General features: G+C 38.7%; 59 protein-coding genes and 1 riboswitch (1 of these 60 only partly in view). Of the genes, 41 read left to right on the top strand and 18 right to left on the bottom strand.

Features of this window, described 5'->3' with window-relative positions:
* Together D172_RS14060 and tsaD are read left to right on the top strand one after the other, a co-directional pair.
* Nucleotides 1-109, top strand: the 3' end of a protein-coding gene (locus tag D172_RS14060) for a YjaG family protein (protein ID WP_007377861.1). The gene continues 482 nt to the left of window position 1, outside the view; 109 of the gene's 591 nt are visible here — the last part of the coding sequence; the start codon falls outside the window, past its left edge; it ends in the stop codon at nt 107-109.
* A gap of 40 nt (nt 110-149) precedes the next feature.
* Nucleotides 150-1,163 carry a tRNA (adenosine(37)-N6)-threonylcarbamoyltransferase complex transferase subunit TsaD gene (tsaD, locus tag D172_RS14055; RefSeq protein ID WP_007377860.1) on the top strand — a complete coding sequence of 338 codons (1,014 nt, stop codon included), beginning with the start codon at nt 150-152 and terminating at the stop codon, nt 1,161-1,163.
* An 11-nt stretch (nt 1,164-1,174) separates the two neighbouring features.
* Here tsaD and plsY read toward each other — a convergent pair whose 3' ends face one another.
* The gene (plsY, locus tag D172_RS14050; protein WP_007377859.1) at nt 1,175-1,786 is read right to left on the bottom strand and encodes a glycerol-3-phosphate 1-O-acyltransferase PlsY; all 612 of its coding nucleotides are present in this window, start codon (nt 1,784-1,786) and stop codon (nt 1,175-1,177) included.
* Between the two features lie 247 nt (nt 1,787-2,033).
* Between plsY and folB the strand changes: the two genes are divergently transcribed.
* The 8 genes from folB to trmB all read left to right on the top strand — a co-directional run bounded on the left by folB (nt 2,034) and on the right by trmB (nt 8,199).
* Entirely contained in the window at nt 2,034-2,393 is a 360-nt protein-coding gene (gene folB, locus D172_RS14045; protein ID WP_007377858.1) for a dihydroneopterin aldolase, read from the top strand.
* Nucleotides 2,394-2,882, top strand: a complete 489-nt coding sequence (folK, locus tag D172_RS14040) for a 2-amino-4-hydroxy-6-hydroxymethyldihydropteridine diphosphokinase (protein ID WP_007377857.1) — start codon at nt 2,394-2,396, stop codon at nt 2,880-2,882.
* Nucleotides 2,879-3,679 carry an undecaprenyl-diphosphate phosphatase gene (locus tag D172_RS14035; protein ID WP_007377856.1) on the top strand — a complete coding sequence of 267 codons (801 nt, stop codon included), beginning with the start codon at nt 2,879-2,881 and terminating at the stop codon, nt 3,677-3,679. Before folK ends, D172_RS14035 begins: the two co-directional genes overlap by 4 nt.
* A 177-nt stretch (nt 3,680-3,856) precedes the next feature.
* Complete coding sequence (mpl, locus tag D172_RS14030; RefSeq protein WP_007377855.1) at nt 3,857-5,212, top strand: UDP-N-acetylmuramate:L-alanyl-gamma-D-glutamyl-meso-diaminopimelate ligase; 1,356 nt, start codon at nt 3,857-3,859, stop codon at nt 5,210-5,212.
* Nucleotide 5,213: 1 nt separating this feature from the next.
* Nucleotides 5,214-5,834 carry a flavin prenyltransferase UbiX gene (locus D172_RS14025; RefSeq protein WP_007377854.1) on the top strand — a complete coding sequence of 207 codons (621 nt, stop codon included), beginning with the start codon at nt 5,214-5,216 and terminating at the stop codon, nt 5,832-5,834.
* The gene (locus D172_RS14020; RefSeq protein ID WP_007377853.1) at nt 5,834-6,763 is read left to right on the top strand and encodes an ABC transporter ATP-binding protein; all 930 of its coding nucleotides are present in this window, start codon (nt 5,834-5,836) and stop codon (nt 6,761-6,763) included. Before D172_RS14025 ends, D172_RS14020 begins: the two co-directional genes overlap by 1 nt.
* Nucleotides 6,764-7,531, top strand: coding sequence for an ABC transporter permease (locus tag D172_RS14015; RefSeq protein ID WP_007377852.1), 768 nt, complete (start codon nt 6,764-6,766; stop codon nt 7,529-7,531).
* Nucleotides 7,531-8,199, top strand: a complete 669-nt coding sequence (gene trmB, locus D172_RS14010; RefSeq protein ID WP_007377851.1) for a tRNA (guanine(46)-N(7))-methyltransferase TrmB — start codon at nt 7,531-7,533, stop codon at nt 8,197-8,199. Before D172_RS14015 ends, trmB begins: the two co-directional genes overlap by 1 nt.
* Nucleotides 8,200-8,212: 13 nt before the next feature.
* Here trmB and D172_RS14005 read toward each other — a convergent pair whose 3' ends face one another.
* Nucleotides 8,213-10,096, bottom strand: a complete 1,884-nt coding sequence (locus D172_RS14005; protein ID WP_007377850.1) for a bifunctional diguanylate cyclase/phosphodiesterase — start codon at nt 10,094-10,096, stop codon at nt 8,213-8,215.
* A 272-nt stretch (nt 10,097-10,368) separates the two neighbouring features.
* On the opposite strand from D172_RS14005, the gene panP reads away from it, so the two are divergent.
* Entirely contained in the window at nt 10,369-11,994 is a 1,626-nt protein-coding gene (gene panP, locus D172_RS14000) for a pyridoxal-dependent aspartate 1-decarboxylase PanP (RefSeq protein ID WP_007377849.1), read from the top strand.
* A 277-nt stretch (nt 11,995-12,271) separates the two neighbouring features.
* On the opposite strand, the gene argE is transcribed toward panP, so the two are convergent.
* Nucleotides 12,272-13,426, bottom strand: a complete 1,155-nt coding sequence (gene argE / locus D172_RS13995) for an acetylornithine deacetylase (RefSeq protein ID WP_007377848.1) — start codon at nt 13,424-13,426, stop codon at nt 12,272-12,274.
* 221 nt (nt 13,427-13,647) lie between these two features.
* Here argE and argC point away from each other — a divergent pair, with 221 nt between their 5' ends.
* The 10 genes from argC (at nt 13,648) to D172_RS13940 (ending at nt 22,507) form a co-directional block, all read left to right on the top strand.
* Nucleotides 13,648-14,658 (top strand): N-acetyl-gamma-glutamyl-phosphate reductase, encoded by a 1,011-nt coding sequence (gene argC, locus D172_RS13990; RefSeq protein ID WP_007377847.1) that lies wholly within the window; start codon nt 13,648-13,650, stop codon nt 14,656-14,658.
* The gene (gene argB / locus D172_RS13985) at nt 14,659-15,426 is read left to right on the top strand and encodes an acetylglutamate kinase (RefSeq protein WP_007377846.1); all 768 of its coding nucleotides are present in this window, start codon (nt 14,659-14,661) and stop codon (nt 15,424-15,426) included.
* 7 nt (nt 15,427-15,433) lie between these two features.
* Nucleotides 15,434-16,366: an ornithine carbamoyltransferase gene (locus D172_RS13980; protein WP_007377845.1), complete on the top strand. Its 933-nt coding sequence runs from the start codon at nt 15,434-15,436 to the stop codon at nt 16,364-16,366.
* Nucleotides 16,363-17,565 carry an argininosuccinate synthase gene (locus tag D172_RS13975; RefSeq protein ID WP_007377844.1) on the top strand — a complete coding sequence of 401 codons (1,203 nt, stop codon included), beginning with the start codon at nt 16,363-16,365 and terminating at the stop codon, nt 17,563-17,565. The genes D172_RS13980 and D172_RS13975 overlap by 4 nt, the downstream gene beginning before the upstream one ends.
* A 48-nt stretch (nt 17,566-17,613) precedes the next feature.
* A complete protein-coding gene (gene argH / locus D172_RS13970; RefSeq protein ID WP_007377843.1) occupies nt 17,614-19,479 on the top strand; it encodes an argininosuccinate lyase in 1,866 nt (621 codons plus the stop codon).
* 230 nt (nt 19,480-19,709) lie between these two features.
* A complete protein-coding gene (locus tag D172_RS13965) occupies nt 19,710-19,910 on the top strand; it encodes a hypothetical protein (protein WP_007377842.1) in 201 nt (66 codons plus the stop codon).
* Between the two features lie 16 nt (nt 19,911-19,926).
* The gene (locus D172_RS21740; protein ID WP_033015339.1) at nt 19,927-20,460 is read left to right on the top strand and encodes a hypothetical protein; all 534 of its coding nucleotides are present in this window, start codon (nt 19,927-19,929) and stop codon (nt 20,458-20,460) included.
* A 497-nt stretch (nt 20,461-20,957) separates the two neighbouring features.
* Entirely contained in the window at nt 20,958-21,467 is a 510-nt protein-coding gene (locus D172_RS13950) for a hypothetical protein (RefSeq protein ID WP_050484154.1), read from the top strand.
* Nucleotides 21,460-21,987, top strand: coding sequence for a hypothetical protein (locus D172_RS13945; RefSeq protein ID WP_007377840.1), 528 nt, complete (start codon nt 21,460-21,462; stop codon nt 21,985-21,987). The genes D172_RS13950 and D172_RS13945 overlap by 8 nt, the downstream gene beginning before the upstream one ends.
* Nucleotide 21,988: 1 nt before the next feature.
* The gene (locus D172_RS13940) at nt 21,989-22,507 is read left to right on the top strand and encodes a hypothetical protein (RefSeq protein WP_007377839.1); all 519 of its coding nucleotides are present in this window, start codon (nt 21,989-21,991) and stop codon (nt 22,505-22,507) included.
* A 33-nt stretch (nt 22,508-22,540) separates the two neighbouring features.
* On the opposite strand, the gene coaD is transcribed toward D172_RS13940, so the two are convergent.
* Nucleotides 22,541-23,032 carry a pantetheine-phosphate adenylyltransferase gene (gene coaD, locus D172_RS13935; protein WP_007377838.1) on the bottom strand — a complete coding sequence of 164 codons (492 nt, stop codon included), beginning with the start codon at nt 23,030-23,032 and terminating at the stop codon, nt 22,541-22,543.
* A gap of 194 nt (nt 23,033-23,226) precedes the next feature.
* Here coaD and D172_RS13930 point away from each other — a divergent pair, with 194 nt between their 5' ends.
* Both D172_RS13930 and thiI read left to right on the top strand, forming a co-directional pair.
* Nucleotides 23,227-23,880 (top strand): TetR/AcrR family transcriptional regulator, encoded by a 654-nt coding sequence (locus D172_RS13930; RefSeq protein WP_007377837.1) that lies wholly within the window; start codon nt 23,227-23,229, stop codon nt 23,878-23,880.
* A gap of 97 nt (nt 23,881-23,977) precedes the next feature.
* Entirely contained in the window at nt 23,978-25,435 is a 1,458-nt protein-coding gene (gene thiI, locus D172_RS13925; RefSeq protein WP_007377836.1) for a tRNA uracil 4-sulfurtransferase ThiI, read from the top strand.
* A 24-nt stretch (nt 25,436-25,459) separates the two neighbouring features.
* Here thiI and D172_RS13920 read toward each other — a convergent pair whose 3' ends face one another.
* Both D172_RS13920 and D172_RS13915 read right to left on the bottom strand, forming a co-directional pair.
* Nucleotides 25,460-26,362: a ketopantoate reductase family protein gene (locus tag D172_RS13920; RefSeq protein ID WP_007377835.1), complete on the bottom strand. Its 903-nt coding sequence runs from the start codon at nt 26,360-26,362 to the stop codon at nt 25,460-25,462.
* Nucleotides 26,355-26,708, bottom strand: a complete 354-nt coding sequence (locus D172_RS13915; protein ID WP_007377834.1) for a VanZ family protein — start codon at nt 26,706-26,708, stop codon at nt 26,355-26,357. Before D172_RS13915 ends, D172_RS13920 begins: the two co-directional genes overlap by 8 nt.
* A 151-nt stretch (nt 26,709-26,859) precedes the next feature.
* On the opposite strand from D172_RS13915, the gene D172_RS13910 reads away from it, so the two are divergent.
* Together D172_RS13910 and D172_RS13905 are read left to right on the top strand one after the other, a co-directional pair.
* Nucleotides 26,860-27,342, top strand: coding sequence for a YajQ family cyclic di-GMP-binding protein (locus D172_RS13910; protein WP_007377833.1), 483 nt, complete (start codon nt 26,860-26,862; stop codon nt 27,340-27,342).
* A gap of 164 nt (nt 27,343-27,506) precedes the next feature.
* Nucleotides 27,507-27,690: riboswitch (cobalamin riboswitch) on the top strand.
* Between the two features lie 36 nt (nt 27,691-27,726).
* Nucleotides 27,727-29,556: a TonB-dependent receptor domain-containing protein gene (locus tag D172_RS13905; RefSeq protein ID WP_007377832.1), complete on the top strand. Its 1,830-nt coding sequence runs from the start codon at nt 27,727-27,729 to the stop codon at nt 29,554-29,556.
* A gap of 77 nt (nt 29,557-29,633) precedes the next feature.
* Here D172_RS13905 and msrA read toward each other — a convergent pair whose 3' ends face one another.
* The 3 genes from msrA to D172_RS13890 all read right to left on the bottom strand — a co-directional run bounded on the left by msrA (nt 29,634) and on the right by D172_RS13890 (nt 34,410).
* Nucleotides 29,634-30,170, bottom strand: coding sequence for a peptide-methionine (S)-S-oxide reductase MsrA (msrA, locus tag D172_RS13900; protein ID WP_007377557.1), 537 nt, complete (start codon nt 30,168-30,170; stop codon nt 29,634-29,636).
* Nucleotides 30,171-30,255: 85 nt separating this feature from the next.
* Nucleotides 30,256-33,354, bottom strand: coding sequence for an efflux RND transporter permease subunit (locus D172_RS13895; protein WP_033023738.1), 3,099 nt, complete (start codon nt 33,352-33,354; stop codon nt 30,256-30,258).
* 3 nt (nt 33,355-33,357) lie between these two features.
* Complete coding sequence (locus tag D172_RS13890) at nt 33,358-34,410, bottom strand: efflux RND transporter periplasmic adaptor subunit (protein WP_007377555.1); 1,053 nt, start codon at nt 34,408-34,410, stop codon at nt 33,358-33,360.
* 247 nt (nt 34,411-34,657) lie between these two features.
* On the opposite strand from D172_RS13890, the gene D172_RS13885 reads away from it, so the two are divergent.
* The 6 genes from D172_RS13885 to D172_RS13860 all read left to right on the top strand — a co-directional run bounded on the left by D172_RS13885 (nt 34,658) and on the right by D172_RS13860 (nt 40,094).
* Complete coding sequence (locus tag D172_RS13885) at nt 34,658-35,362, top strand: DUF2982 domain-containing protein (RefSeq protein ID WP_007377554.1); 705 nt, start codon at nt 34,658-34,660, stop codon at nt 35,360-35,362.
* A gap of 33 nt (nt 35,363-35,395) precedes the next feature.
* Nucleotides 35,396-35,728, top strand: a complete 333-nt coding sequence (locus tag D172_RS13880; RefSeq protein ID WP_007377553.1) for a hypothetical protein — start codon at nt 35,396-35,398, stop codon at nt 35,726-35,728.
* Between the two features lie 68 nt (nt 35,729-35,796).
* On the top strand, nt 35,797-37,437 hold the full coding sequence (locus D172_RS13875) for a DUF1566 domain-containing protein (RefSeq protein ID WP_007377552.1): 1,641 nt from the start codon (nt 35,797-35,799) through the stop codon (nt 37,435-37,437).
* A 9-nt stretch (nt 37,438-37,446) separates the two neighbouring features.
* Nucleotides 37,447-37,965 (top strand): DUF1566 domain-containing protein, encoded by a 519-nt coding sequence (locus D172_RS13870; RefSeq protein WP_007377551.1) that lies wholly within the window; start codon nt 37,447-37,449, stop codon nt 37,963-37,965.
* Between the two features lie 162 nt (nt 37,966-38,127).
* On the top strand, nt 38,128-39,045 hold the full coding sequence (locus D172_RS13865; protein WP_007377550.1) for an ExeA family protein: 918 nt from the start codon (nt 38,128-38,130) through the stop codon (nt 39,043-39,045).
* An 11-nt stretch (nt 39,046-39,056) separates the two neighbouring features.
* Nucleotides 39,057-40,094, top strand: a complete 1,038-nt coding sequence (locus tag D172_RS13860; RefSeq protein WP_007377549.1) for a general secretion pathway protein GspB — start codon at nt 39,057-39,059, stop codon at nt 40,092-40,094.
* A gap of 9 nt (nt 40,095-40,103) precedes the next feature.
* On the opposite strand, the gene D172_RS13855 is transcribed toward D172_RS13860, so the two are convergent.
* The gene (locus tag D172_RS13855; protein ID WP_007377548.1) at nt 40,104-41,297 is read right to left on the bottom strand and encodes an HD-GYP domain-containing protein; all 1,194 of its coding nucleotides are present in this window, start codon (nt 41,295-41,297) and stop codon (nt 40,104-40,106) included.
* Nucleotides 41,298-41,410: 113 nt separating this feature from the next.
* Complete coding sequence (gene putA, locus D172_RS13850) at nt 41,411-45,214, bottom strand: bifunctional proline dehydrogenase/L-glutamate gamma-semialdehyde dehydrogenase PutA (protein WP_007377547.1); 3,804 nt, start codon at nt 45,212-45,214, stop codon at nt 41,411-41,413.
* Between the two features lie 170 nt (nt 45,215-45,384).
* On the opposite strand from putA, the gene D172_RS13845 reads away from it, so the two are divergent.
* The gene (locus D172_RS13845) at nt 45,385-45,867 is read left to right on the top strand and encodes a winged helix-turn-helix transcriptional regulator (RefSeq protein WP_033015324.1); all 483 of its coding nucleotides are present in this window, start codon (nt 45,385-45,387) and stop codon (nt 45,865-45,867) included.
* Between the two features lie 54 nt (nt 45,868-45,921).
* Here D172_RS13845 and D172_RS13840 read toward each other — a convergent pair whose 3' ends face one another.
* The 4 genes from D172_RS13840 to D172_RS13825 all read right to left on the bottom strand — a co-directional run bounded on the left by D172_RS13840 (nt 45,922) and on the right by D172_RS13825 (nt 48,741).
* Nucleotides 45,922-46,758, bottom strand: a complete 837-nt coding sequence (locus tag D172_RS13840) for a mechanosensitive ion channel family protein (RefSeq protein ID WP_007377545.1) — start codon at nt 46,756-46,758, stop codon at nt 45,922-45,924.
* A 38-nt stretch (nt 46,759-46,796) separates the two neighbouring features.
* Nucleotides 46,797-47,540 carry an LrgB family protein gene (locus D172_RS13835; protein ID WP_007377544.1) on the bottom strand — a complete coding sequence of 248 codons (744 nt, stop codon included), beginning with the start codon at nt 47,538-47,540 and terminating at the stop codon, nt 46,797-46,799.
* A complete protein-coding gene (locus tag D172_RS13830) occupies nt 47,533-47,886 on the bottom strand; it encodes a CidA/LrgA family protein (RefSeq protein ID WP_007377543.1) in 354 nt (117 codons plus the stop codon). Before D172_RS13830 ends, D172_RS13835 begins: the two co-directional genes overlap by 8 nt.
* A 63-nt stretch (nt 47,887-47,949) precedes the next feature.
* Entirely contained in the window at nt 47,950-48,741 is a 792-nt protein-coding gene (locus tag D172_RS13825; RefSeq protein WP_007377542.1) for a crotonase/enoyl-CoA hydratase family protein, read from the bottom strand.
* 254 nt (nt 48,742-48,995) lie between these two features.
* Between D172_RS13825 and D172_RS13820 the strand changes: the two genes are divergently transcribed.
* From D172_RS13820 to D172_RS13810, 3 genes are read left to right on the top strand one after another with little or no spacing between them, the layout of a single operon-like run.
* Entirely contained in the window at nt 48,996-49,316 is a 321-nt protein-coding gene (locus tag D172_RS13820) for an HI1450 family dsDNA-mimic protein (protein ID WP_007377541.1), read from the top strand.
* Between the two features lie 47 nt (nt 49,317-49,363).
* Nucleotides 49,364-50,176, top strand: a complete 813-nt coding sequence (locus tag D172_RS13815; RefSeq protein WP_007377540.1) for a DUF481 domain-containing protein — start codon at nt 49,364-49,366, stop codon at nt 50,174-50,176.
* Nucleotides 50,177-50,202: 26 nt separating this feature from the next.
* The gene (locus D172_RS13810) at nt 50,203-50,691 is read left to right on the top strand and encodes a hypothetical protein (RefSeq protein WP_007377539.1); all 489 of its coding nucleotides are present in this window, start codon (nt 50,203-50,205) and stop codon (nt 50,689-50,691) included.
* Between the two features lie 40 nt (nt 50,692-50,731).
* Here D172_RS13810 and D172_RS13805 read toward each other — a convergent pair whose 3' ends face one another.
* Nucleotides 50,732-51,217 (bottom strand): FKBP-type peptidyl-prolyl cis-trans isomerase, encoded by a 486-nt coding sequence (locus D172_RS13805; protein WP_007377538.1) that lies wholly within the window; start codon nt 51,215-51,217, stop codon nt 50,732-50,734.
* Nucleotides 51,218-51,229: 12 nt separating this feature from the next.
* Complete coding sequence (gene ygfZ, locus D172_RS13800; RefSeq protein WP_007377537.1) at nt 51,230-52,141, bottom strand: tRNA-modifying protein YgfZ; 912 nt, start codon at nt 52,139-52,141, stop codon at nt 51,230-51,232.
* A 164-nt stretch (nt 52,142-52,305) separates the two neighbouring features.
* Between ygfZ and D172_RS13795 the strand changes: the two genes are divergently transcribed.
* Both D172_RS13795 and D172_RS13790 read left to right on the top strand, forming a co-directional pair.
* Nucleotides 52,306-52,557, top strand: coding sequence for a succinate dehydrogenase assembly factor 2 (locus D172_RS13795; protein WP_007377536.1), 252 nt, complete (start codon nt 52,306-52,308; stop codon nt 52,555-52,557).
* Between the two features lie 55 nt (nt 52,558-52,612).
* Entirely contained in the window at nt 52,613-52,969 is a 357-nt protein-coding gene (locus tag D172_RS13790; RefSeq protein ID WP_007377535.1) for a hypothetical protein, read from the top strand.
* Here D172_RS13790 and nadB read toward each other — a convergent pair.
* Entirely contained in the window at nt 52,944-54,554 is a 1,611-nt protein-coding gene (gene nadB, locus D172_RS13785) for an L-aspartate oxidase (RefSeq protein WP_007377534.1), read from the bottom strand. The genes D172_RS13790 and nadB overlap by 26 nt on opposite strands.
* Nucleotides 54,555-54,800: 246 nt before the next feature.
* Here nadB and rpoE point away from each other — a divergent pair, with 246 nt between their 5' ends.
* The 4 genes from rpoE to D172_RS13765 are packed head-to-tail and all read left to right on the top strand — an operon-like array spanning nt 54,801 to nt 57,422.
* Nucleotides 54,801-55,382 (top strand): RNA polymerase sigma factor RpoE, encoded by a 582-nt coding sequence (gene rpoE / locus D172_RS13780; protein ID WP_007377533.1) that lies wholly within the window; start codon nt 54,801-54,803, stop codon nt 55,380-55,382.
* 1 nt (nt 55,383) lies between these two features.
* Nucleotides 55,384-55,998 (top strand): sigma-E factor negative regulatory protein, encoded by a 615-nt coding sequence (locus tag D172_RS13775; protein WP_007377532.1) that lies wholly within the window; start codon nt 55,384-55,386, stop codon nt 55,996-55,998.
* A gap of 4 nt (nt 55,999-56,002) precedes the next feature.
* A complete protein-coding gene (locus tag D172_RS13770) occupies nt 56,003-56,953 on the top strand; it encodes a MucB/RseB C-terminal domain-containing protein (protein WP_007377531.1) in 951 nt (316 codons plus the stop codon).
* Between the two features lie 19 nt (nt 56,954-56,972).
* Nucleotides 56,973-57,422, top strand: a complete 450-nt coding sequence (locus D172_RS13765; protein WP_007377530.1) for a SoxR reducing system RseC family protein — start codon at nt 56,973-56,975, stop codon at nt 57,420-57,422.
* Nucleotides 57,423-57,671: the final 249 nt, after the last annotated feature.

Raw genomic sequence — 57,671 nt, 5'->3', positions numbered from 1 at the left:
GCTAATTGATTTTGTAGAGAATATGGGGCGTATTACCTCCGATAGCGTAAAGGCACTTAAAAAGTTTGCTCTTGAAGATGGCCAAACAAATATTGGTCTTACGTTATAAAAATAGTTTAGTAATAATTTAAAAAGGCTGGAGAAATACTGTGCGAATTTTAGGCATTGAATCGTCGTGTGATGAAACGGGTATAGCAATATACGATGATGAAAAAGGCTTGCTAGCTCATCAATTATATAGCCAGGTAAAGGTGCATGCTGATTATGGCGGTGTAGTGCCGGAACTTGCATCACGCGATCATGTTCGTAAAACGCTACCGCTTATAGATGCTGCTTTTGCGCAAGCTGGTTGTGGCCCTGAAGATTTAGATGGTATTGCTTATACTGCAGGACCTGGCTTGGTTGGCGCACTACTTGTAGGTACCTCCATTGGCCGCTCTCTAGCATACGGGTGGGATATTCCTGCGGTAGCGGTTCATCACATGGAAGGGCATTTACTTGCCCCTATGCTTGAGGAAAATATCCCTGAGTTTCCGTTTATTGCTTTATTAGTATCTGGCGGTCATACCATGATGGTTAAAGTAGCGGGTATTGGACAATATGAAGTACTAGGTGAGTCGGTTGATGATGCTGCAGGTGAGGCTTTTGATAAAACGGCTAAGTTGCTTGGTCTTGATTACCCCGGTGGTCCGCGCTTAGCTAAAATGGCTGAACAAGGTGTTGCTAAACGCTTTGTATTTCCTCGTCCGATGACTGATAAGCCAGGCCTTGATTTTAGTTTTAGTGGTTTAAAAACAGCTGCTTCAATCACTATTCGTGAAAATGATGATGACGAACAAACTAAAGCCGATATAGCGCATGCATTTCAAACTGCAGTTATTGATACGCTTGTTATTAAATGTAAGCGAGCACTTAAACAAACCGGTATTAAACGTTTAGTCATTGCAGGCGGAGTAAGTGCAAATACACAGCTTCGTTTACAGCTTGAGCGCGTTATGAAGGGCATGAAAGGCGAGGTTTTTTATCCTCGCACTGAGTTTTGTACCGACAATGGAGCAATGATTGCTTATGCGGGTATGCAGCGTTTAAAAGCAGGGCAATTTGCCACGCTTGATATGAAAACAAAACCGCGTTGGCCAATAGATAGTTTGGAAGCTATTTGATACTCGATATATTAAATGTTTTTATTTTCATCTGTGGGTGCTTTTTTAGTGCCCACTTTTGGTTCATCGCCACTAAATAATCTAATAATATTAGTGCGATGACGAAAAATAATTAAGATCGTAATAAAAGCGACTGGTAATGTATAAAGTGGTTTTATTAGCCAAGTATACAAAGGTGCTAAAGAGACAGTAACCAATGCTGCAAGTGATGAATAACGTGTAACTGCAATAATAACTAACCACGTAAAAATAAGTAAACCCGCCAGCGATAAACCAATAGGTAATAATGACCCAAATGCTGTAGCGACTGCTTTACCGCCTCTGAAACTAAAAAACAGTGGATACATATGCCCTAAACACGCAGCAACTGCAATCAAACCTAACTCAAATGGCTCAAACTTTAAAAAATAAGCGCCCCAGACCGGAATCGTCCCTTTTAAAATATCAAAAATTAACACTAAGCAAGCAGGTAATGCACCTCCCAATCTATAAACATTAGTTGCGCCTGGGTTGTTAGAACCATGGCTTCGAGGATCTGGAAGGGTGAATAGTCGTGACACCAATATGGCCGATGAAATTGATCCGAGTAAATAAGCTAAAACAAATATCAAAATGGCTAACACACGCTTCCTTACTTTTTTATTGTTATACCAACCACATTTAATGCAATTGGTATTGCTTTTGGGCTATTATTGGCGGCAAAATTTATCGTAAAAATTATTATGCTTCTTTCATTACTAGCTAACCTAGCTATTTTGTTATTGTAGAAGGATTTTTTACATATTTAAACACTGATTAAAGCATATACAGCATTAATTTTTTTGATGCTTTATATAACAAGTTCAGTCGTTTTGGTTATTTGGAGTATCAATGGACAAGGTATTTATATCTCAATTGCACGTCGACACTATTATTGGAGTGTACGACTTTGAAAAAGAAAGTAAACAGAGCCTTTATTTTGATATTGAAATGCTGAGTGATATTAAACCCGCAGCTGCGAATGACGATATTAATTTAGCACTTGATTACTCAAAAGTAAGTGAGCGAGTTATTGAGCACTGCACTGCTAAACCAGTTGAATTACTCGAAACATTAGTAGAACAATTAGCGCATATTATTTTGACTGAATTTAATACTCCACAAGTAACAATTAAAGTAAGTAAACCCGCAGCAGTGGCGCAAGCGCAAACTGTAGGTGTTGAAATTACACGCGCTAAGGTAAGTAACTAAATGGCGCAGATTTATATCAGCCTTGGGTCAAATATAAATAAAGTACATTACATGCAATCTGCATTAATCGCACTTGAGAGCCACTTTAAAAAAATTATTCACTCGTCTGTTTTTGAGAGTGAAGCGGTGGGGTTTGCTGGTAATAATTTTTATAACTCAGTGGTTGCAGCGACAACAAGCATGGCATTGGCTGATGTATGCGCTCTACTAAAGCAAATAGAACGTGATAATGGCCGTACTGCCAGTGACAAAAAATTTAGCCCTCGGACACTGGATTTAGATTTACTGTTTTACGACGATGTAATTTGCCAAAGCCCTGCACAACTGCCCCGTGACGAAATAACTAAAAATGCATTTGTATTACAGCCTCTGAGCGAGGTTGCTCCTGATTTTTATCACCCTGTAGCTAAACAAACAATTGCCCAGTTATGGAGTGCGTATAATAACCCTCAACAAAAATTATGGAAGGTGGAGTTTTCTAACCCATGAGTATTATTGAAATAATTATTTTAGCCCTCATTCAGGGGTTTACTGAGTTTTTACCTATATCGAGTTCAGCGCATTTAATTCTACCATCGCAAGTTTTAGGCTGGGAAGATCAGGGACTTGCATTTGATGTCGCTGTTCACGTTGGGACTTTAATTGCTGTCGTTATTTATTTTCGTAAAGAGGTGGCCGATATACTTACTGGGTGGTTTAAATCATTTGGCGCACAAGGTACTACAGATGATAGTAAGTTAGGCTGGTGGATTATTTTAGGCACTGTTCCAGCGGCTATTTTAGGCTTACTGCTAAAAGACTTAGTTGAATTGTATTTACGCAGTGCATGGGTTATTGCCACAACGACCATTGTATTTGGTTTACTCCTTTGGTACGCCGATGCAAAAGGTAAGCAAATTAAAACTATTTACCAACTTAATTGGAAAACAGCGCTTCTCATCGGTTTTGCACAAGCTGTTGCAATGATCCCGGGAACTTCTCGCTCAGGTATTACCATGACTGCTGGTTTAATGCTTGGAATGAATAAGCAAAGCGCAGCGCGTTTTTCGTTTTTACTGGCAATTCCTATTATTTCTATGATGGGGCTATATTACACAGTAGAGCTTGCGCTAGGCGATCATGTTGTAGATTGGAACACGTTATTACTAGGTGTGGGGTTATCGTTCCTATCAGCTTATGCATGTATATTTATGTTTTTGAAAGTGATAGAGCGAATGGGTATGCTGCCATTTGTAATATACCGCTTATTACTAGGTGTTGGCTTGATTGTATTTTTGACAATGTAGTTAACCACCGACGAACAAAAAGCCTTCTAACTTAAGAAGGCTTTTTTGTTATTAAAGTGTTGTTTTTTGCATGAGTGAAATGCTTACTCGCAATGGTAACTCAGCACTAATTTTGGCATTATAGCGCCATTAAACTTTACATTACTGTAAAGTGGTCACACGATTTAAGGAAAGTATATGCATATACATATTTTGGGCATTTGTGGCACGTTTATGGGTGGTATTGCAGCCATAGCTAAATCGTTGGGTCATAAAGTAACCGGCTCTGATCAAAACGTTTACCCGCCAATGAGTACGCAACTTGAAGATCTTGGTATTGAATTAACCCAAGGCTACGATGTATCTCAATTAGAGCCAAAACCTGATATGGTGGTTATTGGTAATGCAATGAGCCGTGGTAACCCGTGTGTTGAATATGTCCTTGATAAAGGTCTGCCTTATACTTCAGGTCCTGAATGGCTTAAACATAATTTATTGCAAAACTCATGGGTGCTTGCTGTAGCAGGGACCCATGGAAAAACAACCACAGCGAGTATGTTGGTATGGGTATTAGAATACGCTGGCTTAAAGCCTGGTTTTTTAATTGGCGGCATAGTACAAAACTTTGGTATATCAGCGAAAGTGGGCGAAACGCCATTTTTTGTTATTGAAGCCGATGAATACGACACTGCTTTTTTTGATAAGCGCAGTAAGTTTGTACATTACCTCCCACGTACGCTTATTTTAAATAACCTTGAATTTGATCATGCTGATATTTTTGAAGATTTAAACGCAATAAAAAAACAATTTCATCACTTAATGCGTACATTACCCCAAAGCGGCAAGGTAATTTGGCCAAAGCAAGACGTAGCGCTTAATGACGTAATAGCACAAGGGCTTTGGAGCGAAAGCGAAACGCTCGGTGTTGATTGGAATTATGAGCTAATAAAAGCCGATGGTAGTGAGTTTAATGTATTACTTAATGGCGAAAAGCAGGGAGTTGTTCGCTGGCAAGCAATAGGCGAGCATAATGTTAAAAATGCGATAATGGCTATAGCTGCTGCGCGCCATGTGGGTATAGCCATTGATCATAGTATTGATGCGTTAGGAGAATTTATTAGCCCTAAAAGGCGTATGGAGCTTAAGGCTGATATAAATAATATTAAAGTGTATGACGACTTTGCGCATCACCCAACGGCAATCAAAACAACGCTTGCGGGCTTGCGCGCAAAAGTAGGCGATGAAAAAATTATCGCTATTTTAGAGCCGTGCTCAAACACCATGAAAATGGGCGTACACCAACATACATTATTAGATTCACTGCGTGATGCTGACGAGGTACTGCTTTTTGAACCAGAGAATCTAAATTGGTCGCTAAAAGAACAAGCAGATAAAGCTGGTATGCAGTGCTTTAACAGTACACAAACAATTATTGATACAGTGCTTGAAAATATTGAGCCTAATCAACACATTTTAATTATGAGCAATGGCGGTTTTAATGGCCTTCATCAACACCTTGTTAATGGTTTAGCTGCTAAATACAGCGGAGAATAACGTGCAATTTAAAGATAAAATTACGCTCGCTTTTAGTGGGGCATCGGGTGCGCCTTATGGGTTAAGGTTACTTGAAGTATTGCTTGAGCAGCAATTTCAAGTTTACGTACTTATCTCAAGTGCTGCGCGAGTGGTGCTTGATACAGAATCAAACATCAAGCTCTCTGGTAATGAAGATAAAGCTACTGAGCAGTTAAGTACGCTGTTTAATGCCAAACCTGAGCAGCTAAAAGTATACGGTAAAGATAACTGGTTTAGCCCTGTTGCTTCAGGCTCTGCTGCACCTAAAAAAATGGTGGTATGTCCGTGTAGTGCCGGATCGGTTTCTGCAATTGCAGTTGGAGCGTCAGATAATTTATTAGAACGCGCCGCTGATGTGGTAATTAAAGAACGCGGACAGCTCATTTTAGTGCCTCGCGAAACACCATTTAACGAAATTCATTTAGAAAACATGCTTAAGTTATCTCGTTTAGGGGTGACAATTATGCCAGCAGCGCCTGGTTTTTATCATAAACCACAAAGTATTAAAGACTTAGTTGATTTTATGGTGGCGAGAATTTTAGATCATTTAAACATTGAACATAACCTAACAAAACGTTGGGGTTATGGTGAGGGTAAATAATGAATAAGCAAAATATTGCTTTAAATATTGAAGGCCTAACCAAGGTTTATAAAAATGGTGTCGAAGCTGTAAAGGGCGTTGATTTACAAGTTGAAGAGGGCGATTTTTTCGCTTTACTTGGTCCAAACGGAGCAGGTAAATCAACTACTATTGGTGTTATTTCGTCACTTGTTAATAAAACAAAAGGCAAAGTAGAGGTATTCGGTTGTGATATTGATACTGATTTAGAAGCTGCAAAAGCGCATTTAGGACTCGTGCCGCAAGAGTTTAATTTTAGCCAGTTTGAAACGCTTAGCCAAATACTGGTTAACCAAGCCGGTTATTATGGAGTACCACGCGGCGAAGCCCACAGGCGCGCCGATAAATACCTAGCGCAGCTTGGTTTGTTAGAGAAAAAAGACAAACAAGCGCGTACGCTTTCAGGCGGTATGAAACGCCGTTTAATGATTGCCCGCGCACTTATGCACGAGCCAAAACTGCTTATACTTGATGAACCAACAGCAGGTGTAGACATAGAACTTCGCCGTTCAATGTGGGATTTTTTACGCCAAATAAATGAGCAAGGCGTAACGATTATTTTAACCACACATTACCTTGAAGAAGCTGAGTTACTGTGTAAAAACATCGCCATAATCGATAATGGCCGAATTGTCGAAAACACCACAATTAAAGCGTTGCTTGCAAAGCTTGATAAAGAAACCTTTATTTTAGATTTAAAAATGCCTGCAAACCCTGTCACGCTTGAAGGCTATAAATTTACCATGACGGACGATCACACTGTTGAAGTTGAAGTCGCTAAATCTCAGGGGTTAAATGCGGTATTTAGTGCATTAACAACTCAAGGTAATACTGTTTTGAGTATGCGAAATAAAGCAAACAGACTAGAAGAGTTATTTGTAGGATTATTAGAGCAAGGGCGGGGCGAATAAATGTTTAAATATGGCGTAGCCTTAAAGAGTTTATGGATTAAAGAGTGCATTCGTTTTTTACGTATTTGGGTGCAAACCTTAGTACCACCGGCAATTACGATGAGCTTATATTTTGTTATTTTTGGTAACTTGATTGGTTCACGGATTGGCGATATGGGTGGCTTTAGCTACATGGAGTTTATTGTACCTGGTCTTATAATGATGTCGGTTATTACTAATTCCTATTCCAATGTAGCCTCTAGTTTTTATTCAACAAAGTTTCAAAAAAGCATTGAAGAGCTTTTAGTTGCACCTGTGCCTAACTACATTATCGTGCTTGGTTATATGGGCGGTGGTATGACGCGCGGTATTATGGTGGGCTTTATAGTTACCTGTGTGTCGTTGTTATTTGTTGATATTCAAATTCATAATATTTTTGTAATTATGGCGACCGTTATTTTAACCTCGGCTGTATTTGCTTTAGGTGGTTTAATTAATGCAATTTATGCAAATAGCTTTGACGATATAAGCATTATCCCCACCTTCATACTAACGCCATTAACCTACTTAGGAGGGGTGTTTTATTCTATATCGTTATTGCCTGAATTTTGGCAAAATGTATCACAAATCAATCCTATAATTTACATGGTTAACGCATTTCGTTATGGCTTTTTAGGCGTGTCGGATGTCGATTTAAGCGTGGCGCTTGGGGTTATTTTAGTATTTATAACAGCGTTATTTACATTAGCGCTTACATTAATTAAAAAAGGTGTGGGGCTAAGACACTAATGAGTGATGCAAATTCACGTAGTATTGTATCTAATCAAGCGGGTATTCACGAAAAGCTTGATGAAATAGTAAATAAGCACTTAGAGGCTGAGTTTAAAAAACCGATTGCAGCGCATACTCAGGCCGCATTTGATGAAGTAAACGCTAAAGTACAGGCCTTTAATGGCCCGCTTATTTTAGACTCGTGCTGTGGCGTGGGTGAAAGCTCAGCTAACTTAGCTAAGCGCCATCCTGATGCACTTGTCATTGGTATTGATAAGTCATCACACCGATTAGATAAGCACGATGTTGAGTACAAGCAAACCGACAGCGGGCAATATATTTTAGTTCAAGCTGATTTAAATGATTTTTGGCGTTTAGCGGTTGCTGCTAATTGGCAACCTACGCACCATTACTTGTTGTATCCAAATCCATGGCCTAAGTCTAAGCATATTCGTAGACGCTGGCATGGCGCGGCTATTTTTCCATTTATTGTTAAGTTAGGTGGTCAATTAGAAGTGCGCAGCAATTGGGATATTTACGTTAAGGAGTTTGCTAGGGCACTTGAATTAACAGGCAACCCTTGCGAAGTAACGCTTTATGAGTCAGACGATGCAATTACGCCTTTTGAGCGTAAATATTGGGCCAGTGGCCAGCAAAGCCACCGACTCATTATTAATTTAACCTAATGTGATGACCAATTTAGCTCATTAATTCTTCATCACTTTGAGAATTAACATGTGGCGCTGGGGGAGCAAAATAAATACCTTGCATCAGCGTCACATTCGCTTTTTTCAGTGCGGTCACTATGGTTGTATTTTCTACTGAACCGGCTGTGAGTTGTAAGCCAAGTTGGTTTGCAAAGCTTGCTATGTGTTCAATAAACAAATAGATATCTTTATCGTTAACAATTTGTTTTATTAAGGCCCCATCTAACTTAATACCATCAACTTCAAGTTTTAGTACGTTAGAAATATTTGAATAACCACTGCCAAAATCATCAATGATTACTTTTACACCCTTTGTTTTAACCATTCCTATGAATGCTTTTACCTCTGAAAAATTAGCTATAGCTTGTGTTTCTAATAATTCTAAGGTGATGTTACTCGGGTGTGGATAACGTTTTAATTCGTCGGCTATAAATTCGCTCAAACTAGGATCAAGCATATCTTGCGCGGTTATATTTAAGCTCCAGCAAATATCTGTTTTTCTAAAGCGGCTAATACATTGTGAGAATATAGTACGGGTCAACAAGCCATCCATTCTTGAACGGGTAACTACATTTAAAAAAGCCTCTGGCTTGAGTATTTCACCACTTGCTGTAACCATGCGCGCTAAACATTCATACTGCACTACGCGTTTAGTGTTTATATCAATAATAGGTTGAAAGTAAGGGACAATACGATTGTTATCAAATGCTTCGCGAACCTCTTTAGCCATTTCTACATTGTATTGATATTGCACTTTTACATCGTGAAGTGCTTTTGAGTAATTAACAACGGTATGACGACCTTGTTTGGCTTGCAGTGCCGCAATATGGGCATTTTCTAATAACAAAGATTTGTTACCGCTGGCTATACCGGCACACAACGTAATATAAATAAACGGGTCGGTTAATAGTGGGGTATTAAAGTTGTAGGTTTCGATTAAGTCGTTAAACTCATCGTACGGAATTTCTTTTGGTGCAAGTAATACCAGTTTATTGGTCGCTAAGCGATAAATATGACAACGAGCAGAGCAGCGACTTTTAAAATGCATGAGCAAGTTTTTCATTACTTTATCGCCCACCTCAGTGCCATAAAAGCTATTTATGTCTTCAATTTCGTTAATCCAAATAACAGCTAATTGCATATGGTGCGCATTACTTTGCTTTAGGAAGTATTCAAGCGCTATATGATTTGCAAAGCCCGTACTGGAGTCTGTTGCTAAAGATCGTTTGAGTAAGTAAATATAAATAGTTGCAACAAGTATAGCGATAAAGAAAAAGAAGCTCGCCATAGCGGCCGCCTTTGATACACTTTCTTTAAGTTTTTGGTTTAAATCATAAATGGTGATATCAGCACCTGTTATGTAGGTTTTACCATTAGTGCTATCAACATAAGGGATAAAAATAGTTTTAAAATGTCCCCATTGATCTGCTGATATTTCAAATACAGGCTCTGTCGAATAAAAAGCACTAATGTTCGCCTTAGTGGCTTCAGGGTAAAGATCTAAAAACTGGGTTACTTTGCCATTGCTTTGGTCTTCTTTTGTATAACTCGATGCACTAAAGTAGACTTTGTTATCTTGAAGTACCATCGCGTATACATAAGCAATGTTGAGTGCTTGGGCAAAGTCAGAAAGTTGCTTACTCTTTTTTTGATAATCAGAAAAACTAATCGTTTTTCCCTGATTAACTTTATTTAGGTACGTATCGCCGAGTATATGCTTAACACTGGTGGCTGCGTTAAGTAAGCGCGTATCAACAGAGTGCATTATATCTGCGCGTGTTGTTTGGTAAGTATAATAAACGTAGGTAAGTAAACTGATTAAAAATAGACTAAAACCCGCCATTAACCAACTTACCCTTACTCTTCCTTTTAGCATGTGCTTCCCTTTTTTGTTATTTTTTTATTATACGCAAAATATATAAATGCCCAATAATTAATTCTTATTTATTGGCAAGGCTTAAATATTAATTAAATTATCACTTTTTTGTCATGTCTTTGTCTGCTTTTATGGCTTTAAGCGAGACATTTTAGTTATATTGCAGTAAAGTTAGCGCAATTAATTAAAAACACTGTTACTTAAAATAACGCCTTAATTTGGCGTGTTTCATAGACAAACACGTGTTTTAGCTACACACACTAGGTATTGAGATGGATCAAAAGCGTTGTGCCGTCGCCTCTAAAGAAAGCCTTAAGCGTATATTTACTGTACCTGAAGCGCCAGACTCAACTTTAAGCAAAATCGAGCTTGAAATTTCGAGTAATTTAGCAGGTTTCTTAAACGAAAATATTGCGGCAATTGAAAAACCATTACATGAAATAGAAAAAGACTTTCAATCGGCAGTGATCCCAGAAGATCCAACGTTTGTATCTGCTTATGCCCAAGACATTATGGAGCAACTTGTTGCGCATTCTGTGCATACAGCTGCGCCTAGCTTTATTGGTCACATGACCTCTGCTTTGCCGCATTTTTTATTACCGCTGTCAAAACTGATGGTAGGGCTAAATCAAAATCTAGTAAAAATAGAAACATCTAAAGCGTTTACGCCTCTTGAACGTCAAGTACTTGGGATGATGCATCATCTAGCTTATGGGCAAGAAGATTCATTTTATTCTAAATGGATGCACAGTGCTAAAACCTCATTAGGTGCATTTTGCTCTGGTGGTACGGTTGCTAATATTACTGCGCTTTGGATTGCGCGAAACCGTTTATTAAAACCGGATGGCGATTTTAGAGGTATAGGCGCACAAGGCTTAATTGCCGGTATGCTGCATTATGGCTATAAAGGTTTAGCGGTATTAATATCAGAACGTGGACATTATTCATTAGGTAAATCGGTTGATTTACTCGGCATTGGTCGCGATAACTTAATTGGTATTAAAACCTGCGAAAATAATAAAGTCGATGTAATAGCGATGCGCGAAAAAGCACGTGAGCTTGAAGCGCAAGGCATTAAAGTAATGGCCATTATTGGGGTCGCGGGGACAACCGAAACCGGTAATATTGACCCACTGGACGAAATGGCCGATTTGGCACAAGATATTAACTGCCATTTTCATGTAGATGCTGCATGGGGAGGAGCGACGCTTTTATCAAACACGCATCGTCCTTTATTAAAAGGAATTGAGCGAGCAGATTCAATTACCATTGATGCACACAAACAAATGTATGTACCCATGGGCGCTGGTTTAGTTTTATTTAAAGATCCTGCTGCAACTGATGCAATAGAGCACCATGCTGAGTATATATTACGTAAAGGTTCAAAAGACTTAGGTAGTCACACGCTTGAAGGTAGTCGCCCAGGTATGGCGATGTTAGTACATGCTTGCTTACGTGTTATTGGTCGTAAAGGCTACGAGATGTTAATCGATCGTAGTATAAAAAAAGCACATTATTTTGCTGGTTTAATTAAAGCAGATGAAGATTTCGAACTTATTTCAGAGCCTGAGCTGTGTTTACTAACGTATCGTTATGTACCTAAACAGATTAAGCAGGCAATAAAAGATGCTGATGCAACAACACGTTTAGACATTTTTGCATCACTTAATCGTTTTACTGCGAGTATGCAAAAGCGTCAGCGGGAGTCTGGTCGCTCGTTTGTATCACGTACACGCCTAACGCCATCTAAATACGATAATCAACCTACTGTTGTATTTAGAGTGGTCCTTGCAAACCCACTTACATCAGGCGCTATTTTAAAAGATATTTTAGCCGAGCAAAAAGAACTAGCTAAAACAGATCCTGTATTTAAAAAGTACCTCAGTAAGTATATGTAGCTAATAGGGTGTAATTTAAAACAAGAAGACGCTTAATTGCGTCTTTTTTTTACTTGGTTACTTAATAAACTTGAGGGATTAAACCTAACGCTAATTTCTTATTTACAACTGTATGAACACAGGAGTAATACCAATCCGCTTAAATATAGGGTCTATTTAACGTTAAGGAAATTACGCTAGAACTAGGCAAAAAATTTTGTATCTAGTTGCTCTAAATAATTATTTTCTGTTGTCATCGATAAGATTTTTTTATCTCAAAATAGGGCACTTAATTAAGTTAATTGATATTAAAACAGCTGGCTTTAATAATGTTACTGATAATTTTTTGTGACGGTTTTATTTTTTCCATTGCTAAAAACTCATCAGGCTGATGGGCTTGATCTATTGAGCCCGGCCCCATAACGATTGTTTCACACCCTAATTGCTGAATAAAAGGTGCTTCAGTACAGTAATTAACAGCTATTGCTTTTTGCCCTGCTATTTTTTCAGCTAATATCACTAAAGCACTGTCGGTGTTGCCAGTAAAGGCTGGTATTGGCTCGTGTAAATCAATTACGCTGACCGCATTGGGGTATTGTTGATTTATCTCTTTCGTTGCATCAAGTATTAATGCTTGTAACTCTTTTACACTCAAACCTGGTAATGGGCGCATATCTATATGCATTTCGCAGCAAGCACAAATTCGGTTAGCGTTGTCGCCGCCATGAATATTACCAAAATTTAATGTTGGGTAAGGTATTTCAAAGTGGCTTAATGAATACTTATGCTTTAACTGCTCTTTTAAGAACAATAATTTTGAAGTCACTTTATGCATGATTTCTATGGCGTTGAGACCACGTTCGGGATCAGAGCTATGACCTGAGCGTCCAATTACTCTAATCGCTGTACTCATATGTCCTTTATGTGTAAATACCGGTGTCATATCAGTAGGTTCACCAATTATACATCGCGCAGGTTTTAAATTTGGGTGCTTACATATTTGCTGTGCACCTGCCATTGTGGTTTCTTCGTCGGCAGTGGCGAGTATTAAGATAGGCTGGGTTTGCTGCTTTTCATCAAGTTCACTAATCGCTTGTAATACAAACGCAAAAAAACCTTTCATATCAATGCTACCGAGCCCATATAATTTATTGTCGAGTTCGGTAAGTTTAAACGGATTATGATTCCAGCGACTATCATCAAACGGGACAGTATCGGTGTGGCCCGCGAGCATTAATCCACCATCTCCTTTGCCACGTTTAGCTAATAAGTTATAGCGACCTTTACCTCCTTCTAATTCAATGATTTCACATGTAAAGCCAAGTGTTTCGCACCACCTCGCAAGTAGTTCAATTACGCTTTTATTACTCATACACTGACTATCTTCAATTGCACTGATAGACGGAGCTGCAATCAATTGTTGATACATAGAAATAAACGATGGCAAAGGCATAAAAAAATCCAAAATAAGTATTCAATTTAATTGCATAACAATATAAAAGTATTTATGATGAATATCAATTCACTTTTTAAGCATAAATATATTAAAGTAACGTTATGAAAACAATGCGACGATAATCAAAATTCATTAATAAAAGGCTAAATTAGCGCCAAGGCTAGTTTAAGCGAACAAGATAGACAAGTAACAACTAATTTTAAGATAACGAGTAACAAATGAATGTAGTGATTATTGGCGCAAGCGGTTACAGCGGCGCAGAGTTAGCAAGTTTAGTTGCTAAACACCCAAACTTAACTTTAGCGGGTTGTTATGTATCAGAAGGCAGCTTAGATAAAAATAAATTGCTAAGTGATTTATATCCTGAACATCTAGGCTTGCTCGACTTACCATTACTCCCTCTTGGTGAATCAGCTTTTGATTACATTCAAACTAGTGCTGACTATGTGTGCTTATGTACAGACCATAAAGTGAGTGTTGATTTAGCACCGCGTTTTTTAGCAATGGGTAAAAAGGTATTTGATTTATCTGGTGGCTATCGCCTTGCAAGCAATGATGATTACGTTACATATTATGGTTTTGAGCACCAACATCCTGAGCTATTAAATAAAGCTGCTTATGGTTTAGCTGAGTGGAATGGCGAAGCTATTGCCAATGCACGGTTAGTCGCTGTTGCTGGATGCTACCCAACGGCCGCACTAAATGCATTAAAGCCTTTGCAACAAGCCGGTTTATTAAGCGAACAGAGTATTATTATTAATGCGGTATCGGGAGTTACCGGCGCAGGGCGTAAAGCCAGTGTAGGAACGCATTTTTGTGAAGTGTCGCTTGCACCTTATGGTTTGTTTAATCATCGCCACGGTCCTGAAATTGAGCAACATCTTGGTCACCAAGTCTTATTTACGCCGCACTTAGGCAATTTTCCTCGTGGTATTTTAGAAACTATTTATGTGCAGTTAAAGCCTGAGGTAACAAGTGAGCAAGTAACACAAGCGTATCAGGTACTTGCCGATGAGCCACTTATTCGTTTATTAGGCGATAAAATCCCATCAATAAAAGGTGTAGCTAAGCAACCTTATGTTGATATTGGTTGGCAGCAGCAAGGATCGCAATTAATTGTTATTGCAGCAATAGATAATTTATTAAAAGGCGCTGCAGGTCAAGCTTTACAGTGTATTAATCTATCAATGAATTTAGAGCATACCACGGGCTTAAAAGGAGCGTTTTAAATGAGTAAAAAAACGTGGGTTATTAAACTAGGTGGTGCTGTACTTAATACAGAAAACGCGGCTAAAGCATTGTTTGATGTACTTAATGAGCAACAAAATGCTCAGTTTGTAATTGTACACGGTGGCGGTGCACTTGTTGATACTTGGCTAAAAGAAGCTGGTTTTGCCAGTGCTAAGCACCAAGGTTTGCGTATCAGCCCTGCAGAGCAAATGCCTTACATCGTAGGTGCACTAGCAGGTTGTGCCAATAAACAATTAATGACTCAGGCTATTAGTGCAGGGCATAAACCGGTTGGGTTAAGTTTGTATGAAGCGGGTGTTACTGCTACTCAAAAGTTAAAAGCACTTTGTTTAGTAGGTAAATGTACAAGTAACGATGATTCTATTATTAACGATTTACTTAAAATTGGCAGGCTACCGATCGTTAGCTCTATCGGTTTTGATGAGCAAGGCCTTTGGTATAACGTAAATGCTGATGAAGCTGCAGCGGCTATTGCTAGTAATTTAAACGCAGAACTTATTTTTATGACTGATGTAGAAGCGGTGCTTGACGCAAATAAGCAGCCCTTACATCAACTTGACACAAAACACATTGATACTTTAATAGATGAAGGAGTAATTGTGGGCGGGATGGAGGTCAAAGTTAAGACCAGCCTTCACGCTGCCCAACATTTACGACGCGGTGTGTATATTTCCAGCTGGCAAAAGCCAGAAAATTTAACTGACTTGCTTGAAGGCAAGCATGTCGGAACTAAAATTACACCATAGGTTTATTATGTTTAAGAATTTTTTAACCGGTTTAGAATTAGACCAAGAAGGCGCACTTAATTTACTAAAGTTAGCGCAAGACATTAAAGTAAAACCAGAGAAATACAGCCAAGTATTAGCTGGTAAATCGGTTGTAACGTTATTTGAAAAACAAAGTTTACGTACGCGTTTATCATTTGATATAGGTATTAATCGTCTTGGTGGTCACGCGGTTTATTTAGATCAGCAAAATGGCGCTATGGGTGCACGCGAATCAATTAAAGATTTCGCTCTTAATATTTCAACATGGGCTGACGGGATTGTAGCGCGTGTTAATCAACACAGTACGCTAACTACATTAGGTGAATATTCATCGGTACCGGTGGTTAATAGTTTGTGTGATTTGTATCACCCGTGCCAAGCACTCGCTGATTTTTTAACGCTTCAAGAAGTACATGGAGATGTAAGTGAGCTTAAAGTTGCTTACTTAGGTGAAGGTAATAACGTAACTCATTCATTGATGTTGTTAGCAGCTACACTAGGTACAGATTTTGTAGCTGTAACACCAAAAGGGTGCTCACCAGATTCACAAATACTTAAAAAAGCAGAGCAGATTGCAGCAATGAACGGTGCATCAGTTATGGTGAGCGACAGAGTTGAAGCTGCTGTTGGCGCAAATGTTGTTTACGCAGATACTTGGGTATCAATGGGTAATACAACACCAATTGAGCAAGTTAAAGCCAAGTATATGCCATATCAGCTAAATCAGGCATTGCTAGATCAAACCGGTGCTACGACGGTATTACACTGCCAACCGGCGCACCGTGAATTTGAAATTACCTCAGAGGTAATGGATGGTCCAGCATCTAAAATTATTCAACAAGCAGAGAATCGTATGCACGCGCAAAATGCTCTGCTAGTTACATTATTAAATCCAAATTTTGTTAAGGAACACCTATGAGTTCAATTAAAAAAGTCGTTTTAGCCTATTCAGGTGGTCTTGATACATCGGCTATTGTGCCATGGTTAAAAGAAAACTATGGTTGTGAAGTTGTTGCGTTTGTAGCAGATGTAGGTCAAGGGGCAGAAGAACTTGAAGGCGTAGAAGCTAAAGCAATTGCCTCTGGTGCATCTGAATGTTATGTAGTTGACTTAAAAGATGAAATGGTAAGTGATTACATTTACCCAACACTTAAAACGGGCTCAATTTATGAAGGCACTTATTTATTAGGTACCTCTATGGCGCGCCCAATTATAGCTAAAGCGCAAGTTGAAATAGCGCGTAAAGTAGGCGCTGATGCACTTTCTCATGGTTGTACTGGTAAAGGTAATGACCAAGTTCGTTTTGAATCATGCTTTGCAGCACTCGCACCTGATTTAAAAGTAATTGCGCCATGGCGTGAGTGGGACTTATCGAGCCGTGAGTCATTACTTGATTACTTGGCGGAGCGTGACATTCCGTGCTCAGCATCAGCGACAAAAATTTACAGCCGTGATGCTAACGCATGGCATATTTCACACGAAGGTGGCGAGCTTGAAGATCCATGGTGTCAACCAACTGAGCAAGTATGGACATGGACTAATTCTCCAGAGCAAGCACCAGATAAATCAGAACTCGTAACTTTAAAAGTTGTTGAAGGCGAAGTGGTTGCTGTAAATGGCGAAGAACTTAAACCATATGACTGTTTAGTTAAATTAAACGATATTGCATCACCTCATGGTGTTGGTCGTGTTGATATTGTAGAAAACCGTTTAGTAGGCATGAAGTCACGCGGTTGCTACGAAACGCCCGGCGGTACAGTTATCATGGCAGCACTTCAAGCAATTGACGAGCTAGTACTTGATAAAGCAAGCCGTAAATGGAAAGAAGTGCTGGGTGGTGAATTTTCGCATTTAGTATATGACGGCCGCTGGTTTACACCACTTAAAGATTCTATTTTAGCCGGTGCAGAAGCGCTTTCTAAAGTGGCAACAGGTGAAGTCGTACTTAAATTATATAAAGGTCAAGTAACTGCGGTTCAAAAGCAGTCGCCAAATAGTTTATATAGCGAAGCATTTGCCACATTTGGTGAAGATGATGTGTATGACCAATCACACGCTGAAGGCTTTATTCGTTTATTCTCGCTTTCAAGCAGAATTTCAGCACTCGCTAAAAAGTAAATTATTACGCCCCTGTAAAAGGGGCAATACAGGGTTTGGAGATATTTCATGGCATTATGGGGCGGACGTTTTTCTACGGGTCCAGATGAGGCGTTTAAGCAATTTAACGACTCTCTTCCCTTCGATTATCAGTTAGCAGAGCAAGACATTATCGGCTCTGTGGCATGGGCTGGCGCACTTGAGCAAGTTAATGTGTTATCGAGTGATGAGCACAAAGAACTCGTTGCAGCATTGTATGAGTTACTTGAAGAAGTAAAAGCTGATCCACTCGCTGTAGCTACATCGGGCGCAGAGGATATTCACTCGCATGTTGAAGCTGCATTAATCGAAAAAGTAGGTGATTTAGCTAAAAAATTACATACAGGCCGAAGCCGTAATGATCAAGTCGCAACAGACTTTAGATTATGGTGCCGTGATACCGCTGAGCATATTTTAAAAGCAATTGAGCAACTTAAAGGCGAGTTTGTATCTTTAGCTGAGCGTGAACTTGGTACTATATTGCCCGGTTATACTCATTTACAGCGAGCACAGCCAGTATTATTTAGCCACTGGTGTATGGCTTACGTAGAAATGCTAGAGCGTGATGAAAGTCGCTTGCAAGACGCGAAAGCGCGCATGAATTTTTGTCCACTAGGAAGTGGTGCATTAGCCGGTACTGCTTACCCAATTGATCGTCAAGCACTTGCGCAAGGTTTGGGTTTTACTGGTGCGACTAAAAATAGTCTTGATGGCGTCTCTGATCGCGATTTTGTTGTAGAGTTATTAAGCTGTGCATCGATTTCGATGATTCACTTATCGCGTATGTCAGAAGATTTAATATTTTATAACTCGGGTGAAGCTGGTTTTATAGAGCTTGCAGATAACGTGACATCGGGCTCATCGCTTATGCCACAGAAAAAGAACCCTGATGCATTAGAACTTATCCGTGGTAAAACGGGTCGTGTATTTGGCGCGTTTAGTGCGATGATGATGACCTTAAAAGCACTCCCTCTTGCTTACAACAAAGACATGCAAGAAGATAAAGAAGGTATATTTGACGCTATGCCAACATGGCTTGCGTGTATTCATATGGCACAAGCTTGTATTAAGGGCGTTAAGGTAAGAGGAGATCGTACACTTGCTGCTGCTAAAGGCGGTCATGCTAATGCAACAGAGCTTGCTGATTATCTCGTCGCAAGAGGCGTACCTTTTAGAGAGGGGCACCACATTGTAGGCGTCCTTGTTCAGCTTGCTATTAGCGAAAATAAAACGCTAGAAGAGCTTTCGCTTGAGCAATACAAATCAGTTAATGATGTTTTTGAAGACGATGTATACCCGGTATTAGAAATTGATGCGTGTATAAAAGCGCGCCAAGCTCTTGGCGGCACATCGATTGAGCAAGTAACTGGTGCAATTAAAGAAGCCAAAAAAAAACAGCAAATAACGGTTCGTGATGCAAATCTAGATGACGTTGAATCTATAGCTAAGCTCATTCAGCATTGGGCTACAGTTGGCGAAAATCTACCTAGAGCTAAAAGTGACATGGTGCATTCTATAAATGAATTTGCGGTCACTGAAATTAACGGTAAGGTATCGGGCTGTGCCTCGCTGTATATATATGATACAGGTCTTGCTGAAATTCGCTCTTTAGGTATTGATCCTCAAAGCGTTGTTACTGGGCAGGGGCGGCAACTCGTTGAGCATTTATTAATTAAAGCTAAAAAACTGGCGCTGAATAGAGTGATTGTACTAACGCGTGTGCCTGACTTTTTCGAAAAGCAGCGCTTTACCTTTTGCACTAAAGACAGTTTGCCAGAAAAAGTAATGAAAGATTGTGAGCTTTGTCTTCGTAAAGAAAATTGCGATGAAGTTGCTATGGAATTTATTTTAAAGCCAAGTAAAAGTGTGGAGATCCCGTGTAAATACGTGGCTTAAACTCCCTGGATACAAAAAACGTACGGTTATCCCTGTGCGTTTTTTTATATCTAAAACAAACTGGTTTGATCTGTTGCATTTTTTAAAGTGTCAAATAAAGTTGGCATACAGGTTGCTTTATTATAGGTGGGTGGCAAAAATGGCTACCTAGATTAAAACAGGTAACATGTTTACCTATATAATAGCGTGATAAAAGTCGCGCAAACTATAATTTTATAAGGATTAATAACATGCAAATTTCAGCGAATAACCAAGTACAAATGCAAGCATATAATAAAACACAACAATTAAAGCCTGCAATGGAACAAACTGCTAGCCCTAAAACCCTGCAATCTGATACAGTAAGTATTTCTCAAGAGGCTATTGCTGCAGCAAGTAGTGATAGCTTACAACGTGGCGGGGGCAGTGTAATGCCTGTCAGACCAAAGTAATAATTTAAGGTTTTAAATGATTCTAACTGAGCTTTTTGGGTTGTTCTCACTGTCTGCTTTTACGATGTGGGGATTTCTGATGACTTTCTTTTTTAATGTGTTTGTATACTCATTAGATTTAAAAAGAGGTACAACTCTTCTGCTCAGTTCATTTATTATGATGATATCTTATACCTTATCTGACTACTTCTATACATGGCTTTCTATTAAAAACTCAATATACTTGGATTGGGCTTTGTATGATATTTCTACTATTTTAGCGTTAATATGCATATATAAAATAACCGAAAAAACAACACCTTCTTTTTTGTATTTAATTGTTGGATTGTCTATAAATTCGATTTTCTTTTTTTGTATGTATTTAGATATGTATATATTCGGAAATATGGAACGATGGTTTTTTTGGGATGTTTATACATACGCAGTTAATTTAATGGACTTAATTATGATAGTCGCATTAATTGTTGATAGAGACTTCCTAGGTCTTCATAAGTTAAAGAACAAAACCCTCAGTTACTTCAAATCAAACGATACCCACAAATTAACCTAGTTTAATATGTACGTTACTGAAGCCTTAACGGATTATGTAGGAGCTTTCTCCCAAAGGGGTCTTTTTAATGGCTTTCTTATGCTGTTTAGCTATTAATATAAATAAGGAAAGTAAGTCTCCTGTTTATTTATCTGCGCTTATGCTCTGCTCATATATTTTTAGTGGCTACATAGATTTATTAGAAAATTTATATTTAAGCTGGGCACTCTACGATTTCATTACAATTTTAGCTTTGTTAACTTTACAGTGCTTCAAAGTGCTCCAACGTTCTGTAGCTTTTCACTTAATCATAATTTCGTTAACAATAAATGCTGTACTCACCCTCGTAATATATTATGACCTATACGTTTTATATAACTATGAGCCTTGGTGGTATTGGAGTGTTTATTCTATTGGCGGAAATATGTTCGATGTTTTAATGATTCTTTCACTAGTATTCAATAAAAATACCATTTTTAAAAGGGGTGCTGCATTGAACTTTAAAAAGTTGAAAAATATTGAATGAACTTTTAATTAGCCCAACAGTTTCTTTGTACATAGGTGCATTTGTACAATGGGGATTCCTTATGGCCTTTTTGTATTCCCTTGCTCATTCGATTAATAAGCCTAATAAAGAAAAAGTGTATTTGTCTTTGGTTATGAGTGTTTCATATTCATTTAGTATATTTACAAATATGAATACGGTAACTTATCTTGATTTTTTATGTTTTGATATTTTAACTATTATAGCTCTTACACTTCTAAGGCGATTTCTAAAAAGGGATGTTGCCTATATATATCTTCTAACTGGTTTGACTATAAATTCAACCCTGCACCTTTTTATGCACTATGATATTTATGTACTAGATAATGTTGATTATTGGTGGCTTTGGAATTTTTATTTAATAGTTATCAATTTAGTCGATCTCACAATGGTAACTATTCTCTTTTTTAACAAAGATTTTTTAGGTTTAGTTAAGTTTACTAAATTTTTAACTGAAAAATTTAACAGGTCACGCCATGCCTGACTTTCTATGGAGGCTGGCTGGTTTATACGACTATATAATTATTTTTATTACATGGTTTTTTGTTATTGCTTTTTTATATAATTTGTCTATTAGCATTAACAAGTATGACAAAAGCTGCACACAGCTTGCATTCATTATGGTGGTATCTTACACCTCAAGTATTTTTATGGATCCCTTTAGCAACACACCTCATTTGACCCTTTTCATATTTGATATCGTAACTATATTTTTTCTGATTATATGGCGGAGCTATTTTAGTAAAAGCCTCCCTATAGCCTTTTATTATCTTTTAGTTGGACTTAGCTTTAACGCATTTGTTTTTTTTGGAATGCACTACGACAGTATTGTTTTAGGAAATTTAGACTACTGGTGGTTTTGGGCCTTGTATGTAATCGGGCAAATAATTTCTGATTTAACAATGCTTTTAGCTCTCCTAATTAATAAAGACTTTTTAGGTTTGGTTGCATTAAAACGTTATTTATTTGGCAGTACAAAAAGCATTCATAAAAAGGTTGAATAGAATGGAGGGTCTATTTTGGCAATTAAATTCAATTAATGAATATTTTGGAATACTTATTACATGGCTTTTTGTTTTTGCTTTTTTGTTCACTCTATCAATTGCTATTAATAAGCAAGATAAAAGCCGAGTTCATCTTTGCTTTATTATGATGGCTTCGTACACATCTAGTTTATTTATGGACATAACTACTGCAGCTCCACATTTAAAGTTGTTTATATTTGATGTACTAACAATTGCCGCTATTCTTATGTGGCGTATTTTTTTAGGACGTAAAATACCGTACGGATTTTATTATCTTATTGTAGGGCTTTGTATCAATGCCTCACTGTTTATGGGCATGTATATTGATAATACTCTTTATGGCAATTGGGACTTTTGGTGGCTGTGGATGCTGTATGGTTTCTTTATGCTTGTTATTGATATTACGATGGCACTAATATTAATTATCAATAAAGACTTACTGAAGCTGGTTTGGTTAATTAAAAAATTAAAGACATCATCTATATCAAAGCTAAATTAGCGCATACGAGTTATGCGCTAACGCAGTAAATTACTATTGGGCACCACAGCCCAATTTAGTTTTTAGCGCTTTGACAATTACAGGGTCCACAAACTCGCTTACATCACCATTGTGACGTGCTACTTCTTTAACGAGTGTTGATGAAATAAATGAATTTCGCTCTGCGGGCGTTAAAAATACACTTTCTAAATCGGGGTTTAGGCGACGGTTCATATTTGCGAGCTGAAATTCATAATCGAAATCAGATACAGCCCTAATACCACGAATAAGCACATTAGCATTATGATCGCGCGCAAGGTCAGCCAGCAAGCCTGAAAATCCGATAACTTTAACATTACCTAAATGACTCAAAATGGTATTAGCAAGTTCAACACGTTCTTCTAGGGTAAAGCAGGGTTTTTTACTTGGGTTGTGGGCAACAGCAACTAATACGGTATCAAACATTTTTGCAGCACGATGAATCAAGTCTGTGTGCCCATTGGTAAGCGGATCAAAAGTGCCTGGGTAAATTGCAGTAACGTTCATAATATTCACTATTTATTATTTTAGCGTTAGTTTAACAGTGTTTAGGGCACAAATCAGCTTTGCCCAAATAGATTATTTATTCAGTTCCTAATGATGGTTAAGGAGTAAGTGTGTTTTAATCGATAATATTTGTTTATACTGCGTGGTCTATTTTTAGTGTAATGTAGTGCATAAGATAATTAGAGTATTAGCGTATGAATACCAAGGATAAAATAATACACACCAGTATTTCGTTATTTAATGAGCAAGGTGAGCGTGCAATATCAACCAATCATATAGCGTCGCATTTAGGGATGAGCCCCGGTAATCTTTACTACCATTTTAAAAATAAAGAAGACATTATTCGTCATATATTTGCGTTATATCGCGATCATTTAAGTACGCAATTTAAACCTATCAACAAAAATGACGATGCATTTAACCACTTAACAGCTTATTTAGATTCGTTGTTTGAATTGATGTGGCGCTATCATTTTTTTTACGACAACCTCGGCGATATACTCGCCAGAGACGCTGATTTGAAGCAAGCTTACATTGATTTCCAACTCGAATTATTAGAACAAGTGCGAAAAATTATACTGGGGCTTCGCGACAGTGAAATGATTGCAATTGATGAGCAAGATGTCATTGATTTAGCCCATACGCTTAAGCTAACGGTTAGCTTTTGGACGCCTTATATAAAAGCCCGCAGGCCAAGCGGTACCCTTGCTGAGCAAGATATATATCACGGTATTTTAAAAGTACTTACATTGTTTAGAGCGTATAGTACTGATAAAAGTATCGATAAAATGAACCTGCTACGCGAAAAATACACCGAATTAGCACAACACGCGCAAACTGTTGCCTAATCGCTAGTCATTGGCTGTTTCCTAGACGCTGAATTTTTTGCTATAATCGCGCGCCAAATGCCTGGGAGCGCGAATTCCCGCAGTCTAAGAGTGAACTATGCTTAAATTTATCGTCAAACTACATCCTGAAATAGCCATTAAAAGCCGTTCAGTCCGTAAACGCTTTACTAAAGTGTTAGAAAATAACATTAAAATTGTATTGCGCCGTGTTGACGAAAAAGTACAAGTTAGAAATAACTGGGATAATATTTCAGTTGTTACAAAGCTTGAAGATGCGCAAGTTCGTTTAGATTTTATCGATAGCCTTAAACGCATACCTGGCATCGTTCAATTTATTGAAGTAACCGAAACACAATTCGAAACTCTTGATGATATTTACCAAAAAACAATAGCGTTAGTTGGGCATACAATTATAGGTAAAACCTTTTGTGTGCGTGCTAAGCGTATAGGTCAACATGACTTTACCTCAACTGATTTAGAGCGTTATGTTGGTGGTGGATTGAATCAACATATTGAAGGCGCAAGCGTTAAACTTAGCCGTCCAGAAGTAACAATACGTTTAGAAGTAAAAGACGACAAAGCTTACATTGTTTCGCAAACGCATTTTGGTATGGCTGGTTTTCCACTACCAACGCAAGAAGACGTGCTTTCTCTTATGTCAGGTGGTTTTGACTCTGGCGTAGCAAGTTACCAAATGATTCGTAAAGGCGCACGTACGCACTTTTTATTCTTTAATCTAGGTGGCGCAGCGCACGAAATTGGTGTTAAGCAAGCAAGTTACTACTTATGGAAAAAATACAGCTCTACACATAAAGTTAAATTTGTAACGGTTGATTTTGAACCTGTTGTTGCTGAAATTTTAGAAAACGTTGAAAACAGCCAAATGGGTGTTGTGCTTAAACGTATGATGATGCGAGCTGGAAGTGTAGTGGCTGAAAAGTTAAACATTCAGGCACTTGTCACTGGTGAAAGTATTGGCCAAGTATCTAGTCAAACATTAGCGAATTTAAGCGTGATTGACCGTGTTACTGAAACGCTTATTTTACGCCCGCTAATTCAAAATGATAAACAAGAAATTATTAATCTTGCTCGCCAAATTGGTACAGCTGAAATGGCAGAAACAATGCCTGAATACTGTGGTGTTATTTCTAAAAAACCGACAGTTAAAGCCAAGATTGAAGTAATAGAAGCCGAAGAAGAAAAGTTCGATTTTGATGTGCTAGATACCGTAGTAAATAACGCACGTATAATGGATGTGCGTGATATTGACGTTGAAGCCAAACAAGAACTTAAAGAAGCGGAATCGGTTGCTGATTTACCTTTAGGCTCTGTGGTAGTTGATATTCGCTCACCAGAAGAAGAAGAAGCTGCACCGCTAGAAATCGACGGTGTTGAAGTGGTGCATTTACCGTTCTTTCGTCTGGCGACTAAGTTTGGTGATTTACCAAAAGACACCGACTACTATTTATATTGTGACAGAGGCGTAATGAGCCAACTACAGGCACTTATGCTGCACGAACAGGGCTTCGAAACTGTAAAAGTTTATCGCCCGTAAAGTTAAAGCTTATGTAAGCGTGGTTTATACCACGCTTTTTTTTGCCTTAATTTTGACAAGTAACTCATCGTTGTAAGGCGTTGGAATACCGTGAAGTTTACCTTGCTGGTTAATATAGCCGCATATAGCTGAGATTTCAGTTTCTCTGTTATACGTTAGATCTTGCTGCATTGATGAGTAATTATTTGCGGTTAACTCCATTATTTTATAAGCGGTATTGAGTGCTTTAATTAATGGAATATTAAGCCCTTGAGCCTTTGCAATATTACATGCTTCAGTGAGTGCATTAAAAATTATTGTGTTGTACTTAGGTGCACGTAATTCGCCATTTCTTACATTACTTAAAGCGCTTAATGGGTTAATGGCAATATTTACGAGTAGTTTTTCAAAACGAAGCTGCTGAATGTTATTAGTAAATGTTAGGTTGGGTATTACTTTAAAAATATCAGCTATTGGCGCACTATTTTGAAGTGCTAGCTCATTACAGCCACCAATAACGCTTTGTCCTTCACCAGTGTGTTGCACAATATATTGGTTTGATTTAAAGCCCGCTATGCTTGTCGTTAAAAAGTAGAGTGCTTGATGGGTGTTTAGTTGGCTATTTACCTCATCAACATTACCCATTCCGTTATGCGAAAGTACAATAGAGCAATGAATTGGTAAAAATGGCTTTATTTGTGAAAACGCATCAAGTACTTGAAAAGCTTTAACAGTAAATAAAACAACATCAAATTCAGCAGCTTTATTTAGCTGATTTAATGAAATAAATTGAGCGTCAATTTTTTTAGAGGTCCCTTTACCTCGACTATAAAAGCGGGTATTTGTTGGGCTTTTACGAGTTAAAACACTGACATTATGCGATGCGCTTAAAAAGTGGCTAAGTAATAAGCCAATAGCACCATCGCCAACGATTAAAATATTAGCCATATGGGTTCTTTTTTCGAGATGTAAAAATTACTCTAAGTAAAAAGTAGCTTGCAGCACCTGCAAAATCAGCAAAAAAATCACCGAGTGATGCCTGCCTATACGGGAGTGCGTCTTGCATTATTTCTATAGATGCGCCATAGCCTGCCAATAAAAGTATTTGCGCATATAAAGGAAGTTTAAACGCTTTATCCATTATTATGGCTAGTATAAAAAAAATCCCAAAATGGGCAACTTTATCAACATGAGGGAATAAATTTACAACGCCACCTTTTATTTCTTTAGCAAATAAAAGGGTAAAAGCCACAATGCTAATTAAAAAAATTGCTTGGTAAACACGCCTTGTCACGACAAATCCTAAAATCGCTTAAAAAAGAGACCGAAGTATATCAAACTAATTTAGTATCGCACCTGAACAAGATGCAGAAAAATGTAAAGAATTATAATTTTAGCGTTATAATTGCCACATAAAATTAAGATTAAATAGTTAGGAGAAACCTATGCCTTCATTTGATATTGTATCTGAAGTAGAAATGAACGAAGCTAAAAATGCGGTTGATAACGCCAACCGTGAGCTAGAGACCCGTTTTGATTTTAGAGGTGTTGATGCATCTATTGAATTAAATGACAAAACAATTAAATTAAAAGCTGAAGCTGATTCTCAAGTTATGCAATTGTTTGATATTTTGGCAAACAAAATCTCTAAGCGTGGTATGGATGTATCAAGCTTAGAGCTTCAAGATATTACTCGTGCAGGTAAAAATGTATTTCGTAACGTTGGCTTAAAGCAAGGTATCGAAAAAGACATGGCTAAAAAAGTAGTTAAGGCCATTAAAGACTCTAAAGTTAAAGTTCAAGCCGCTATTCAAGGCGAAGAAGTACGCGTTACTGGTAAAAAGCGTGACGATCTTCAAGAGGCTATGCAAGTAGTGCGTAGCGCTGAGCTAGGTCAGCCTTTTCAGTTTAAAAACTTTCGCGACTAAAGTACACCAGCTAGAACCTAGCTAACGAGTGTGTAAAATGTATTAATAAAAGCTAAGCAGCAATGTTTGGCTTTTTTTGTGAGGTTATTTTTCGTATTTATCATAAATGAATCTATCTTTAGCTGTATAGACGTCCATTGACATTTATAAACAAAATACCCACAATAGCGGCATATTTTCAAGGTGCTTGCTAGCCACTTCATGTAATGATTTTTTTAGCAGGATAATCGGGAAGTTGGTGAGTTTTCATGATGACTACAAGCCCAACACTGCCCCCGCAACGGTAAAGTATTGCATGTTTTATATGCTTGCTGAGTCCGGAGACCGGCCTTGATGCAATCTTACTTACTTAAATCTTTGCGGTGGGCAAAGGTAGGGGACATCATGCTAAACAAAACAACTCTAGGCGTTGCAATTTCTGCTGCGCTTTCATTTTCTGTGTCTGGTGCAGAGCAATCAATTGAAAAAATAACCGTTACAGCTAATAAGTTTGAGCAATCAATTAACGACGTTTTAGCGAGTGTAAATGTTATTGAACGTGCTGAAATAGAAGCAAGTAACGTACGCGATTTACCTACACTTTTAAGCACGCGAGTGGGTTTTCAGGTTAATCCAAACGGTGGTTTTGGTCAAAATACAGGTGTGTCACTTCGTGGTACGGGCTCTGGCGATACGTTGATTTTAATTGACGGTGTACGTACAGGCTCAGCAACACTTGGTCAAAAAGCACTAAATAATGTTCCTCTAAATAGTATTGAACGCATAGAAATTATTAAAGGCTCTCGCGCGGCTGTTTATGGCTCTGATGCACTCGCTGGTGTTATTAATATTATTACACGTGAGTCAGATAACTTATCCCTAAGCGCTACATTTGGTTCTGACTCTTATCAAAATTATCAAGTGGCAGGCTCTGTAAAATCAGATGATATAACAACAGCATTTAACGCAGGCTTTGAAAAAACAGATAACTTTGATGCACTGCAAGGCGTAGCACCAGATGAAGATGGCTATGAAAATAAAAACCTTGGTTTTAAAGTAAATTACACCGATGCACATTACGGCGACTTTAAGTTATTAGGCCAATACAGTGAAGGCTATGCAGATTACGACAGTCGCTTTAGTCCAGCCACAAGTACTATAGAAACAGGTGATTTTAAAAACTATCAGCTTTCTGCAGGTTGGAGTAAAAACTACACTAACCAAACGCATAGTATTGATTTAGCGCTTTCAACAGATGATTCTCACGATACCTCAGCATTTGGTGTAAATGATTTTATAACGAAACGTGTGCAATTTGATTATAACGGTCAATATATATTATCTGAAGAGCTTAATATTAGCGGTGGTGTTAACTGGTACAACGATGATGTATCGCACAGTTCAACGCAGTATGATATGCAAGAGCGTGATGTATTAGCAGTATTTGTTGGGGCTTATTACAATGCTGAAAAAGTGTTAGCTAATTTAACAATTCGCCAAGACGATGATGAACAATTTGGCGACGAAACAACATATACAGCTGCTGCGGGTTATCATTTATCTGAAGACGCCACGTTCCGCATAAGCCAAAGCACTGGTTTTAAAGCACCTACATTTAACGATTTATACTTTCCGGCTTTTCCTGGTTTTCCACCTTCATCTAATCCTGATTTAGAGCCTGAGAAATCATTAAATCAAGAGATTGGGTTAAATGTAGATTTTGATATAGCAAGTATTGACGTTGCTATTTTTAGAAATGATATTGAAGATAAGATATCTTTAGATTCTAACTTTTTTCCTATCAACTTAAATGAAGCACGCTACGAAGGGGTTGAATTTAGCTTATCTCAGCAGTTTTTTGGTTTTGATAGCAACCTTAACTTTGCTTACTTAAGCGCTGAAGACGAAGAAACGGGCGCAGAGTTACGTAATGTTGCTAAACGTACTTTTAACTGGGAACTTGCAAAACAGTTTGGTGCTTTTGATGCAAGCTTAGACATGCAATACCGTAGCGACCGACAAGGTGCTGTGACTCGCTTAGGCTCTTATACACTTTGGAACTTAGCGGGTAATTATCAAGTAAATGAACATATTGAAGTTTCGCTTCGTGTAGAAAACTTATTTGATAAAGAGTATAACGCTGTTGATTCAAACGCTGATTTTACAACGGGTGAAGTGTATTACTACAACACGCCAGAGCGTCGCTTTTTTGCAGGCGCAAGCTACCAGTTTTAACGGTATTTATTAATATTAAAAAGCCCGACATATGTCGGGCTTTTTAATGTGTAGCTAAGTTTAACTACTCAAATTAGCTAGTCAGCTAAGAATTCTTTAAATACGGTTTCAAACTTGTGTAACTTAGGTGCTATTAAAATACTACAGTAACCCTGTTGTGGGTTTTCGTTATAGTAATCTTGGTGATAATGCTCTGCTGGGTAATACGTAGTGGCAGGGCTGACTTCTGTCACGATTGGCTCAGCAACATGGCTTTGCAGTTGAGCTATCACTTCGTTGGTTTGCTTAAGTTGAGCTTCATCGCGATAGTAAACCACACTTCTATATTGTGTGCCTATATCGTTACCTTGGCGATTCAATTGTGTTGCATCATGCAGTGTGAAAAACATTGCTAAGAGTGTTTCAAAGCTAACTACAGTCGCGTCAAATTCAATTTTAACAACCTCAGCGTGACCGGTTGTGCCTGAGCATACAGAATCATATGTTGGGTTATTTGTTTCACCGCCGGTGTAGCCAGAGCTTACGGTTAGTACGCCATTTACACGTCTAAATGCAGCATCTATACACCAAAAACAGCCGCCACCAAATGTTGCTACTTGCGTTGTTGAGCTCATAAGTATTCCTAAAATGTATATGGGGTTTAAGGGCGAGCATAAATTGTATGCGCCGCAACAACAAGGTTACGGCGCAATTAAGAGGCTAGATCTCTTCGAAAGGTTTTTCAGCAGCTTGTTTGTCTAATTTTTGCTGTAAAAACTCAGGTGATTGAGTGTTACGTGCAAGTGCATAATATGCAGCAGGTACAACAAAAAGAGTTAGTAGGGTCGATACAATAACCCCAGTAAACACGACTACACCTATCACCATACGGCTTTCAGCGCCCGGACCTGAAGCAAGTACTAAAGGTACCGAACTCATAACCGTAGTCAGCGAGGTCATAATAATAGGGCGCAAACGCTGAGTTGCTGCTTGCAAAATAGCTTCACTAAATTCAACGCCTTTATCGCGCAGTTGGTTAGTAAATTCTACAATCAAAATACCGTTTTTAGCACTTAGCCCTATGAGCATGACAATACCTATTTGGCTGTAAATATTTAAAGTAAGTCCTGTAGCCCAAAGTCCGAACATAGCGCCCATTAAACCAAGTGGTACGGTAAGCATAATGACGAACGGATGCATAAAGCTTTCAAACTGCGCTGCCAGTACTAAAAAGGTAACGGTGAGTGCAAGTATAAATACGTAGGTCATCGCTGATGCGCCTTCGTAATAAAGTTGCGACTCGCCTTTGTAATCTACGGCGCCATCTATATCGTTTTCTTGCGCGGCTACTTCGTTTAAAAAGTTAAGCGCTTGCTCAAGCGTATAACCGTCGGCTAAGTTGGCGCTTAATGTAATTGCGCGCATACGGTTATATCGGTTTAAGCGCGATGCGGTTGCTTCTTCTTTTAAGCTGATAAGGCTATCAAGTGGGACTAGTTCACCGCTTCGTGATTTAAGGTATATATTTGAAATGTCAGTAGGGTTAGTAAAGTCTTCTTTAGTCCCTTTTAAAATTACATCGTATTCTTCACCACGGTCAATAAAGGTTGTAACACGGCGCTGGCCAAGCATTGTTTCAAGTGTACGGCCTACATCAGATACAGAAACGCCTAAATCAGCAGCCTTGTTTTTATCTATGCTGACTAAAAACTGCGGGAAGGTTTCTTTATAATCATGATCGATTCTTACTAAACCTGGGTTTTGTTCGGCACGCTTAATTATACGGTCACGCCAGTCGGCAAGTTGAGCGTAATCATTACCTTGCAATACAAACTCAATTGGACGAGAAGAGCCACCACCGCCAATACCACGGCGCATAATGGCAAACGCACGTACATCGGTAACTTCTTGCATTTTACCGCTTATTTCGTCCATTACTTCCCATGTTGAGCGTTTGCGCTTATCCCAATCGGCCATACCAACAATCGCAACACCGCCGCTGCCACCCCAGCCAGGCACTCGAACAAGTACACGACTTAGCTCACCCGCTTGCGAGTAAGGCATTAAGCGTTCTTCAATTTTAGCCATATTAGCGGCATTATTTTCATAACTTGCGCCCTCAGGACCGCTCATCATAATAAAGAACGTGCCACGGTCTTCTTTTGGCGTTAGTTCAGAAGGAACTTGTAAAAACAACGAGTAACTAACAAAGCCAGCTAATAATAGGCTCACCATTAAACCCCATTTACGGGTTATGTTAGTGGAGAGTGAATTACGGTAACTTACTTCAATTTTAGTAAACTGGCGGTCCATCCATTGGCTAAATTTATTTGGTTTGTCTGATACTTTAAGTACTTTAGAACACAAGGCTGGAGCGAGTGTCAGCGCTGTAACACTTGAGAAAAATACGGCAGCACTTACCGCCATAGCAAACTCAGTAAATAACGCTCCTATACGGCCATCCATAAACACCAATGGCACAAAAACAGATATTAGTACAAGCGTGGTTGCTACTATGGCAAAACCTACTTCGCGCGCGCCTCTAAATGCAGCTAGTAACGGCGGCTCACCCAGTTCAATACGACGGTGAATGTTTTCAAGCATTACAATGGCATCATCTACTACTAAACCAATGGCCAGTACTAAGGCAAGCAAAGTGAGTAAGTTGATTGAGTAGCCCATTGCTAATAAAAACATAAAGCTACCAACAAGTGCAACCGGTACGGTAACAGCTGGAATAAGCGTTGCTCGTATATTGCCTAAAAACAAAAATATAACGAGTACGACTAAACCCATAGAGATGGCAAGTGTGCTGTAAACTTCACTAATTGATTCTTTAATAAATACTGATGAATCGTAGCTGTCTTGAATTGTAGTGCCTTCAGGCAAGTTTCGTTTGATTTTTTCAAGCTCACTACGTGCGTTATCTACTACGGTAAGTGTGTTTGCTTTAGCTTGTTTTACAATACCCAGGCCAATCATATTACGCCCGTTACCACGAAATAAGCTTTCGTCATCGGCAGCTTCTAATTGTACGTCGGCAACTTCACCTAAACGCACTAAATAACCTTCATCACCACGTTTAATAACAAGGTTTTTAAAATCGCGCTGATCTTTATAACTACGTGCGGTACGCACGGTAAAGTCGCGATCTATTGATTCTATTTCGCCGGCGGGTAATTCAACGTTTTCTGTACGCAGTGTATTTTCAATATCGCTTGAGGTAATACCGCGTGCAGCCATTGCTTGGCGGTTTAGCCAAATTTTCATAGCGTATTGGCGCTCACCACCAATACGCACGTTAGATACACCATCTACAACGGCTAAACGGTCAACAATGAAACGCTGCGCGTAATCAGAGAGCTGTAACGAGTCCATTGTTTCGCTGTTTAATACAAACCAGGCGATTGGGCTTTCATCACTATTTGATTTAGACACTTCTGGTGGGCGTACCTGATCGGGCAAGCTATCAAGTGCACGTGCAACACGTTCACGTACATCGTTAGATGCTGCATCTATATCGCGGTTAATATCAAACTCAATGGTAATGTTTGAACGCCCATTACGGCTTGATGAATTAATACTTTTAATACCTTCAATACCCGAAATACGGTTTTCTATTATTTGCGTTATTTTGGTTTCTATAATTTCGGCAGAAGCACCAGTGTATTCAGTGCTGATATTTACAATCGGTGTTTCAATATCAGGGTATTCACGAAGCGGTAACATCGTAAACGCAACTATCCCAAAAGTGAGAAGTAGTAAATTAATTACAATGGCAAAAACGGGGCGTTTAACGCTAGTATCAGTAATTTTCACGTATTACCCCTTTACGCTTACTTTACTTCCAGAGCGAATTTTTATTAGCCCTTCAGTAACAATTTGCTGACCATCAGTTAAACCTTCGTCGATAGCAACCCAGCCATTATTTCTGCTTGCAACATGTACTTCAACTTTATTGGCTACTCCGTCTTGAATTTGAAAAACAAAGTGTTTGTCTTGTAAAGGGATAACCGCTTTTTCTGGCACCATTAAAGCTTGGTTGCTGCTTAGCTCAAGTGCTGTATTTAGTAACATACCAGGGCGAAGTAATCCTGATTTATTCGCAAAACTTGCTGTTACTTCAACACTGCGTGTTACCGAATCAATACGTGAGCTAATATGCGTTACCTTGCCGTTAAATGTCTGCCCTGGGTAGGCATCGTTTTGGGTAAGTACTTTCATGCCCATGTTTAATTGTGCTAAATATTTTTCAGGCACTTTAAAATCAACTTTAATAATACTAATATCATCAAGTGTGGTGATTATTGTAGCGTTGTTTACGTATGCACCGACTGATATTTCACGTTTACCTAGCAGGCCAGAAAAAGGGGCTGTAATAGTCATTTCATTTAACTTAGTTTTAGCGCTTTCTAGTTGCGCCTCTGTTGCATCAACGCGAGATAGCTGCTCTTCTAACAATGACTTTGCAGTTGATTGAGAGCGTGAGAGTTCGGTTAAGCGGTTGAGTTGACGTTTCTCTTCTTGTAAATTAATGCCAAGCTCTTTAACTGCAAGTTGTTCTTGCTTACTTTGTAGTTGCACTAATTTTTGGCCTTTACTAACTAAGTCACCGTCTTTAAAGTAAATATCTGTGACATAATCGTTTTGGGCACTTTTAATATAAACAGCTTGGTTAGCACGTGCACTACCAATGGCTTCTATCATTACCGCGTTTTCTTGTGATGTCACCGTATGCGCAGATACCTGAGTAGACATTTTAGATAAGTCGGCTTGTTCACCATGGCTTGACGGTAAATATAAGTAAACGCTAAATATCAAAAGTAGCGTAATAATAAATGGAAAAAGAGCTTTGCCTGATTGTCTTGAGTACATCGTTTTCATACCTGAAAATTAATTGTAAGTATTGTACGAAATAAGACCGGAGAAAGGCGGTTATGTGTCTCATAAATTTGTGCGTTAAGCGTAAAAGTTAATGATCCTGATGCAGTGTCCCTCTTTTGTTACATATAAAGTGGTAAATATATGAATTTTAAAACATCCTGTAAGGCTTGTATAACTGCCCGCAAAGTTATTTTATGGGCTATTATTATGTTGATATTTTATATGGTGTTCTATCAGCATGGATAAAAACGATAGAAATCATGTGAAATACAGGGCACAAGGCGCACGTAATGGCATCGAAATATTAATAGTGGGTGCCATTGGGTTGGTGCTTATTATGGGTTTTAATTTATTACGTCCAGATAAAATAAGTATTGTTGAAGTTTTTTTAGTGAGTGCTTGTATCGGTGCTATTTTTATTGGGTTTTTAAAAACCCAAGAACCCTTCTATAGTTTAATATTAAGTGAATCTAAACTTATATATCAGCATAAGTATGGAGCATGGCACCTTTTTCAAAGTAATTTTAGGTATAGTGGTATACCTAAGGTTGAGGACGGGGTTGAATACATTGAGTTAAATACTGTGGGTATCAAAGTAAATGATATTGATGAGTTTTTAGCAAGTTTATCACCTAGAATTGCAGGGAAACTGCTAATAGAACAACGACATTTATTTATGCAAGCTGTTCAAAAACATTGCAAAAATGGTCATTGCCCATCAGAATGGTTAATAGAAGATACACAGTATATCTCTCAAAGGGGAATAAGCTATAATGGGCTTATAGCTATGTTTGCAAATAGAACAAAGCACCTTCAGCTGTTAACAGGTTATGATTTATTGTTACCTGCCAGTGTATTAGATAGAGATATTTGGGCGTTTAGTGCTAACTTAAATAAGTGGAAGCAAAACCCCAGTCAGTTTATAGCGACGCAGAGTAAATAACGTAAATACTCTAGTGCGGTAGTAGGAATAGTAATGAGTCAAGACAGATCCTTTTTAAAAAGTGGGCGAAATACCATAATACATAAAGATAAAAAACACGATTTAGTGATTGTTAACTCTGAAATTCATCCGCGAATTAAAGTAACACAAAATGGCCTAGAGCCTTTTAAAGAAGAGTTGCCAAAAAATCGACGTGATGCAAAAGATCGTTATTTAGAAATAGTGTATGTTGGAAGCCCAGACGTGTTTGGTGAAGAAAAACAGCTATTGTTCATTCAAGCCTTAGATGGGCGTGAATACAAAGTAGATTACAGTAAAATCGGTACTAAGTTGTTTGTACGTATTCATCAAGATACTTATATGTAGCACTTTAATGGCATCTTTATTGCTTATGATTACACTATAGTAATTATTTGACATAAAAGGTGCTTTGTATGAAAGCGTTTGCTTTAATTCCTCTTATTGCTTTGCTTTGCGCATGTGGAGGCGGTGGTGGCAGCGATGATGCCGATGTAGAATCATCTGTTAATGCTGGAAACGACTTACAAATTATTGAAAAAACCGATTTTTCCATTACAGCACAGGGTTCTCCTGCTGATGGAACTTTTACTTGGCAACAAGTAAGCGGTCCAAGCTTAGATGGCTTTCCGTTAGAGGGAGCAGAACAAACGCTCACCGCACCAGATGTAAAAACTGACAGTGAAATAGTTTTAAGAGTGAGCTATCAAAGCTCCGGCACTAGCGCCGTTAGTGACGACATTTCCATCTCAGTTAGTTCTAATAACCAGCTTCCCCTTGTTACTGTTACACAAACATCGCCTGAAACACTTCCTTCTGTATACAAAGACACGGTCACTTTAAGCGGTCTTGAGTCAAGCGATCCGGATGAAAATGGCCAAATTGATAGCTATTTTTGGCAATTGCTATCGGGGCCTGAGTTAAATATTGCGAGCTTTAATGAGTCAACACTCAGCTTTTCTCATCCATTGCTTGAAAGTAACGTAAATTTATCTTGGCAGTTAACGGTTATAGATGATGAAGGCGGTGAGGCAAGCACTCAATATTCAATGACCCTCAACAAAACAAATGAATTAGTGGATGCAAATGCGGGTGCTGATCAAAATATTGAAGAGTTTGAGCAGGTAACACTTGATGCAACTAGCAGTGAAACCGTAACAGATACATACCAATGTAAATGGCAACAACTTACCGGTAATACCGAAACATTAAGTAATAGTAATCAATGCACAACGACATTTTTTGCCTCAGATGTAGACACCGAGACCACATTGAGCTTTGAAGTAACGGTAACTGACTCAAAAGGACGTACAGACACAGATTCTTTATTTGTAGATGTATCGCCAAAAGCTCTCGGGCTTATAAATGATAGTGGTGTGGGTGAGTGTTATAACAATACCCAGCGTATTAATTGTGAAAGCGATGACTTTCCCGCGCAAGATGCAGAACTTGGCCGCGACAGCTTTGCAAACCGTTTGGATAAAGTAGGTAAAGGTAATTTAGCGTTTGATTATACGAAGTTAAATGAATTTGCCGATGAAGTGTCTGACACCAGCAATAGTTTTAGTTGTATTCGCGATAACGTAACAGGTTTGGTTTGGGAGGTGAAAAGTGTGGCATCTGGCACGGTACCAAATACTTCGTTACGTGATGGTCAAAATCATTATTTTTGGGATGTAGGCAACACGACCTTTACAGATACAAGTTCAGCTAATAGTACGTGCCCTGATAATACAAGTTGTGGTGTACAAAGCTATATAAACGAAGTAAATGACTTAGATTTTTGTGGCGGTACGAACTGGCGATTACCTAGTTATACAGAGCTTTTAGGTTTAATTGATTACGGAAAACAAGGTCAAAGTGTATTAATTGACGAGGCATTTTTCCCTAATATGCCAAGTGAAAGTGCATTAAGCCATTTACGTTACTGGACTTCACAAACAGCAGCTGATGGTACAAGTTTATCGCAAGCGTATATTATTGATATGAGTGATGGTAACGATCTTGCTTATCCAAAAGAAAATACTGCTTATGTACGTTTAGTTAGAAGTCGTTAGGAGAAAATAATGAAATTAAAATTACTCTATGCAATAGCAACTATAAGTTTGAGCTTTAATATTGCAGCGGCGCAAACGTGCTACGACGGTGCAGATACCACAACACCGACAGATAGATTTACAATAAATGCAGATGGCACAGTGTCTGATAGCGAAACTGGCCTTATGTGGCAACGCTGTAGTTATGGGCAGACTTACAATACAGAGACACAACTTTGTGAAGGCTCAACACCTTCTCTCACTTGGCAAGAGGCACTACGTGGAGCTAAAAATGATACAACCGCAGATTACGATGATTGGCAAATGCCTAACATTAAAGAATTGGCGAGTATTTTAGAGCACAGTTGCACAGAGCCGAGTATTAATGAAACTGTATTTTTTGGCACTAAGCTTCAAAATTATTGGTCAAATACATCGGGTGTGAGCACAATGAGCTCTGCATGGGTCTATCAGTTTGATAGTGGCCTAAATAGTTTGCATGCTAAAACAAGTAATGTGTATTTACGATTAGTGCGCTATGAAAAATAAAAAAGTGTAAATTTAAAGATATAAAGCGCAACTTTAAAACAGCTGCGCTTTTTTGTTTTTCATAAATTTACGTTATTTCAATAATAAAGCACTCACAGTGTTGTCACTTAGGGGCTTTTTTTGCCATTATAGGCCGTGATTTAATTATGAAGGAACATCACGGTGTATTTAAGCTATTTTGGCCTGAACGAAAAACCTTTTTCTATCTCGCCTAACCCCCATTACTTGTTTTTAAGTGAACGGCACAAAGAAGCCTTAGCGCACCTTACCTATGGATTGGGTGAAGATGGTGGCTTTGTATTATTAACGGGCGAAGTGGGCACCGGAAAAACCACGATCACTCGCAGTATGCTTGAGCAATTGCCTGAAAATACCCAAGTCGCAATGATCCATAATCCAGCACTTTCGGAGCTAGAGTTATTAGCCAGTATTTGTGATGAGCTTAATATTAGTTACGATACTAATAATTCGACGCTTAAAAGCCTTACCGATATTATAAAAAAGCATTTAGAGACTAATAATAAATCGGGTGGTCACACCATACTTATCATTGATGAGGCACAGTTACTTGCTCCTAATGTGCTTGAGCAATTGCGCTTGCTGACAAATATAGAAACCGATCATAAAAAGCTATTACAAATAGTGCTTGTGGGCCAACCTGAACTCCAAGAGCTTTTAAAGCGCAATGAATTAAGACAACTTGCTCAGCGAATAACAGCTCGTTACCATTTATTGCCGCTTACGCAAGGCCAAACCGTGGCTTATATAAAGCATCGTTTGCACGTTGCAGGGTGCGATAAAGGGATTTTTTCGATGGATGCGATGCAAGCAGTTCATCAATTAACGGGTGGTGTGCCGCGCCTAATGAACTTGGTGTGTGAACGTGCTTTAGTGGGCACATTTGCAAAGCAGCAGTTGATAGTTGATGGCGATATAATAAAAAAATCAGCACATGAGTCATTACCAATGGATTTTGTAGCGCCAGTTAATGAAGCGAACAAGGGAACATCATTTGTATCATACAGCTTTGCTTTCGCTACTTTATTTGCCGTAGGTATTGGGCTTTCATTTATTTTATAGTTAGGTAAGTTATGTCTTATTTATTAGATGCGCTAAAGCAGTCGCAGCAATCAGATATGAGTGCTGAGCAGTACGACTTGCAATCAGAGCAGTTAAAACAACAACAAGCACTCAAGCGTTATAAACGATTAGCATTAGTTTTTGGTACAAGCTTAGGTGCTTTTATTGCTGTCGCTGGTGGCTTTACCGCCGGAAAGTGGTTTCAAAGTTCTACCTTATTAAACGCAGCGGGACCCGCTGTAATTAATGTGGTTGAAAGCGAAAAATCAGCACCTAAAGAAGATGCTAAAAAAATAGATACTGAAGCTGAAAAACAGCAAGTAGCTAAGTTAGAGCCTGCAAAAGTAGCTCCAACAAATACTGCAACAATTGAAGGTCAACTTGTGCATGTGCAAACCCCCAATGGTGTACAGCAAATGTTATTAACCCCAAATGGCCAGTATATTCCTATGCCGTCGAGCCAGGTCACGAGCGCAGCAGGTTATAATCAGCAAAATATGCAACAAGTAATGCCGGTTCAAAATTATAATCAGCCAGCGTTTAACCCACAAAATAATTACAATCCAAATAATGCACAAAACACTTCGGTATTCGGGAAAAATCAAAATACCGCATCGGCTCAACTAGATATGAGTAAATATAAAGTACTGGGTAAGCCAATTAATGGTAGCAATCAATCTCAACAAGTGAGCGATCCTGAACTTGATGCCGTGCCAACAACGCTTAAAAATGCATTTGCGCAAGCGATACAAGATGTCGAAAAAAATCAAGATTATGAAGTTACTCAAGCATCAAAAACGTCATCACGTGTTGAGCCTGTGGAGCTACTGCCTGATGGTTTGCAATCAATGTTGCCTAGTATTAAATACCAAGCGCATATTTATTCATCCAGTGCTGATAAACGTTGGATAAAGTTAAATGGACGAGAGCTACATGAAGGAGAGAGTATTGGTGCGCTAACGGTTAGAGAAATAACACCAGAGCAGAGCGTCCTTGATTTTGATGGTTACGAGTTTAGTTTAAAAGCATTGCAAGATTGGCCGCAATAAGCGACCACTCTATGGCAGTATTGAATTTTTATAAAAACGTTCTAAATCAATATTATATTCTTTTGGTTTAACAGTAGATTCAAGGGTATCTAAAGTCTTTTTATTGGCTAAATCTATATCTTGTACTTCCGTATAACGGCTGTGTTTAGCACTGTAAAATGTTTTTACTATCGGTTTTAGTGGCGATGCAGGGTTGCTTTCAGTCACTAGTCCGACTTTTTGGCTTGATAACCTTACTAAAGTCCCAACCGGGTGAATACCAATGCATTGAATGAATTTAGTAAGCAGCACAGGGTCAAAACTATCGGGGCAGCCTTCTTTTAATATTTTAAATGCTTTAATAGGTTCCATGCCAGCTTTATAAACGCGTTCAGCGGTTAATGCATCATAAACATCAACAATTGAGGCCATGCGCACATATTGGCTTATTTCATTGCCTTTTTTACCAAACGGATAACCTTTGCCATCCAAACGCTCATGATGCATACCAGCAATATCAACAGCGATTCCTTTTAAGCCAGACCCTTCTAAAATTTCTTTACTAAAAAGGGAATGTTTTTTCATTATTTCGAATTCAGCGTCGCTAAAACGACCCGGTTTATTGAGAATTTCGTCAGGTATTTTTATTTTACCAATATCATGTAACAAAGCACCTGTTGTTAATTGTTCGATAATCTCTTTATCTATTTCTAAGTGCTTAGCAAAAATACTCATTAAAATAGAAACATTAATAGAGTGCTCAAGTAAATAAGCATCTTTTTGACGCATTTGTGTAAGGCACGCTAACGCATCTTGATTTCTAAACACTGAATCCATAAAGCCACTTGCAAGCTCTCTAAAAGGGGCTATATCTATTTTTCGGCCAGCTTTTATTTCTTTAAATGCTTTGAGTTGAAGTGTTTTAGCTTCGTCATAAAGCTTTTTAGCTTTGCCCATTTCTTGTTCTGCACTGTGTGCTTTTTGCCAAGGGTCTCGTTTGATTTTTACTGCAGAAGTGCTTTCTAGCTCTTTTTCAGGAACTGTATTGACAAGGGTTTTATCAGGATCTATTTCTACTTCTAAGATCCCTGCTTTTTTTAGCTTATCAATATCCGCTTGAGTTTGAACCCAGCCTTGGCTTTTAACTTTAATGCGACCTGTTTGCTTAGTAACATGTTGTACAAACATACCTGGAAGTAATTGTGAAATAAGAATGGTTTTCAATTTATTAACTTATATAGTTTGATTAACTATAAAGTAACAAACTTTACGCTATTTACATAGTAAAAAGGCACCATTAGGTGCCTCTCGTGTCTATTAAGAAATTAGTTTTCTAATTACTCATCATCTTCAACAAGCGTCATTAGTGATGTGTTACCACCTGATGCTGTTGTATCAATACTGATTGTTTTTTCAGTAATAAGACGTTTGATTAACGTATCGTAATACTCAGAGCTAATTACTGGTAAAATAGCACCTTTACGCTGTGCTAGCTGCTGGCTAAAGTAGCCTAAGCGAGACGAGCGAGCAGCAACTACTGCACCTGCTAAATGAGGGTGAGCCAAGATAGCTTGTAACTGATTAGGTTTAGCAACTTGGAAAACACCTTCAGCAACACCTGTAGAGATAAATTTATCTTTAAAGGCAACAGCTTCATCATAAAACAGCTCAGACGCTACAGTAATTACCGTATTACCTGCGGCAATAGCGGTAATGATAGACAATGCCCAGAAGTTAAACGATGTGCTCTTATCTGCATAACACACGACACAACCACGCGCTTCTAGATGAAGTGTATTAGACTCACCCGTTGGCCCAGGCAGGGTAGTAAATTTACGCATGTGCTTTTCAAGGCGGTTAAGCTGTGCACGAGCTTCTGATAGTGTTAATGCCAAATCGTCTGCTAAATCGTCGATAATTTCTACCGTCGCGATTTTAGCAAGCAACTGACGTACAGCCGAAACACGGTCATTTAGCGGTGTTGCACGCCAAATCTTTTCATCGCGCATTGAGTTAGCCATTAGCTTTTTAACTTGTTCATTTGCACCACTGTAGTGGTGTAAATCAAGTTCGTCTGGCGTCAGGTTTGTCATTTGCACGTTATCTGGTGATGCCTTTTCTTTTACTAAACGTTGTAGGTAGTTAGGGCCACCGGCTTTAGGGCCAGTACCTGATAAACCACGGCCACCAAATGGTTGCACACCAACAATAGCACCAATCATGTTGCGGTTAATGTAAACATTACCCGCACGTGACATTTTAGCAAGGTATTCACAGCGCTCTTCAATACGTGAATGTACACCCATTGTTAAGCCATAACCTGTGTTGTTAATTTGATCCATCACATCATCAAGTTCGCTCGATTTAAAACGCACAATATGAACACATGGGCCAAATACTTCACGTTTAAGTACTGATAAGTTCTTAATTTCATATAAACGAGGCGCAAAAAAGAATGCACCATTTAATGTATTATCAGGAATTTTGCACTCGTAATGCAGTGTTGCATTACCTTTTAAGTACTCAACATGGTCGTTTAAGTTTTTAAGTGCTTTTTCATCAATTACAGGGCCTACATCAGTTGATAGTAACGATGGGTCGCCAATGTGTAACTCAGCTAGAGCCCCTTTAAGCATATCGATGATGCCATCAGCTACGTCTTCTTGAATAAATAGAACACGAAGAGCCGAACAACGTTGCCCAGCACTTTGAAAACCAGAACTGATCACATCGTCAACTACTTGCTCAGGAAGCGCCGTTGAGTCAACAATCATACAGTTTTGGCCGCCAGTTTCTGCAATTAACGGTACTTGAATATCGTTACGTGCTGCAAGTGTTTGAGAAATTAATGTGCCTGTTTCTGTAGAGCCGGTAAACATAATTGCTTGAATGCGTTCATCAGGAACAATTGTTTTGCCTACTTCAGAACCACGAGCAATAACCGGTTGAACAACATGTTCAGGTAAGCCAACAGACAGCATTAGTTCAATTGCACGAAGGGCAATTAAGCTTGTTTGCTCAGCAGGTTTTGCTATTACTGTGTTACCTGTAACAATGGCAGCAGCAACTTGGCCTAAGAATATTGCAAGCGGGAAGTTCCACGGGCTGATACATAAAATAACGCCACGGGCTTCAAAGCGTTCATCTTGCGATAGCTCCTCAGCGCGCGCCGCGTAGTAACGGCAAAAATCAACCGCTTCACGTACTTCATCAATACCGTCTTGTGCTACTTTACCCGCTTCTTTAATACAGATAGCAACAAGTTCGTCGTGATGACGCTCTAAAATATCAGCAACGCGACGCAGTAAGTTAGCACGTTCTTTTACTGATGTTTGCGACCATGATTCAAAAGCTGCTTCAGCGTTAGCCAGTAATACTTTCATCTCTTCGCCAGTTTGTAATTTAACGTGGCCGATGATTTCTTTATGATTCGCTGGGTTTTTAACGGCCAATGAGCCTTCAGGTACTTGGCTTTGCTCAATTAAATGCTCATTAAACCAGCTTTCAAGATTCTCTTTGAAAGGGGTAATAACGTTAATGTCGGTTAAATCCATGCCTTTAGAGTTAGCACGTTCTTCACCGTATAAATTAATTGGCATTTTAATTTGCGTATTGTACTTGTTACGTAAGCCTTGTAGTGTTTCTACAGGATCTGGTAATAGCGATTCAACAGGTTTAGATGTATCTACAATGGCATTTACAAATGATGAGTTAGCGCCATTTTCTAATAAACGACGAACAAGGTAAGCAAGTAAATCTTCGTGTTGACCAACAGGGGCATATACGCGGCACTGAATTTTTTCTTCGTTAACGATTTGGTCGAATAGTGACTCACCCATACCGTGCAAACGTTGAAATTCAAAACCTGTATTGTCGCCTTTGGCTACTTCTAAAATAGTCGCGGCAGTGTAAGCGTTATGTGTAGCAAATTGCGGATAAAGCACATCGCGCGCTTCAAGCATTTTAATTGCACATGCTTTGTAAGAAACATCGGTTGTGGCTTTACGTGTAAATACGGGGTAGTGATCCAAACCATCTTGTTGTGTGGTTTTAATCTCTGTATCCCAATAAGCACCCTTAACTAAACGGACCATCATTTTACGACCAACGCGGGTCGCAAGCTCGGTTAGCCATTCAATTACAAAAATAGCACGTTTCTGGTACGCTTGAACCGCTAAGCCAAATCCTTGCCAATCACCAAGATCTTCATCGCTAAATACCGCTTCAATTACATCTAATGAAATATCTAAACGGTCAGCTTCTTCGGCATCAACGGTAAAGCCGATATCGTATTTTTTAGCGGCAAGAGCAAGTTCTTTTAACTTAGGGACTATTTCTTCCATTACACGCTCTTTATGAGTGAACTCATAGCGTGGATGAATAGCCGAAAGTTTAACTGAAATACCAGGGCTCTTAATTGGACCACGACCATTGGCCGCTTTACCAATTGAGTGTATAGCATTCATGTAGCTGTCAAAGTAACGCTTTGCATCTTTCATTGTGCGCGCGCCTTCGCCTAGCATATCGTAAGAATATACATAGCCTTTTTGCTCTGTATCGGCAGCACGTTCAATTGCTTCGTCAATGGTACGGCCCATAACGAATTGCTTGCCCATAATTTTCATAGCAAAATTTACGGATTTACGAATAACTGGCTCACCTAAACGACCAATGGTCTTTTTAAGCATGCCGAACTGTTGTTCTTTCGTTTTATCTGTGTAGTTAACCATTTTACCGGTAACTAATAATCCCCAAGAGGACGCGTTTACAAATAAAGAATCGCTGCTTCCTAAATGAGAGCTCCAATCACCTTTGGCCAATTTGTCGCGAATAAGTACATCTTGAGTTGCTTTGTCTGGTACGCGAAGCAGAGCTTCGGCCAAACACATTAATACAACACCTTCTTCACTAGAGAGTGAGAATTCATTTAAAAGTGCGTCAACACCGCCTTGTCCATCTTGCTCTTTACGAATGTTTAAAACAATCTGGCGGGCTCTTTCCCATGCACGGCTTCGTGCTTTTACACCCACTTCTGCAAGCGGTAAAATATGATCGATAACCGCATTTTCGTCTATGCGGTAAAAGTCACGAATTTTCTGTCTAATAGGACAGTTAGTAGTTAAATCGCCGTTGAATAACATAAGCAACCCTCAGGAGTGTTTAGGATTTAAAGTAAAATTAATTACCAATAAATTATCAGTGATATTGTGAGTGCATTCTAATTAAAATTCCGCAGAATATGCTGGTTAAATTTCACGATTTACGATAATTTACAGGGCATAAATTTAACTTATCCGCATAAAATTCTGTTATGACAATTCCAAATAGATTACGCATGCTAGATCGTATCGATTTAGCCATACTAGACGTTCTACAAAAGAACGGCAGAATTTCTAATGTTAACCTGGCAAAACAGGTTAACTTGAGCCCTAGCCCATGCCTTGATCGTGTTAAACGTTTAGAGCAAGAGGGCTACATAGAAGGCTATTATGCAAAACTTAGTGAAGCTAAGCTAAATCAAAGCTTAGTTGCTCATGTGCAAGTTTCGCTTGTTACCTCAAATACAGCCGTATTTAAAGTGTTTAGAGAGCATATTTTAAAAATTAAGCAAGTGGTTGAATGCGACATGGTTGCTGGTGGCTATGATTATTTATTAAAAATACGCGTGTCTAACATGGAAGAGTATAGACAAGTATTGGGGGATTTAGTTGATATACCGGGAGTCGGTACGCACCACACTTATATGGTGATTGAAAAAATTAAACAAGACGATGGTTTACTAATTGATATTTAGTTTGTTCTAAAATGTGTGAGCTTGCGGCTAAGTAAGCTCACACTTAAAACTAAATTAACTTTCTAAACCGTTTTTATTAATTGTAATAACGCGTTGAGGAAATGGAATTTCAATCTTAGCGTTGTTAATTGCTTTATAAACACCGCCGTTAATAGCCAGTTTGGTTTCGATAATTTTAGTAGTAGGCACCCAATATCTGTAGCTGATTGTAACACCGCTATCGGCAAAACGTTCAATACCGACCTGCGATAATGGGTTTTGTGCGACCAGTTTGTGCGCTTTAAGTACCTCTTCAATAAGACTAATGGCGCTATCAGAACATGCACTATAAGCTATGTCTATTTCACCTTTGACCAATGAGTAACTAAACGAGTTGTGAAGTATTTCGCCCACAATATGTTTATTTGGAATAGTAATTTCTACTTTTTCTTCATTGATTAAAATTGTGTAGCCAAGCTCAATTGTTTTAACTTGGCCGCTTACATTTTTAACTTCAATAGTATCACCAACAACAAAAGGTCGAGTGGCTATAATGGCAAGGCCTGCACCATAGTTAGAGAGCATTCCTTGTAGTGCTAAACCTGCACCTAAAGACGCAGCACCTATAGCTGCTACAAATGGCGTAACGCTGATACCTATTTTGCCAAGTGCAATAATTATAACCATTACAATTAGCAGTACTTTTACCACGCTACTGACAAAGTTAGTGAGCGTAATGTCAACATTATGGCGGGTCATTAACGCAGCTACAAATTTGGCAAGCTTTTGCGCTATCCACAAACCAATGAGGACGATAAAAATAGCACCGACAATTTGCATACTGTAGGTAACCATATACTCAGTAAGCATGGTGTAATATTTTTCAAACTGTTCGATTTCAGAACTGATCATAAAGCGCTCTATGTTAGGGCTATGTTGTATTTTTCCAACTATAGCAAAATGTTGACTAAAAATGGATATAACAGCGGTACTATAATCGCTGTTAGTAAAGCGCTTAGCGCCATTGCAACCGATGAGTAAGCGCCAACTTTTGGATGCTCGGCAATAGCAGCGGCAGTCCCAATTGCATGACAAGCTGTGCCCATGGCAACGCCTTGAGATTCGTGATTAAAAATATTAACGAGTTTAAAAAGCATAAAACCAAATAAAGCCCCAAGTAAACCAATAAAAATAACTAAAGCTGCAGCAAGTGAGCTGATTCCACCCAATGAATCAGTGACGATTAAAGATATAGGTGTAGTGACACTGAGTACGGCAACCGATGCACTTAACTGTGCAGGTACATTAAATAATATGCTTAGCAAAAATGCCACAACGGTTGCGTTAACAATTCCTAGGCTACATGTTGCGACTATGAGTAATAGGTTTTTTCGTACATGCGTAAACTGCTGATACAAAGGAAGCGCTAAAGCGACAATTGCGGGCTCTAATAACCAGCTTAGTAGTTTGCTGTTCGAGGCAAATTGCGTATAAGGCAAATTTAGATTAACGAGTAATAAAGCGATAATACTAATACTTAAAAATACGGGGTTGGTGAGCGATTTTAATACGCTGTTTTTTATACTTTGGTTTACGGCCCTTAGTGCTAAAAACAATACAATAATAAAAGGGATACTTAGCCACCATAAAGTAGGCTGTAGCTCTGAAATAGCGGAAAAAGTAAAATCAGTCATTATTTTCTTTTCCCTTAAAGTACGCAATTACACTGCTAACAAGCAATAAGGTAGTTATAGGAACTAGCAACACAACTGATGCTAAAAATGCCCAGTGCGATTTTATAAGGCCGAGATGTTCAATAAATCCCACACCCGCAGGAATGAAAAATATAGGCATAATATTTAAAATAGGGGAGGCGCATGGTTTTACATGTTGCTCTTTTACAATACCCGATAAGAGTAAAACTAATAAAATAACCATAGCGAGTAACGGTGCAGGAAAGCTTCCACCAATAAAGTGCATAATGAGTTTAGCGCAGGCTAAACATAGTAAAATAATAGCGCTACTGAGCAGATATTTCATCAAAGTGGCTCACAGAAAAGATAAGAGCTTAACTTTAACAAATCAAACTCTTTTATGCATTGTCTACCAGCGCTTTGTATTTGCGTAGGTTATGTCCGCTTTTCCTTTTGCTTTAGCAATTGCTTTTTTAGTGTTTGGGTTTAGCAATAAGCGAATTTGGCTGAAGGTTTCTTTAGCGAGTATTTTTCGTTGGTTTGGTTTATAGCTAAGTTGTGTAACACGTTTAATAGCAGCAAGCGTATCGGGTGAGCGCTCGAGTAATGTATTGAGCATGTTTTGCGTGGCTTGTTGAGTATCATCGGTAAGCTGAGTAACCAAACCTAGCTCATTTGCTTGTTGTGCTGTGATTGGGTTTGCGTGGCTTGCAAGCCAAAGTGCTTGGTCACGCTTAACTAAACCGCTCATCATTACATTTGCGCCCATATCGGGGCACAGCCCCCAGCGTGCTTCCATAATGGCAAGCTTGGCATCAACATGAACAATCCTGTAATCGGCACCTAGTGCTATTTGTAAGCCCCCTCCTAAACAGTTGCCATCAATTTGTGCAATAACAGGAACGCTTAGTGACTGCCAGCCTAATACTACTTTTTGCGCTAAGTTTTGATTGCCAGGTAACCATTTTAGCAATAATTTTATAATATTCAATGGTGCCGCCATGACAGCTGATATATCAAGGCCTGCACAAAAATGCTCGCCATCGCCTTTTATTACTACAGCACGAATACTGCGATCTCTTTTTATGCTTTTAATGGCTTTGTTTAACTCTACAAACATTTGAAAGCTTAATGCGTTTTGCTTTTTTGCTCTACTAAGCGTGACGGTAGCAATGCCATGTTGTTTTTCTAGTTTTATCATTACACACTCCTCTGACCTGTTACTTGAGCTTATGTTGTTAAGTTAACTAAGTAAAGAGAGAAAGTTTTTACACAAAAAATGAATTAATTGAGTAATTCAAAGTCTTATATTGTTGATCTTGCTAATAACAATATAAATATTTCGAAATGAGTGCAGTGATGATAAAAAAGTAAGGTATTTAAGCGTTTTTTTATCTATATAGATGCTAGTTTTGTTATTATGATGTCACTTAAAAGCTTAGAGGTTAATCACTCATGTCTGGCCCACGTTTACACACGATAGAAGAAGCAACTCATCAAGCCTATGATATTTTTTTAGAGCTAGCGCCAAATAACTTGAGCGATAAAGATGTTGAAGACTTTAATCAATACCGAGAAGATCTTGGCTTTATTGAAGAAGATGAGCCAGATGACCAATGGCAAGATTTTGTGGCACTTGAAATTGAACCAGAGCACTTTATTCAAGTGTTAGTCGGTTTAGAATTTGAAAATGAAGATGCCTTATTTGCAAAAATTTTAATTAGTCGTGATAAAGACGCGCCGTTTTGTCATATTTTATGGAAAGAAAGTGAATAAGCCCATATTGCTTGTTTGTTTATAATTGTGTGCAAGAGAGCGTATTTGTGCGTAAGTATTTATTTTTAATTCTCTTATTGATTAGTAGCCCAAGCTGGGCTGTTGATCCTTTTGAAGATTTTCATGAATATGGACAGCTTTCGGATGAAGAGATCCATGAGTTACACAAAGGTGAAATGCTCTATGGGGATACTGAGTTTGGCTTTATTCTTAGCAAAGGCAACGCTAATTCGACCAGTTTTAAGCTCAAAGGTAATTTATATCAAGACTTTGAGAAGTGGCGTAATCAATTCAAAATAGACTCCCTTTATAAGCGCGATGAAAACGATGAAACAGGCGACAGCGATGTAACAGCTAATCGTGTGTTTGTCTCTGCACAGGGTAATTATAAAGTGGGTGTGAAAAACTCATCCTTTTTTATTTACGGCGATTACGAAGAAGATGAATTTAGCGGCTTAGATTTTAAAAGCACAATCGCAACCGGTTACGGTACTCGTGTATATCAAGGTGTTAAAAACAAAGTTGATATTGATGTAGGACCCGGTTTATATCGATCCGTTGCTGATGAAGAGTCAGATGTAAGTGAGGATGATATAAATAAAACGGGTTATTTAGTCAGAGTTGCAATGCAATGGGAGCGTTTGGTTTCTAAGCGAACTCGTTTTAATCAAGATGTCAGTGTAGAGCAATCGCTTTCGGGTCTTAATTCTCGCTTTAAATCAGAAACAGCATTAATAAGCCAAGTCGTTGGTGCTGTATCACTTAAGTTTGCGTATATGTACCGTTATAATTCAAAACCCGAGGATGATAAACTTAAGTTTGATTCAGAGCTTAGTGCAACCTTGGTTTATAACTTTTAAGTATTTATTTAATTTTAGAGAGTGTTATGTATCAGCATAAGCAGTATGCGGTGTTCATTTTTTTTGTATTAGCATGGATAGGCGGATTTGTTGCACTAGCGTGGAACTTATTAGGTGCAGATGGACCCTTAATGATATTTACTGGTATTTTAGTGCTGGTGGGCTTTTTGTTTCATGGCTTAACAGTAAAAGTTGATGATAATAAAATAAGTTGGGCGTTTGGGCCTGGTGTTGCTGGGCAAAGTATTTTGCTTAGCGAGATTACTGAAGTAAAAGCAGTACAAAATTCATATCGCCATGGTATAGGTATCCGTATTACTCACGATGGTTGGGTGTATACAGTATCTGGTTTTAGTGCAATACAGCTAACGCTTAAGGATGGCACTATGTATCGTGTAGGTACAAACGATCAAAAAGGTTTACTAGCCGCATTGAAAGAAAAGAAAGTATCAATAGCACTTCCTAGTAAGACAAAAAGCGAAACTGAAGTGGTTAAGCGCAACAATATGATATAAAAAAGCGCCTTAGGCGCTTTTTTATCTGCTGTATACAATATTAGTGGTCGTGGCCACACCCACCTTCGCCATGTACGTGGCCGTGAGTTAATTCGTCTTGTGTTGCATCACGCACTTCTAGAATTTCTACATCAAAGTTAAGTGTTATACCTGAAAGCGGGTTATTACCATCTACAATCACTTCTTCATCTTGAATATCGATGATCATTACTGATTGGTCGCCATCATCTGTTGATGCACGAAATTGCATGCCAACTTCAATTTCCATACCTTCAAACATTGATTTAGGTACCGCTTGCATTAGGTTGTCGTGGCGCTCGCCGTAACCTTCTTCAGGTTCAACCTTTACGCTAAGCGTGTCGCCTGGTTGCTTGCCCAGCAAAGCATTTTCTAGGCCTGAAATTAAATAGCCTGTGCCAATGATAAAGTGTAGTGGCTCACCACCGAACGAGTTATCAATGCTATTGCCATCATTATCCATTACCGAATAATGCATTTTTACCACTTTGTTTGCCGCAACGATCATAGTCATTCCTATTTATTCATCTTCAAGAGAGTAGGGTAGAGGCAGAATGCTTAGCTCCACCTGAGGTGTGTGTTTTGCACGAAGTACCTGAGTTACATCAGTATCGTTTGGCAACACAACGAGGCCTGTTAGTTTATTTGTTTGCTCATCAAAACTTTGCGTTATAAGTTTACCCGCACGGCGCCAGTTTTCGCCTAATTGGGTTTCTAAATCAGGCTCTGAAAGAATCCCTTCGCTTTGTCCTGAAACGATATACATTGCGCGTTTATTCTTACCAAGGTATTTCATACGGGCCACAGTTTCTTGACCTGTATAACATCCTTTTTTAAAGCTAATGCCACCAATAGCTTGTAGGTTAACCATCTGCGGAACATATTCCCCAATAGCTTCACTACTTAATTGTGGTTCGCCGGCTAAAATTGCTGCTTGTTTCCAGGGCGCATCGTTATCAAGAGTCGATATATTATCAGGAATACTAAATTGGCTATCAACCATCAATAACACGCGATTATCTGCTAACTTTAATGCTTTACCATAACTAAAGTCGCACGCAGTAGCATCGTCTTCAAATGTTATACTAAGCTGAGCAAGTACGTCTGTTAAGTCATCGCCGATTAAGCCAATTAAACGCTCAGAGGAGACATTTATATCGACCTTTGCAAATACAGCGTATTTTTTAAGTTCAACTAACGACTTTTCTACTTCGGCTGCGCTGCCTGTAAGGTAATAGTTATCTTGATAAGAAAATAATTTAAATACACCCCAAAGCTTTCCTTTGGCACTGCAATGGCCAGTCCATAAATAGTTACTGCTGGTTAATTTATTGAGATCTTGAGTAATTTGCCCGTGCAAATAAGATAATTTATCAGCACCGCTAAGGCTAATAAGTTGATGAGATAACGGACATGCATAAACGCTCGACATAAAAACCTTCTTTGCAATATAAATGAAGTGACATAATAACGTAGTTGTTACGTATGGTACAGACAAGCGCTAATTGGCGTGGATTATTATTTTAATCGGCGATTAATAGCTGATAAGTTGACACGCATTTGTTAAACTCGAGTCAATTAAGTATGAGGTTTAAAATGGTTGAAATTCATAGTAAAGCACGTATTCGTTGGGCTTGCCGTCGTGGCATGTTAGAGCTAGATGTTTTGTTTATGCCGTTTGTAGAAGAAGCATACGACTCTTTGAACACAGAGCAGCAAGCTATCTTTCAGCGTTTGCTAACAGAAGAAGACCCTGATTTATTTGCATGGTTTATGGGGCATCAAGAGTGTAAAGATGAGCAGTTAAATACAATGGTTTCACTTATTTTAGATAGAGTTCGTGTATAGATTTACAGTTACAGATAATAAAGCAGACCATAAACCAGTTGTGGTCTTTTTTTGTATGCTGGCTTTGATATTATGCTTATTTTTAAGTTCTGTACTGGCAATGCTTTTTTGTGTTGTAGTAAATACAGTGGCTGGATTATTTGTTTGGCGAAAAGTTTTAGCTGCTCACCCGATACGGGGAGTTGTTATTTTAGAGCCAAACCTATTTAGATTTGAAAGTCAGTCGCTAAAAATTCAAGGTGAAATAAGTACTCAAAGTCGCATACTTGGTAGCAGTGTATGGCTTTATATTAAAGGCTTTAGTAAAAACCATTGGCTAATTATTTCAGCCAATGGAGTTAACGAACAAAGCTATGCTCGATTAAAACGTGCAACACTTAGCGCTATTAGTGGCGCTGCGGGGTCAAAATAGTTGGTGTTGGATTTTCGTTTTGCTCAGGGTAATCAATAGTGTAATGAAGGCCACGGCTTTCTTTGCGTTCCATTGCACTTCTAATGATTAATTCAGCTACTTGCACTAAATTACGTAGCTCCAACAAATTATTACTGACTCTAAAATTAGCATAGTAGTCATGTATTTCTTGCTGTAATAGTTCAACTCGATGCAGTGCACGCTCTAAACGCTTAGTTGATCGAACAATACCAACGTAATCCCACATGAATAATCGTAGTTCATGCCAGTTATGGGTAATTACAATTTCTTCATCGGAGTTACTAACTCGGCTTTCATCCCAATATGGAAGTGCTATAAGCTCTGGCGCATGCTCTATTTTACTTAAAATATCTTTTGCAGCAGCATGGGCAAACACAATACATTCAAGTAATGAGTTACTTGCCATGCGATTTGCACCGTGAAGGCCTGTATAAGCTACTTCACCCACAGCGTATAAATTATCTAAATCGGTTTTTCCGTTAAAATCGGTCATTACACCGCCGCAAGTATAGTGGGCAGCGGGGACAACTGGGATTGCTTCTTTGGTTATATCAAGCCCTACACTTAAGCATTTCGCATAAATAGTAGGAAAGTGCTCAATAATAAAATCTTTATCTTTGTGACTAATATCAAGGTAAACACAGTTTGCGCCGAGGCGTTTCATTTCAAAATCGATTGCGCGTGCAACAATGTCGCGTGGAGCAAGTTCTTCACGCTCATCAAAGTCTTTCATAAAGCGAGTGCCGTCAGGGCGTTTTAAATAAGCGCCTTCACCACGCATAGCTTCAGTAATTAAGAAGTTTTGTAATTCAGGGTGATATAAACTTGTTGGATGGAACTGATTAAATTCCATATTGGCCACTTTACAGCCCGCCCGCCACGCCATTGCAATACCATCGCCACTTGATACGTCAGGATTTGAGGTGTACAAATACACTTTACTTGCCCCGCCGGTCGCCAGGGCAACAAATTTTGCCGAAATGGTTTCTACCTTTTTAGCTTTTTTGTTCCACACATACATACCGTGAATATGCGAAGCTGTTTTTTCGGTGTTTTTATCAGTAATTAAATCAATTGCGTTGTATTGCTCTAAAAGTGTAATATTTTTATGCGCTTTTACTTGGCTTATTAATGTAGTTTGTACTGCTTTGCCAGTCGCATCAGCTGCATGCAAAATACGACGATGGCTATGACCGCCTTCGCGCGTTAAATGAAAGCGCTCTTTGCCTTTACTATCAAATTCCATATCAAAAGGCACGCCTTGATCAATTAACCATTGCAGGCAATCATGGGCGTTGCTTGCAGTGTAGTGGACGGCTTCTCTGTTGCACAAGCCGCCGCCAGCATCGAGTGTATCCTCTACATGGGATTCTATGCTGTCATTTTGTTTATCAAATACAGCAGCTATACCGCCTTGAGCATATAATGTAGAGCCTTCTGTCAGAGCCCCTTTACTAATTACGGTAACGTTACAAAAATTAGCTAAAGATAAAGCTAGTGATAAGCCTGCTGCGCCGCTACCGATAATAGCGACATCAGCAATGTGGTGTTTATTTTGGTTCATGTCAGAGGTACTTTGCGGTTACAATGCTCGTATAGAGCAATATTTGTTTTCAATATCTGTAGTTGTATCATATTTGTCATATTACTACGTAGTGATTTTAATAGCCTAACGCTGTTATTTATGAACTATTTTATAAAAAAATAATATTAAACAGAACTTTTTATTCATGTAGAGGTCAGAGTATTTGTGAACAATAGCGACACTATGAATAACAAGCAAAAATCAGACATAGGAGTACCGGCTCGAATGAGCGAGCAGGAATTAGATTTAGCGCTAGTAAAAAGGGTTCAGCAGGGTGATAAAAACGCCTTCAATCTATTAGTAAAGAAGTATCAAAATAAAATTGCAGGTTTGATATCACGTTATGTATCAAACCAAGGTGATATTGCAGATGTAGCACAAGAAGCATTTATAAAAGCTTATCGTGCACTTCCAAACTTTAGAGGTGATAGTGCCTTTTATACTTGGTTATACCGTATTGCCGTTAATTGTGCTAAAAATTACTTAGTAGCACAGGGCCGTAAACCGCCAGCAAATGATATCGACGCTGAAGAAGCTGAATTTTATGACTGTGCGGATTCGATGCGTTCAAATGCATCCCCTGAAAATCTACTTTTAAGCGAAGAAGTACGCGCTGTTATTTTTAATACGATTGATAGTTTGCCTGAAGATCTTAAAACTGCGATAACCCTAAGAGAAATCGAAGGGATGAGCTATGAAGAAATAGCAGTGGTCATGGATTGCCCTGTCGGGACGGTGCGTTCGCGTATCTTTCGTGCCCGAGAAGCAATTGATAACAAATTAAACCCATTAATAGGCGAGTCTTAGTATGACGAAAGCACACCTTAACAAGTTAGATAACGAAGTGTTATCGGCATTACTTGATGGCGAACAACATCTAACTGATGCAAAAATTGCAGAGCAAGATGTAACCACGTTTGGCCGTTATGCGTTAATTGGTGATGCAATGCGTGCTCAAAAAAATAATAATGACATACATATTGATATTAGCGATCGCGTTGCATTAGCATTAGAAAGCGAGCCTGTTTATGCTGACTTCAACCAGCCAAACACAGAGCCTCAAGCAGTCACTGAAACTGTAAAAAATAATGTAGTTGCTTTTAATTGGCGCAAGCCTGTTGCCCAACTAGCGATTGCAGCAAGTGTGGCAATGTTTGCTATTGTGGGCGTTAATACACTTCCGCAAAGTAACAATCAGCAGCCAAGCGAAATCCCTTTACTGCAAACTACCCCTTTAACAGGTATGGCTTCGCCAGTAAGTTATTCATCTGAGCCAGCGCTTGAAAATGCTGAACAAGGCTTACGTGAATTGCAACAACAACGTATTGGCGCATTAGTTTTAGAGCATCAACGGCAAGCACGTGTTGCTAACTCGCTTCAAACAGCGCAAAATAGTATAAAAGCGCAAGAGGAAAAAAACTAATTAAATGAAAGTAATCACTTTTGTTCTGTCGTTGGTAGTTAGCTTTACTGCATTTGCCAACGATATAAATCCTGCCAAAGATTTATTACTTAAAATGGCTAATGCCGTACATAACCGTAATTTTGATGCTTCATTTGTGGTTGTTAAGGGTAAAACAATGGAACCATATCGTTGGGTCCATGCCAAACAAGGCGACACAGAGCTTGAGCATTTAAGTTTACTCAATGGCGCAGGCCTTGAAATGGTTCGTGTTAATAATCAAGTCACTTATTTTGAACCGCAGTCAGAGCCATACTCTCTTAAAACTGATTCGATTGCTGGCCCCATTCCTGAAGTGTTATTTAAAGACATTGAGCGTTTGAGCGCACATTATGATTTTGTAATGGGTGGTAAAGGGCGCATTGCAGGGCGTGCGGCTCAATTAGTTCGAATTGAATCCAAAGATGAATTCAAATATAACTACTGGATTTGGCTTGATATGGAGTCGTCTTTACTTTTAAAAGCAGCGTACGTGAACCACGAAGGTGAGGCGCTTGAACAGCTACAGTTAACTCATGTTAGTGTTACTGAACAGCCTGCTAGTATGCTGTTGGAAGTACTCAATCGTAACTTTCCAACGCCTCTACCAGAAAGTGATTTAGGTGGTGCAGAGAATACAGCAAAGAATTGGAATATAAACTGGTTACCTAATGGCTTTGAATTATTAAAATCTGACAGACATAAACTCGATTTAAATAATGAGTTAACAGACTATTATTTATTTTCTGATGGTTTTGTTGAGATCTCTATATTTATACAGCGACCTTTACCTGGTAAGCGTTTAAGCGGTGCATTAACATCTGGTGCAACGACGGTATATGTGCATAATGGCGGTAATTTTGATGTATCGGTTGTTGGTAATGTACCGAGTATGACCGCAAAAGCAATTGCAGAGTCAGTTACCCGCGCATTATAAGCGATTTGTAAGGATTGTTATGATTGAACAAACCCTCACTATTGTGGCCCTTGATGGCCACATTGCTTATTTAGAAGCACAGCAAAAACAAGCTTGTGAAGGCTGCAATGGTCGTTGCGGCTCACAAGTGTTTGGCAAGTTATTTGGCACCGCAAAAAAAACCTTTCCATATAGATTCGACTTACCAGTCGAGGTCGGTCAAAAAGTTACTTTGTCACTTGATGATAGCCTCGTTGTTAAACATGCTTTTGCTGTATATATGTTACCTTTATTTTTAAGTCTAACGTTTGCATTTATTGCTTCTGAGTTACTTTTAATGGCCGAAGGCTGGCAAATCTTAGCGGCTGCTTTAGGTGGCATTACTGGATTTGTTATTGCTAAAACTCGCGTGAAATCGCTAAAGCACGATATAAAAGTTATAAAAATTCACCCAATTAGTATCCCTTTAACTCAAATAGATGGTGATTGACGCCAATTAAATGTAAAATTGCCGTTTTATACCAAAGTAACTTGGAAATACAGGGAATTGTGGTTTTTAAAATTATTTTATCTGACTGACTTATTTAAGTTTGTTAAGCATAACTTATTGTTATTCATTAAATAAAATGATTATAACCCATCTTAAAAAGCGTGAGCTAAGTCTGTAATTTACAAACTGAGCTTATGGCATCCTAAAGCAAGTATTTTCAAGTCACTTAGGTATTCATATTTAGTCCAT

Source organism: Pseudoalteromonas sp. Bsw20308 (assembly GCF_000310105.2).
Taxonomy (GTDB): Bacteria; Pseudomonadota; Gammaproteobacteria; order Enterobacterales; family Alteromonadaceae; genus Pseudoalteromonas; species Pseudoalteromonas fuliginea.
The sequence above is the reverse complement of the archived record's forward strand: the minus strand, read 5'-3'. Positions and strand labels throughout refer to the sequence as shown.

What these genes read in the sequence shown, in the direction of transcription:
- folB (WP_007377858.1), top strand. Translation starts at nt 2,034, where the DNA reads ATGGACAAGGTATTTATATCTCAATTGCACGTCGACACTATTATTGGA.
- folK (WP_007377857.1), top strand. Translation starts at nt 2,394, where the DNA reads ATGGCGCAGATTTATATCAGCCTTGGGTCAAATATAAATAAAGTACAT.
- D172_RS14035 (WP_007377856.1), top strand. Translation starts at nt 2,879, where the DNA reads ATGAGTATTATTGAAATAATTATTTTAGCCCTCATTCAGGGGTTTACT.
- mpl (WP_007377855.1), top strand. Translation starts at nt 3,857, where the DNA reads ATGCATATACATATTTTGGGCATTTGTGGCACGTTTATGGGTGGTATT.
- D172_RS14020 (WP_007377853.1), top strand. Translation starts at nt 5,834, where the DNA reads ATGAATAAGCAAAATATTGCTTTAAATATTGAAGGCCTAACCAAGGTT.
- D172_RS14015 (WP_007377852.1), top strand. Translation starts at nt 6,764, where the DNA reads ATGTTTAAATATGGCGTAGCCTTAAAGAGTTTATGGATTAAAGAGTGC.
- trmB (WP_007377851.1), top strand. Translation starts at nt 7,531, where the DNA reads ATGAGTGATGCAAATTCACGTAGTATTGTATCTAATCAAGCGGGTATT.
- D172_RS14005 (WP_007377850.1), bottom strand. Translation starts at nt 10,096, where the DNA reads ATGCTAAAAGGAAGAGTAAGGGTAAGTTGGTTAATGGCGGGTTTTAGT.
- panP (WP_007377849.1), top strand. Translation starts at nt 10,369, where the DNA reads ATGGATCAAAAGCGTTGTGCCGTCGCCTCTAAAGAAAGCCTTAAGCGT.
- argE (WP_007377848.1), bottom strand. Translation starts at nt 13,426, where the DNA reads ATGCCTTTGCCATCGTTTATTTCTATGTATCAACAATTGATTGCAGCT.
- argC (WP_007377847.1), top strand. Translation starts at nt 13,648, where the DNA reads ATGAATGTAGTGATTATTGGCGCAAGCGGTTACAGCGGCGCAGAGTTA.
- argB (WP_007377846.1), top strand. Translation starts at nt 14,659, where the DNA reads ATGAGTAAAAAAACGTGGGTTATTAAACTAGGTGGTGCTGTACTTAAT.
- D172_RS13980 (WP_007377845.1), top strand. Translation starts at nt 15,434, where the DNA reads ATGTTTAAGAATTTTTTAACCGGTTTAGAATTAGACCAAGAAGGCGCA.
- D172_RS13975 (WP_007377844.1), top strand. Translation starts at nt 16,363, where the DNA reads ATGAGTTCAATTAAAAAAGTCGTTTTAGCCTATTCAGGTGGTCTTGAT.
- argH (WP_007377843.1), top strand. Translation starts at nt 17,614, where the DNA reads ATGGCATTATGGGGCGGACGTTTTTCTACGGGTCCAGATGAGGCGTTT.
- D172_RS13965 (WP_007377842.1), top strand. Translation starts at nt 19,710, where the DNA reads ATGCAAATTTCAGCGAATAACCAAGTACAAATGCAAGCATATAATAAA.
- D172_RS21740 (WP_033015339.1), top strand. Translation starts at nt 19,927, where the DNA reads ATGATTCTAACTGAGCTTTTTGGGTTGTTCTCACTGTCTGCTTTTACG.
- D172_RS13945 (WP_007377840.1), top strand. Translation starts at nt 21,460, where the DNA reads ATGCCTGACTTTCTATGGAGGCTGGCTGGTTTATACGACTATATAATT.
- D172_RS13940 (WP_007377839.1), top strand. Translation starts at nt 21,989, where the DNA reads ATGGAGGGTCTATTTTGGCAATTAAATTCAATTAATGAATATTTTGGA.
- coaD (WP_007377838.1), bottom strand. Translation starts at nt 23,032, where the DNA reads ATGAACGTTACTGCAATTTACCCAGGCACTTTTGATCCGCTTACCAAT.
- D172_RS13930 (WP_007377837.1), top strand. Translation starts at nt 23,227, where the DNA reads ATGAATACCAAGGATAAAATAATACACACCAGTATTTCGTTATTTAAT.
- thiI (WP_007377836.1), top strand. Translation starts at nt 23,978, where the DNA reads ATGCTTAAATTTATCGTCAAACTACATCCTGAAATAGCCATTAAAAGC.
- D172_RS13920 (WP_007377835.1), bottom strand. Translation starts at nt 26,362, where the DNA reads ATGGCTAATATTTTAATCGTTGGCGATGGTGCTATTGGCTTATTACTT.
- D172_RS13910 (WP_007377833.1), top strand. Translation starts at nt 26,860, where the DNA reads ATGCCTTCATTTGATATTGTATCTGAAGTAGAAATGAACGAAGCTAAA.
- D172_RS13905 (WP_007377832.1), top strand. Translation starts at nt 27,727, where the DNA reads ATGCTAAACAAAACAACTCTAGGCGTTGCAATTTCTGCTGCGCTTTCA.
- msrA (WP_007377557.1), bottom strand. Translation starts at nt 30,170, where the DNA reads ATGAGCTCAACAACGCAAGTAGCAACATTTGGTGGCGGCTGTTTTTGG.
- D172_RS13890 (WP_007377555.1), bottom strand. Translation starts at nt 34,410, where the DNA reads ATGTACTCAAGACAATCAGGCAAAGCTCTTTTTCCATTTATTATTACG.
- D172_RS13885 (WP_007377554.1), top strand. Translation starts at nt 34,658, where the DNA reads ATGGATAAAAACGATAGAAATCATGTGAAATACAGGGCACAAGGCGCA.
- D172_RS13880 (WP_007377553.1), top strand. Translation starts at nt 35,396, where the DNA reads ATGAGTCAAGACAGATCCTTTTTAAAAAGTGGGCGAAATACCATAATA.
- D172_RS13875 (WP_007377552.1), top strand. Translation starts at nt 35,797, where the DNA reads ATGAAAGCGTTTGCTTTAATTCCTCTTATTGCTTTGCTTTGCGCATGT.
- D172_RS13870 (WP_007377551.1), top strand. Translation starts at nt 37,447, where the DNA reads ATGAAATTAAAATTACTCTATGCAATAGCAACTATAAGTTTGAGCTTT.
- D172_RS13860 (WP_007377549.1), top strand. Translation starts at nt 39,057, where the DNA reads ATGTCTTATTTATTAGATGCGCTAAAGCAGTCGCAGCAATCAGATATG.
- putA (WP_007377547.1), bottom strand. Translation starts at nt 45,214, where the DNA reads ATGTTATTCAACGGCGATTTAACTACTAACTGTCCTATTAGACAGAAA.
- D172_RS13845 (WP_033015324.1), top strand. Translation starts at nt 45,385, where the DNA reads ATGACAATTCCAAATAGATTACGCATGCTAGATCGTATCGATTTAGCC.
- D172_RS13840 (WP_007377545.1), bottom strand. Translation starts at nt 46,758, where the DNA reads ATGATCAGTTCTGAAATCGAACAGTTTGAAAAATATTACACCATGCTT.
- D172_RS13835 (WP_007377544.1), bottom strand. Translation starts at nt 47,540, where the DNA reads ATGACTGATTTTACTTTTTCCGCTATTTCAGAGCTACAGCCTACTTTA.
- D172_RS13830 (WP_007377543.1), bottom strand. Translation starts at nt 47,886, where the DNA reads ATGAAATATCTGCTCAGTAGCGCTATTATTTTACTATGTTTAGCCTGC.
- D172_RS13825 (WP_007377542.1), bottom strand. Translation starts at nt 48,741, where the DNA reads ATGATAAAACTAGAAAAACAACATGGCATTGCTACCGTCACGCTTAGT.
- D172_RS13820 (WP_007377541.1), top strand. Translation starts at nt 48,996, where the DNA reads ATGTCTGGCCCACGTTTACACACGATAGAAGAAGCAACTCATCAAGCC.
- D172_RS13810 (WP_007377539.1), top strand. Translation starts at nt 50,203, where the DNA reads ATGTATCAGCATAAGCAGTATGCGGTGTTCATTTTTTTTGTATTAGCA.
- D172_RS13805 (WP_007377538.1), bottom strand. Translation starts at nt 51,217, where the DNA reads ATGATCGTTGCGGCAAACAAAGTGGTAAAAATGCATTATTCGGTAATG.
- ygfZ (WP_007377537.1), bottom strand. Translation starts at nt 52,141, where the DNA reads ATGTCGAGCGTTTATGCATGTCCGTTATCTCATCAACTTATTAGCCTT.
- D172_RS13795 (WP_007377536.1), top strand. Translation starts at nt 52,306, where the DNA reads ATGGTTGAAATTCATAGTAAAGCACGTATTCGTTGGGCTTGCCGTCGT.
- D172_RS13790 (WP_007377535.1), top strand. Translation starts at nt 52,613, where the DNA reads ATGCTGGCTTTGATATTATGCTTATTTTTAAGTTCTGTACTGGCAATG.
- nadB (WP_007377534.1), bottom strand. Translation starts at nt 54,554, where the DNA reads ATGAACCAAAATAAACACCACATTGCTGATGTCGCTATTATCGGTAGC.
- rpoE (WP_007377533.1), top strand. Translation starts at nt 54,801, where the DNA reads ATGAGCGAGCAGGAATTAGATTTAGCGCTAGTAAAAAGGGTTCAGCAG.
- D172_RS13775 (WP_007377532.1), top strand. Translation starts at nt 55,384, where the DNA reads ATGACGAAAGCACACCTTAACAAGTTAGATAACGAAGTGTTATCGGCA.
- D172_RS13770 (WP_007377531.1), top strand. Translation starts at nt 56,003, where the DNA reads ATGAAAGTAATCACTTTTGTTCTGTCGTTGGTAGTTAGCTTTACTGCA.
- D172_RS13765 (WP_007377530.1), top strand. Translation starts at nt 56,973, where the DNA reads ATGATTGAACAAACCCTCACTATTGTGGCCCTTGATGGCCACATTGCT.